Origin of the sequence: Nocardioides sp. NPDC047086, assembly GCF_040643685.1 — a bacterium.
In the GTDB taxonomy this organism is placed as follows: domain Bacteria; phylum Actinomycetota; class Actinomycetes; order Propionibacteriales; family Nocardioidaceae; genus Nocardioides.
The window spans coordinates 1-55856 of record NZ_JBEYUV010000012.1 but is presented as its reverse complement, the minus strand read 5'-3'; the positions used below and the strand labels follow the sequence as shown (position 1 = coordinate 55856).

General features: G+C 67.6%; 58 protein-coding genes and 1 pseudogene (1 of these 59 running past the window's edge). 45 read left to right on the top strand and 14 right to left on the bottom strand.

The genetic code is table 11. The features are described from left to right. The 4 genes from ABZ796_RS11300 to ABZ796_RS11285 form a co-directional block, all read right to left on the bottom strand. On the bottom strand, nucleotides 1-58 hold the 5' end (the start) of the coding sequence (locus ABZ796_RS11300; protein ID WP_357336951.1) for a hypothetical protein. The gene continues 206 nt to the left of window position 1, outside the view; the window shows 58 of its 264 coding nt (coding positions 1-58); it begins with the start codon at nucleotides 56-58; its stop codon lies beyond the left edge, outside the window. Continuing rightward, nucleotides 55-1356, bottom strand: a complete 1302-nt coding sequence (locus tag ABZ796_RS11295) for an FtsK/SpoIIIE domain-containing protein (protein WP_357336949.1) — start codon at nucleotides 1354-1356, stop codon at nucleotides 55-57. The genes ABZ796_RS11300 and ABZ796_RS11295 overlap by 4 nt, the downstream gene beginning before the upstream one ends. A 104-nt stretch (nucleotides 1357-1460) precedes the next feature. Next, on the bottom strand, nucleotides 1461-1637 hold the full coding sequence (locus tag ABZ796_RS11290) for a hypothetical protein (RefSeq protein ID WP_357336948.1): 177 nt from the start codon (nucleotides 1635-1637) through the stop codon (nucleotides 1461-1463). Nucleotides 1638-1642: 5 nt separating this feature from the next. Continuing rightward, nucleotides 1643-2077 carry a plasmid replication, integration and excision activator gene (locus ABZ796_RS11285; protein WP_357336946.1) on the bottom strand — a complete coding sequence of 145 codons (435 nt, stop codon included), beginning with the start codon at nucleotides 2075-2077 and terminating at the stop codon, nucleotides 1643-1645. A gap of 191 nt (nucleotides 2078-2268) precedes the next feature. On the opposite strand from ABZ796_RS11285, the gene ABZ796_RS11280 reads away from it, so the two are divergent. Both ABZ796_RS11280 and ABZ796_RS11275 read left to right on the top strand, forming a co-directional pair. Beyond that, nucleotides 2269-3105, top strand: a complete 837-nt coding sequence (locus tag ABZ796_RS11280; RefSeq protein ID WP_357336944.1) for a GntR family transcriptional regulator — start codon at nucleotides 2269-2271, stop codon at nucleotides 3103-3105. Further along, a complete protein-coding gene (locus ABZ796_RS11275; RefSeq protein WP_357336943.1) occupies nucleotides 3105-3638 on the top strand; it encodes an AAA family ATPase in 534 nt (177 codons plus the stop codon). The genes ABZ796_RS11280 and ABZ796_RS11275 overlap by 1 nt, the downstream gene beginning before the upstream one ends. Before the next feature lie 697 nt (nucleotides 3639-4335). Here ABZ796_RS11275 and ABZ796_RS11270 read toward each other — a convergent pair. Further along, nucleotides 4336-4569: a hypothetical protein gene (locus ABZ796_RS11270; protein WP_357337046.1), complete on the bottom strand. Its 234-nt coding sequence runs from the start codon at nucleotides 4567-4569 to the stop codon at nucleotides 4336-4338. A 229-nt stretch (nucleotides 4570-4798) separates the two neighbouring features. Here ABZ796_RS11270 and ABZ796_RS11265 point away from each other — a divergent pair, with 229 nt between their 5' ends. The 3 genes from ABZ796_RS11265 (at nucleotide 4799) to ABZ796_RS11255 (ending at nucleotide 6880) form a co-directional block, all read left to right on the top strand. After that, nucleotides 4799-5278 (top strand): Tn3 family transposase, encoded by a 480-nt coding sequence (locus ABZ796_RS11265; RefSeq protein WP_357336941.1) that lies wholly within the window; start codon nucleotides 4799-4801, stop codon nucleotides 5276-5278. A 631-nt stretch (nucleotides 5279-5909) separates the two neighbouring features. Next, entirely contained in the window at nucleotides 5910-6221 is a 312-nt protein-coding gene (locus ABZ796_RS11260; protein ID WP_357336940.1) for a hypothetical protein, read from the top strand. A 47-nt stretch (nucleotides 6222-6268) separates the two neighbouring features. Then, nucleotides 6269-6880: a helix-turn-helix domain-containing protein gene (locus tag ABZ796_RS11255; protein WP_357336938.1), complete on the top strand. Its 612-nt coding sequence runs from the start codon at nucleotides 6269-6271 to the stop codon at nucleotides 6878-6880. Nucleotides 6881-7048: 168 nt separating this feature from the next. On the opposite strand, the gene ABZ796_RS11250 is transcribed toward ABZ796_RS11255, so the two are convergent. The 5 genes and pseudogenes from ABZ796_RS11250 to ABZ796_RS11230 form a co-directional block, all read right to left on the bottom strand. Continuing rightward, nucleotides 7049-7480, bottom strand: coding sequence for a helicase C-terminal domain-containing protein (locus tag ABZ796_RS11250; RefSeq protein WP_357337049.1), 432 nt, complete (start codon nucleotides 7478-7480; stop codon nucleotides 7049-7051). Further along, the gene (locus ABZ796_RS11245; RefSeq protein WP_357337048.1) at nucleotides 7481-7642 is read right to left on the bottom strand and encodes a hypothetical protein; all 162 of its coding nucleotides are present in this window, start codon (nucleotides 7640-7642) and stop codon (nucleotides 7481-7483) included. 212 nt (nucleotides 7643-7854) lie between these two features. After that, a pseudogene (locus ABZ796_RS11240) lies at nucleotides 7855-8451 on the bottom strand (AAA family ATPase); the annotation flags it as partial. 732 nt (nucleotides 8452-9183) lie between these two features. After that, nucleotides 9184-9726, bottom strand: coding sequence for a relaxase domain-containing protein (locus tag ABZ796_RS11235; protein ID WP_357336936.1), 543 nt, complete (start codon nucleotides 9724-9726; stop codon nucleotides 9184-9186). A 172-nt stretch (nucleotides 9727-9898) separates the two neighbouring features. Beyond that, a complete protein-coding gene (locus tag ABZ796_RS11230; protein WP_357336934.1) occupies nucleotides 9899-10093 on the bottom strand; it encodes a hypothetical protein in 195 nt (64 codons plus the stop codon). A 344-nt stretch (nucleotides 10094-10437) separates the two neighbouring features. Here ABZ796_RS11230 and ABZ796_RS11225 point away from each other — a divergent pair, with 344 nt between their 5' ends. The 3 genes from ABZ796_RS11225 to ABZ796_RS11215 all read left to right on the top strand — a co-directional run bounded on the left by ABZ796_RS11225 (nucleotide 10438) and on the right by ABZ796_RS11215 (nucleotide 13745). Beyond that, complete coding sequence (locus tag ABZ796_RS11225; RefSeq protein WP_357336933.1) at nucleotides 10438-10761, top strand: metalloregulator ArsR/SmtB family transcription factor; 324 nt, start codon at nucleotides 10438-10440, stop codon at nucleotides 10759-10761. 243 nt (nucleotides 10762-11004) lie between these two features. Continuing rightward, complete coding sequence (locus tag ABZ796_RS11220; protein ID WP_357337045.1) at nucleotides 11005-12897, top strand: propionyl-CoA synthetase; 1893 nt, start codon at nucleotides 11005-11007, stop codon at nucleotides 12895-12897. Then, nucleotides 12894-13745, top strand: a complete 852-nt coding sequence (locus tag ABZ796_RS11215; RefSeq protein WP_357336931.1) for an alpha/beta hydrolase — start codon at nucleotides 12894-12896, stop codon at nucleotides 13743-13745. The genes ABZ796_RS11220 and ABZ796_RS11215 overlap by 4 nt, the downstream gene beginning before the upstream one ends. Before the next feature lie 180 nt (nucleotides 13746-13925). Here the strand turns inward: ABZ796_RS11215 and ABZ796_RS11210 are convergent, their stop codons facing one another. After that, nucleotides 13926-15704, bottom strand: coding sequence for a helix-turn-helix domain-containing protein (locus tag ABZ796_RS11210; RefSeq protein WP_357336929.1), 1779 nt, complete (start codon nucleotides 15702-15704; stop codon nucleotides 13926-13928). A gap of 407 nt (nucleotides 15705-16111) precedes the next feature. Between ABZ796_RS11210 and ABZ796_RS11205 the strand changes: the two genes are divergently transcribed. The 7 genes from ABZ796_RS11205 (at nucleotide 16112) to ABZ796_RS11175 (ending at nucleotide 21725) form a co-directional block, all read left to right on the top strand. Next, a complete protein-coding gene (locus tag ABZ796_RS11205; protein WP_357336927.1) occupies nucleotides 16112-17179 on the top strand; it encodes an LLM class flavin-dependent oxidoreductase in 1068 nt (355 codons plus the stop codon). 5 nt (nucleotides 17180-17184) lie between these two features. Then, a complete protein-coding gene (locus tag ABZ796_RS11200; RefSeq protein WP_357336925.1) occupies nucleotides 17185-18093 on the top strand; it encodes an alpha/beta hydrolase in 909 nt (302 codons plus the stop codon). Beyond that, nucleotides 18090-18614 (top strand): flavin reductase family protein, encoded by a 525-nt coding sequence (locus tag ABZ796_RS11195; protein ID WP_357336924.1) that lies wholly within the window; start codon nucleotides 18090-18092, stop codon nucleotides 18612-18614. Before ABZ796_RS11200 ends, ABZ796_RS11195 begins: the two co-directional genes overlap by 4 nt. Nucleotides 18615-18719: 105 nt before the next feature. Then, complete coding sequence (locus ABZ796_RS11190) at nucleotides 18720-19610, top strand: SMP-30/gluconolactonase/LRE family protein (protein WP_357336922.1); 891 nt, start codon at nucleotides 18720-18722, stop codon at nucleotides 19608-19610. Nucleotides 19611-19691: 81 nt separating this feature from the next. Continuing rightward, nucleotides 19692-20525: a mycofactocin-coupled SDR family oxidoreductase gene (locus ABZ796_RS11185; RefSeq protein ID WP_357336920.1), complete on the top strand. Its 834-nt coding sequence runs from the start codon at nucleotides 19692-19694 to the stop codon at nucleotides 20523-20525. Further along, entirely contained in the window at nucleotides 20414-20728 is a 315-nt protein-coding gene (locus ABZ796_RS11180; protein ID WP_357337044.1) for a TetR family transcriptional regulator C-terminal domain-containing protein, read from the top strand. Before ABZ796_RS11185 ends, ABZ796_RS11180 begins: the two co-directional genes overlap by 112 nt. A gap of 13 nt (nucleotides 20729-20741) precedes the next feature. Continuing rightward, a complete protein-coding gene (locus ABZ796_RS11175) occupies nucleotides 20742-21725 on the top strand; it encodes an MDR family oxidoreductase (protein ID WP_357336919.1) in 984 nt (327 codons plus the stop codon). Between the two features lie 18 nt (nucleotides 21726-21743). On the opposite strand, the gene ABZ796_RS11170 is transcribed toward ABZ796_RS11175, so the two are convergent. Beyond that, entirely contained in the window at nucleotides 21744-23348 is a 1605-nt protein-coding gene (locus ABZ796_RS11170) for a long-chain-fatty-acid--CoA ligase (protein WP_357336917.1), read from the bottom strand. A 263-nt stretch (nucleotides 23349-23611) separates the two neighbouring features. On the opposite strand from ABZ796_RS11170, the gene ABZ796_RS11165 reads away from it, so the two are divergent. From ABZ796_RS11165 to ABZ796_RS11075, 19 genes are all read left to right on the top strand, one after another. After that, nucleotides 23612-24697 carry an LLM class flavin-dependent oxidoreductase gene (locus ABZ796_RS11165; RefSeq protein WP_357336915.1) on the top strand — a complete coding sequence of 362 codons (1086 nt, stop codon included), beginning with the start codon at nucleotides 23612-23614 and terminating at the stop codon, nucleotides 24695-24697. 3 nt (nucleotides 24698-24700) lie between these two features. After that, on the top strand, nucleotides 24701-25642 hold the full coding sequence (locus tag ABZ796_RS11160; protein ID WP_357336914.1) for a 3-carboxyethylcatechol 2,3-dioxygenase: 942 nt from the start codon (nucleotides 24701-24703) through the stop codon (nucleotides 25640-25642). A 14-nt stretch (nucleotides 25643-25656) separates the two neighbouring features. After that, nucleotides 25657-26418 (top strand): dienelactone hydrolase family protein, encoded by a 762-nt coding sequence (locus ABZ796_RS11155; protein WP_357336913.1) that lies wholly within the window; start codon nucleotides 25657-25659, stop codon nucleotides 26416-26418. Further along, on the top strand, nucleotides 26418-27263 hold the full coding sequence (locus ABZ796_RS11150; protein WP_357336912.1) for an alpha/beta hydrolase: 846 nt from the start codon (nucleotides 26418-26420) through the stop codon (nucleotides 27261-27263). Before ABZ796_RS11155 ends, ABZ796_RS11150 begins: the two co-directional genes overlap by 1 nt. Before the next feature lie 34 nt (nucleotides 27264-27297). Further along, nucleotides 27298-27786 (top strand): flavin reductase family protein, encoded by a 489-nt coding sequence (locus ABZ796_RS11145; RefSeq protein ID WP_357336910.1) that lies wholly within the window; start codon nucleotides 27298-27300, stop codon nucleotides 27784-27786. Then, the gene (locus ABZ796_RS11140; RefSeq protein WP_357336909.1) at nucleotides 27786-28580 is read left to right on the top strand and encodes a fumarylacetoacetate hydrolase family protein; all 795 of its coding nucleotides are present in this window, start codon (nucleotides 27786-27788) and stop codon (nucleotides 28578-28580) included. The genes ABZ796_RS11145 and ABZ796_RS11140 overlap by 1 nt, the downstream gene beginning before the upstream one ends. A gap of 293 nt (nucleotides 28581-28873) precedes the next feature. Then, nucleotides 28874-29137, top strand: coding sequence for a hypothetical protein (locus ABZ796_RS11135; RefSeq protein ID WP_357337043.1), 264 nt, complete (start codon nucleotides 28874-28876; stop codon nucleotides 29135-29137). Then, nucleotides 29095-29862: a helix-turn-helix transcriptional regulator gene (locus ABZ796_RS11130; RefSeq protein ID WP_357337042.1), complete on the top strand. Its 768-nt coding sequence runs from the start codon at nucleotides 29095-29097 to the stop codon at nucleotides 29860-29862. The genes ABZ796_RS11135 and ABZ796_RS11130 overlap by 43 nt, the downstream gene beginning before the upstream one ends. 1110 nt (nucleotides 29863-30972) lie before the next feature. Continuing rightward, on the top strand, nucleotides 30973-31953 hold the full coding sequence (locus ABZ796_RS11125) for an AraC family transcriptional regulator (RefSeq protein WP_357336907.1): 981 nt from the start codon (nucleotides 30973-30975) through the stop codon (nucleotides 31951-31953). A gap of 81 nt (nucleotides 31954-32034) precedes the next feature. After that, entirely contained in the window at nucleotides 32035-32850 is an 816-nt protein-coding gene (locus tag ABZ796_RS11120) for a carbon-nitrogen family hydrolase (protein WP_357336905.1), read from the top strand. After that, nucleotides 32847-33527 carry a DUF2848 family protein gene (locus ABZ796_RS11115; RefSeq protein WP_357336904.1) on the top strand — a complete coding sequence of 227 codons (681 nt, stop codon included), beginning with the start codon at nucleotides 32847-32849 and terminating at the stop codon, nucleotides 33525-33527. Before ABZ796_RS11120 ends, ABZ796_RS11115 begins: the two co-directional genes overlap by 4 nt. Continuing rightward, nucleotides 33527-35002: a 4-hydroxyphenylacetate 3-hydroxylase N-terminal domain-containing protein gene (locus ABZ796_RS11110; protein ID WP_357336903.1), complete on the top strand. Its 1476-nt coding sequence runs from the start codon at nucleotides 33527-33529 to the stop codon at nucleotides 35000-35002. Before ABZ796_RS11115 ends, ABZ796_RS11110 begins: the two co-directional genes overlap by 1 nt. Continuing rightward, nucleotides 34999-35355 (top strand): cupin domain-containing protein, encoded by a 357-nt coding sequence (locus tag ABZ796_RS11105; RefSeq protein WP_357336902.1) that lies wholly within the window; start codon nucleotides 34999-35001, stop codon nucleotides 35353-35355. Before ABZ796_RS11110 ends, ABZ796_RS11105 begins: the two co-directional genes overlap by 4 nt. Before the next feature lie 14 nt (nucleotides 35356-35369). Continuing rightward, complete coding sequence (locus ABZ796_RS11100; protein WP_357336901.1) at nucleotides 35370-35882, top strand: flavin reductase family protein; 513 nt, start codon at nucleotides 35370-35372, stop codon at nucleotides 35880-35882. 101 nt (nucleotides 35883-35983) lie between these two features. Continuing rightward, nucleotides 35984-37321 carry an MFS transporter gene (locus ABZ796_RS11095; RefSeq protein WP_357336900.1) on the top strand — a complete coding sequence of 446 codons (1338 nt, stop codon included), beginning with the start codon at nucleotides 35984-35986 and terminating at the stop codon, nucleotides 37319-37321. 81 nt (nucleotides 37322-37402) lie between these two features. After that, nucleotides 37403-38395 (top strand): AraC family transcriptional regulator, encoded by a 993-nt coding sequence (locus ABZ796_RS11090; RefSeq protein ID WP_357336899.1) that lies wholly within the window; start codon nucleotides 37403-37405, stop codon nucleotides 38393-38395. A 206-nt stretch (nucleotides 38396-38601) separates the two neighbouring features. Next, the gene (locus ABZ796_RS11085; protein ID WP_357336898.1) at nucleotides 38602-39045 is read left to right on the top strand and encodes a nuclear transport factor 2 family protein; all 444 of its coding nucleotides are present in this window, start codon (nucleotides 38602-38604) and stop codon (nucleotides 39043-39045) included. An 11-nt stretch (nucleotides 39046-39056) separates the two neighbouring features. Next, nucleotides 39057-39818, top strand: coding sequence for an alpha/beta hydrolase (locus tag ABZ796_RS11080; protein ID WP_357336897.1), 762 nt, complete (start codon nucleotides 39057-39059; stop codon nucleotides 39816-39818). Between the two features lie 452 nt (nucleotides 39819-40270). Continuing rightward, nucleotides 40271-41095, top strand: a complete 825-nt coding sequence (locus tag ABZ796_RS11075) for a trypsin-like serine protease (protein ID WP_357336895.1) — start codon at nucleotides 40271-40273, stop codon at nucleotides 41093-41095. A gap of 218 nt (nucleotides 41096-41313) precedes the next feature. Here ABZ796_RS11075 and ABZ796_RS11070 read toward each other — a convergent pair whose 3' ends face one another. Together ABZ796_RS11070 and ABZ796_RS11065 are read right to left on the bottom strand one after the other, a co-directional pair. Then, nucleotides 41314-42720: a fatty acid desaturase gene (locus ABZ796_RS11070; protein WP_357336894.1), complete on the bottom strand. Its 1407-nt coding sequence runs from the start codon at nucleotides 42718-42720 to the stop codon at nucleotides 41314-41316. Nucleotides 42721-42867: 147 nt separating this feature from the next. After that, nucleotides 42868-44109, bottom strand: a complete 1242-nt coding sequence (locus tag ABZ796_RS11065; RefSeq protein WP_357336893.1) for a helix-turn-helix domain-containing protein — start codon at nucleotides 44107-44109, stop codon at nucleotides 42868-42870. A gap of 277 nt (nucleotides 44110-44386) precedes the next feature. Here ABZ796_RS11065 and ABZ796_RS11060 point away from each other — a divergent pair, with 277 nt between their 5' ends. From ABZ796_RS11060 to ABZ796_RS11010, 11 genes are read left to right on the top strand one after another with little or no spacing between them, the layout of a single operon-like run. Next, nucleotides 44387-46141 carry a GMC family oxidoreductase gene (locus ABZ796_RS11060; protein WP_357336891.1) on the top strand — a complete coding sequence of 585 codons (1755 nt, stop codon included), beginning with the start codon at nucleotides 44387-44389 and terminating at the stop codon, nucleotides 46139-46141. Beyond that, nucleotides 46138-46992, top strand: coding sequence for an ABC transporter permease (locus ABZ796_RS11055; protein ID WP_357336889.1), 855 nt, complete (start codon nucleotides 46138-46140; stop codon nucleotides 46990-46992). Before ABZ796_RS11060 ends, ABZ796_RS11055 begins: the two co-directional genes overlap by 4 nt. A gap of 1 nt (nucleotide 46993) precedes the next feature. Continuing rightward, complete coding sequence (locus ABZ796_RS11050) at nucleotides 46994-47797, top strand: ABC transporter permease (protein WP_045546835.1); 804 nt, start codon at nucleotides 46994-46996, stop codon at nucleotides 47795-47797. A 5-nt stretch (nucleotides 47798-47802) separates the two neighbouring features. Beyond that, nucleotides 47803-48978, top strand: a complete 1176-nt coding sequence (locus tag ABZ796_RS11045) for an MCE family protein (protein ID WP_357336887.1) — start codon at nucleotides 47803-47805, stop codon at nucleotides 48976-48978. Further along, nucleotides 48975-50003 carry an MCE family protein gene (locus ABZ796_RS11040; protein ID WP_357336886.1) on the top strand — a complete coding sequence of 343 codons (1029 nt, stop codon included), beginning with the start codon at nucleotides 48975-48977 and terminating at the stop codon, nucleotides 50001-50003. The genes ABZ796_RS11045 and ABZ796_RS11040 overlap by 4 nt, the downstream gene beginning before the upstream one ends. Continuing rightward, nucleotides 50003-50992: an MCE family protein gene (locus tag ABZ796_RS11035; protein ID WP_357336884.1), complete on the top strand. Its 990-nt coding sequence runs from the start codon at nucleotides 50003-50005 to the stop codon at nucleotides 50990-50992. The genes ABZ796_RS11040 and ABZ796_RS11035 overlap by 1 nt, the downstream gene beginning before the upstream one ends. Beyond that, a complete protein-coding gene (locus ABZ796_RS11030) occupies nucleotides 50989-52215 on the top strand; it encodes an MCE family protein (protein ID WP_357336883.1) in 1227 nt (408 codons plus the stop codon). Before ABZ796_RS11035 ends, ABZ796_RS11030 begins: the two co-directional genes overlap by 4 nt. Next, nucleotides 52212-53348: an MCE family protein gene (locus tag ABZ796_RS11025; protein ID WP_357336882.1), complete on the top strand. Its 1137-nt coding sequence runs from the start codon at nucleotides 52212-52214 to the stop codon at nucleotides 53346-53348. The genes ABZ796_RS11030 and ABZ796_RS11025 overlap by 4 nt, the downstream gene beginning before the upstream one ends. Further along, entirely contained in the window at nucleotides 53348-54667 is a 1320-nt protein-coding gene (locus tag ABZ796_RS11020; protein WP_357336881.1) for an MlaD family protein, read from the top strand. The genes ABZ796_RS11025 and ABZ796_RS11020 overlap by 1 nt, the downstream gene beginning before the upstream one ends. Nucleotides 54668-54669: 2 nt before the next feature. Further along, nucleotides 54670-55155, top strand: a complete 486-nt coding sequence (locus tag ABZ796_RS11015; RefSeq protein WP_357336880.1) for a hypothetical protein — start codon at nucleotides 54670-54672, stop codon at nucleotides 55153-55155. After that, nucleotides 55152-55730, top strand: a complete 579-nt coding sequence (locus ABZ796_RS11010) for a hypothetical protein (RefSeq protein WP_357336879.1) — start codon at nucleotides 55152-55154, stop codon at nucleotides 55728-55730. The genes ABZ796_RS11015 and ABZ796_RS11010 overlap by 4 nt, the downstream gene beginning before the upstream one ends. The last annotated feature ends 126 nt before the right edge of the window (nucleotides 55731-55856 follow it).

Genomic DNA, 55856 nt, shown 5'->3' with positions numbered 1-55856 from the left:
GCCCACGAGCCTCCCGAGTCGCGCAGGCAGCGTGCTCCATCCATGCCGGGGTGCTCATGCTGCACCCCCGAGGGCGGGAGGCTCCATCGCGCCGGGCGTGGCGGTGGGGTCGGCGGGGTAGAGCGAGGCAACGCGGCGGATCAGGTCGTCGGACCAGTAGTCGGCGCGGATGCGGTCGGTGGAACCGTCCTCGTCGATGATCCAGGCCGTGCCCTGGGCAGCCTTCAAGATCCGGTGTGCCGGGGCGAACGGGGCCATGCCGTCGCCCAGGACCATGTTGGTTTCCATCACCGAGCGCAGCCGCAGCGCGATGGTCTGGGTGAAGAGCCCGCGCATGTCGATGACCTCCTTACGGGGGTCTTGAACGAAGGCGACAACGACGACACCCACGGCGCGGCCGATGGACAGGAGCCGCTTCAACAGCCGCTCGGCCTCCTGCTTCGTGTCCCGGTCGGCGTAGGCGGTCAGTGAGGCGAGTTCGTCGATGACGAGCAAGTACAGCGGGTCACCGGGGCCGGGCTTGTGGTTGCGAGAGCGGCCGCGCATGGCCTCGGTGCGCTCATCAGCGATGCTCACGAACTCCCGCAGCATCTCGACGGCCTGCTCACCCTTGACAGCAATCTTGGTGAACAGTGGGGCACCCATGGTCAGTTCCATGCCGCCTTTGAGGTCGATCCCGTAGGCCCGGACCGCATCGACCGCGATCGCGGGAGCCAGCGAGCAGACCACACCCCACAGGAAGGAGCCCTTACCCGCGCCGGAGGCACCCACAACCAACGTGTGGCGCTGCTCGATCTGCAGGTGGAAGGGATTGCCGGACTGGCGACGACCCAGCAGGACCGACTCTGTTTGCATTCGAGGCTCAGGCAACGCGGCGACCGTGGGGGTCTTGATCAGGTCGCGCATGACGAGCTCGAAGATCACCGTCGAGCCGGTGCGGCGCTTGGGCGGGTAGACCCGGTATGCGTCGGCTGAGTGGGTGGCGGCGAGTTTGGGGGCGAAGGCTTCGAGGTCGGCCAGGGCCTGGCCTCGACGGGTCTTGACCCGCAGGGTCACCGAGTGCGCGGAGGTCTTAACCCGCTTGAGTCTGGGATCGCGCCACTTCTCGATGGACTCCTCACCCACGCCCATCCGCTTGACTCGCTTCGTGCGGCGCTTGGAGAGGCCTGCCTCGCGGGCGACGGCCTTCCAGGTGACCCGCAGGACCAGCCACCACCAGACGCGGCGGCCGATCGAGGCCACCCAGCCGAGGACGGCCAGGGTCCGGGCTCGGGTCGGTTTGATCGCGACCAGGACCGTGACCACCGCAGCGGCACCGGCGAGACCGGCGAGGCTGTAGAGGATCGACTCGTTCATCACATGCTCCCTTCGTTTCGTGCTGTCGAGCTGTTGGAGGTTGAGACCCGCCAGCCGCCACGGCTTCCCTTCCGCGACGACTGGCGGGCGAATGTGGGGCGTGCTCACAGACCGGCCGCTTTGCCGCGACAGATGGAGCACACCGGGGTGGAGAGATCGGGGTAGTCCCAGGTCCAGGCGGTCCCGGCGTTGGGTTGCCCGCACAGGGTGTGATCGGCGTTGAGTCCGGCCAGGTGAGCCGGGTCGGACCCGTCGCCGATCCGCACCAGGTAGAGGCTCATAGCGCTCAGGCGGCCTTGGAGGCAGCAGCGCCAGCGGCGGGCTTGCGCGCCGCGCCGGGGGCGTCCATCCCCGTGGCCGTGAGCGACCACTGCAACTTGGGGCGGTTGCCGGAGTCGTCGATCCAGGGGACCGCGACGAGGTTGGCGAACTCGACCGGGATGAACGGCAGACCGGTGTCGTTGGCCGGGGGCACCGGCTGGTGCTTGGCGAGGATCTTGACGTTGACGGTCTTGTCGTTCTTGCCCGCCTCGGGGTCGGCATCGAGGACCGGCACGGTCCAGGTCGGGAGGCCGGTCTCCTTGTCGATCTTCTGCGGCCGGGTTCCGTCCGGGAGCGGGGCCTGGTCCCAGTCCTGGACCGGCTCGACCGCGCCCACGATGAACGCGCCTGCCGGGAAGACCTGCTCGATGGTGAGGTTCATCCTCCGCTGAATCGCCATTGCTCTACTCCTTGGGTTGCGGGCGGGGTCTGTGTTCCGCCTCACATCCATATAACAACTGTTAGGTCGTGCATGTCAACTGTTATCTCAGACTTTCTCGCTCAATTTCGCCGGATCTGGCGGCGGCGTGGGACAGTTGTCATGACAGTTGTTATTCGAGAGCGGCCGAACTGATCGGCGCGGAGGCAGACATGAGCGACCACGACGGGCGAGGCACGCAGCAGGAGCGCATTACGCGCGACGTGCGTACGCAGATCGAGGCTGGCGTCCTCCGTGACGGCGAGTCCTTGCCGTCGACGCGCGAACTCGCCGCCAAGTGGGAGACAAGCGTCTTCACCGTGAGCCAGGCGTTGAAGGTCCTCGCCGAAGAGGGGTTGATCGAGAACGTGTCACGCTCCCGCCGAGTGGTGCGCTACGAGCGGCCGCAAGCAGATGCCCAGCCAACACGTACGCCGCGCGCCATCCTCATCGGTGGCTACGCCGGGAGTGGCAAGACCGAGCTAGGGCGGATCTTCACCCGCCTGACCGGGTGGCCGATCATCGACAAGGACACGACGACGCGACCTGTGGTCGAGGCCGCTCTAGAGGCGATGGGCGCACAGCCGAGCGACCGCGAGTCAGAGATCTACCTGTCGAAGATCCGGCCGCGCGAGTATGAAGCTCTCATGGCCACTGCCCACGAGAACACCATGTGTGGGGCGGGCGTGATCATCACTGCGCCGTTCATTCGAGAGTTCTCGGATGAGGCGTGGCTGCGCCGGGAGCGCGGGCAGTTCGCCGATGACGGGGTGCCTGTCTCGGTGGTGTGGGTTTCATGCGATGCCGAGAGCATGTTGACCTACCTCCGGCGTCGGGGAGTCGCCCGCGACGCGCACAAACTCGCCCACTGGGACGAGTACCTCGCCGGGGTCGACCTCGACTTCCGTCCGGCCGGGGAGCATCACGTGATCGACAACTCGATCAGCGCCGAGCCGCTCAGGGACCAGGCCGAGAAGTTGCTAGCCGGACTGGCGGAAGCGACCAACTGATGCAGCGCGGGGTCATCCTCTACGGCCCGCCAGCAGCAGGCAAGGACACCATCGATGGCGCCTTGCGGAAGGTGTCGCCGGAGTACGTCCACTTCGAGCGGCTCAAGGTTGGGCCAGGGCGGACGGTTGGCTATCGGCTTGCCGACGACGGAGCGCTTACGGCGCTGAGGGAGTGGGGTGGGATCGTCTGGGAGAACCAGCGATACGGGGCCACGTACGTTGTCGACGAGCCCGGGTTGCTCGACGCCCTGACGCGGGGCGTACCGATCATCCATCTCGGGCAGTCCGCAGCGGTGGAGGCCATGCGTGGATTCGACGCTCCCGTCTCCTGGACCGTCGTCGAACTCACCTGCCCGGAGTCCATCGCCCTAGAGCGACTTCGAGCACGCGGCAGCCACGATCTAGACGAACGCATCGACGCTTGGCGCGAGACTCCGAGACTCCCGACCGCAGACGTCAGGATCGACACCAGCGAGACAGAGCCCGAAGAGGCAGCGCGCCGGATCGATCGAGTCGTCCGGCCGGTTTCGTGAGAACTTTCTCTACTGACTCAAGGCGGCCTTCGGCCGCGAGCGCGGCCTCCGGGGGCGTGCGGCCTGGCGGCCGGTCCCCCTACGTGCCGCGCAAATGAAGAAGAGCGCCCAGTCCGTAGACCAAGCGCTCACTCTCCAACCGTCGACCCGATCGACCGACCCGCTAGCCGTCCGGGACCCTGCACCCCGACGCCGACAAGGCCGACACGTTCAGCAGCTCGACGACCCGGCCCGCATCGTCACATACGCATCCCGTGCCACCGGCGATCACCGTCACGTCGGCCGCCAGGCACGGCAAGAGGCTGGCGACGAGGGGAGGGGACCGCCGCTACCGGCAGGGACATACCCCGCGATGCTCCCAGAGCGATGTAGTTAGGCAGCGTGGGGGCAAGCCCCCAGACCCCCGCCAAGGGGGCCAGATGCCGGACTGAGTAACGCTCCGCCCCCGCGATACAGACTGATGTTGTGATGAGGGTGAGGGGCCGGGAGCCGCCGAGTGGGGGAGTTGTGGGTTCTGATTCGCGTACCCCCGGCGTACCCCGTGGCTGCAAATCGCATGATTGAGAGCAACGCATGCAACGCGTGAACGAGCGTCCCAGCGTGGCCGGAGATACCCCGTGACACCTTCGCAATGAGAAGGCCAGGGGTTCGAATCCCCTCAGCTCCACCCGGTGAAAACCCCGTCTCAGTAAGCATTTCAATGCGGAACGGACGGGGTTTTCTCCTTTTCACTCGCCCGCTCCTTCGTCTTGTGCCCCCCCCCTGGTGCCCCCGGGTTCTTCTGCGCACCCCTGTGGCCGCTGTCGTTGAGCCGGTCCAAGCCCGCAGCGTCGGCACCCGTACCGAGGAAGTGCAGGTAGAGATTCGTGGTCGCGATCGACTCGTGGCCCATCCACTCCTTGACTGTCCCGACGTCGACACCACGAGCCAGCCACAGGCACGCTGCCGTGTGGCGGAGGTCGTTGAAGCCGCCGCCCCTGGCCGGTCTGCTCCCACTTCAAGGTTCGGGTGACGGCACCTCGGTGGAGGGTCGCCCCGGTGTCGGTGGTGAACAGCAGATCGTTGGCCTTCTTGCCGGTCGTCATCTGCTGCACGAGGGGGAGCACCCGGTTGGCCAGGGGGACCCGACGGGAGCGCCGCCCCTTGGTGGACTTCGTCTCGTGACCCTCGGTGCGAGAGCGACGGACGCGGAGACCAGGGACCTGATCGAGACCGCTTACGACGCGATGATCAAGTACGCCGGCGCGATCAAGACAGGCACCGCCTCCACGGAGGCGATCTTGCGCAGGTTCATGCGCACCCCCACCGCGCACCCGGCCTACCAGGGCATGATCGAGCTCGGCGACTCCGGCCCGCTCGGCCCACCGAGAGCAATTACCCTCCTCGACTTCCTCGAGGCACATCCGGGCTATGGGATCTCGGTCTCAGCCATCGTGGCGACCCTCGAGCGCCGCGGGACCATCCGAACTCAAGGGGAGCCGGTGAAGGGCTTGGCGTGGCGATCCAGCCACGTCTACAACGACCAGCTCCCGCATCGCTACCGGGTGTCGGTGTTTGGGCACGAGCTGCTGGATCGACTCCGCGAAGCTGTGGACGGACCAGCGGCACCCCAGACCCACGTCGCTGAGGACGAGCAGTGACCGCTCGACCTCTTCAGCATTGATGACATGATAAGAGTCATTATCATGCGGAGGAGTGCCGGTTATCGACGCGGCCTCTGCGTTGATGGCGAGCATCTCCCCGCGAGATTCGAAGAAGTCGTGGAGTTGGCGGTTAGGTTCGCCGGCGGAGTGCTGGAGTGCCGGGGGCCACACACGATGCTCCGTGACAGGCTGCGACCTAGGCTTGGTCCTGAACGCTGTCGCAGTGTGTGCGCGGACTCCGCGAATACTCCGCGAAAACCCCTTCGAGAGACCCCGAGATCGGTCGAGGCTATGGAGCAACGTGGGCCCTGTCAGCGAAATCGATGATGGATGTTCGCCCAGGTCAAACGGTGGTTACTCGTAACCATGCCGAGAAATCTCGAGACTCGGGCACTTGGTGAAGGGTGCCAGGCACCAAGAGAAGGCCAGGGGTTCGAATCCCCTCAGGTCCACCAAGGAATCGCAGGTCAGAACCGCTGTCCAACATCCTGAGTAGAAGGATGATCGGATGGCGGTTCCGCGTTTATTCCGCACTTTGGCCCTCGCTGAGCGTGACCCACGCCCGGAGACCGGGCGATCTCTCGGGCCGTCTCGATGCTGCATGGCACGACTGGCGCACCTGAGGGGAATGACCACTCACACCACGAACGCCAGCACCGAGACCACGGCCCACATGTCCGGCATCGAGCCGGTCCTGTCCCTGACCGAGCTGTGCGAGCACCTGCACGTGCCGGCCCAGACCATCTACGACCTGCGGCAGCCAGGGTCGCGGTCCTCGGGGATTCCGGGTCGGCCGCTCCGGGCGGCCGGGAACAGACCCAGCCTGCCCGCCCTGACTCCACCCGCCACCCCTGGAGACTCTCGGATGCCACTGCCCTTGCCGCCGCGACCTCCCGCCGCCGCGCGCCACGCCGATGCCAACGACGGCGACCCGCTGTGAGGGCGCCCACCGGCGCGGCCCGCAAAGCTGGAGACGGGAGTGTCATCGTGAGTGCCCTGAGCGCGGCCACCGTGCGGCGCGCCCGCCCGGGCCGGCCACGGCACATACCGGAGACAGCCACCACCAAGTCGCCACGTGAGCAGATCCTCGAGGCAGCCGTGCGGCTGTTCACCGGCAAGGGGTTCGCAGGAACCTCGACACGGGAGATCGCCGACGCGGTCGGGATCCGGCAGGCCTCGCTCTACTACCACTTTGCGGGTAAGGACGAGATCCTCACCGAGCTTCTCGGGATGACCGTGCGTCCCAGCCACGACAAGGTCGACCGGATCATCGCCGCGACACCGGCGGAGGACGCCGAGGGGCTGGCAACGGCGCTGTACTTGCTCGCTCTGGTCGACATCGGCACGCTGGCAGAGGTCCCGCACAACATCGGCATGCTCGCCCGGATGCCCGACGTCGTCACTGCTGCCAATGGTGAGGTCTTCGCGGGGTTCCGGCTGGACTACCGCGAGATTGCCGCGGCGTACGCCGACTTCGGCGGACGTCTTTCTCAGGTCAACGGCCTGGTCGTGTCGGCCGACGGTCTTGCGACGATGCTGATCCAGCAGGTCGAGGCCGTGATCACACTGCGCACCGACGGAGTTCTCGGTCGACCGTGATCGCACCCGCGAGATCGCCGACGCCTGCCTACGCCTGTGCGGCTGCGACCAGGAACAGGTCAACGCAGCCAGGAGCCGTGCGGAAGAGCTCCGATCCGCCATACACGAGGAGTAGCGCTGTCGTAGATGCATGAGGCGCCGCGCGTGACCTTCTCGCTCGTCGGCGTCTCAGAGGCCGATTCCCGGCTCGGGCGGTAACGGCGGCGTGGTCTGCGAACGCGGCGGAACCTGGGACTGTCGTGCGGGTGTGCGGTGTCGGTCGATGCGTGGTCGGCGTCGGGGGTCGATGTAGCGCGGCGTGATGTTTGGGCCATAGCGGTCGATGTCGTCGGCCGCACGATGAGCGGCGTGGGCGGGTCCGAGGTCGGCGCGGTCGCGGCTGAAAATCTCGACCCATTGACGGCGTGCGTCGTCGATGTCGTCCGCGACCAGGTGGGCGGTGTTGTGCTGGCGTCCGCGGGTCATGGCGACGTACGCGGCTGCTGCTCCGGTGTGTTCGCCGATGAGGAAGTGCGCCTCCTCGACGGTCTCGCCCTGAGCACCGTGGTCCGTGGTGGCGTAGGCAAGCTCGACATGCTCGGCCACGTAGTCGGCCGGCAATCAACGTACGCCAGCCGAGCCTCGGATCTTGAGCGCACCGTTGCGACCGACCACAGTGACGGTCCAGCAGTCGCGGTTGGCCACGTCGAGGGTCCGGTGGTTGCTGTGGGTCGCGATCCGGTCGCCGACGCTGATCCGCTCCCGGCGCTGGTCACCGTGCATCTCGCGGTACCCGTGACGTCGGGACGACCCTCTCTGACCGCTGCGTTGATGGCGGCCACCTGTTCGCGGGTGTCAGCCATCAGCAACGGTCCCTGGTCTGTGGCGCCGAGGAGGGCGTGAGCTTCGAGGCGCTCGACGTCGCTCGCATGAACGACGATCTCGCCGCGGCCGAGGAGTTGGTCGAAGACATCGGCGGCGTCGCGGCCCTCGCGCATCCTCAGGCTGAGGTCGGCGTAGGTGGGGTCGGTGAACCGGTGGACCATATCGAGGGTGAGGTGGGTGCTGTTGTCGGTCCAGCGGGTGGCGAGGTCGAGGACGCCGCGGCAGCCGACGGCGGGGAGCTGGTGGCGGTCGCCGATGAGCGCGAGCCTCGCCTGGGCCTCGTCGGCGATGATCAGCAGGGATCGGGCGAGGTCCTGGTCGAGCATCCCGGCCTCGTCGACCAGTAGCAGGTCGCCGGGGTGTAGCCGAGCGTGCCGATGCAGCGAACGTGTGTCGTTGGGTGGGCTGGTCGGGATGCGTTCCCGGTGGCCGTCGTTGTCCCAGCGGAATCCGTGTTGGTAGGCCAGCCAGGCTGCCGAGGATGCGGCGCCACGGACCTCGAGGCCGGCGACCTTGGCGGCCTTCTTTGTTGTGGTGACTACGACCATCCGTGCCCGTTGTCGTCGCAGCTCGGTTGCGGTCGCTGCGAGAGTCTTGGTCTTGCCCGACCCTGCTGCGCCCTCGACCACCAGCAAGCGACCGCTGCCGGTCAACGCCTCGACGACCTTGCGTTGTGCGAGGTCGAGACCCTGAGGGTCGGGGAGCATCCCCGGTGCCACGGTGCTTTTGACGCGTTCAGCGAAGCGGTTGTTGAGGTCCGCCCGACCTCGAGCACACGTCGCGAGGTGAGAGCGCGCACGTGCTCGGGCACATCGTCACGAGCAAGGAGCGGCTCACATCGGCTGATCGCCCGGGCTGTGAGGTCCTCGGCAACCCCCGCCGGACAGGTGCCTCGGCGGCGATGCCTACCTCGGCAATCAGCTGTTCGGCGCCGCCACGGATCTCCGCGGCGTTCCACGCCGAGGCCTTGGCACCGAGCTGATCCAGGATCAGGCCTGCTGCGAGATCTCGGTCGAGGGTCCCGATCGCGGTCACCGGCAAGGGCGCGGGAGCATGCGGGTCCCGGTGGCCGAGTGCGTACAGTTCCTTGACCCAATGGTGAGCGATCGCGCCGGCGTCGGCCGGCGACGCCTTGTCGGGACGTGCATCCGCCCATGCCCGCGCGTCCCATGTTCGCCTGAGGCGAGGACCGGGTTGCTCCCCCGGATGCTCCCCCGCCATTGGGCCTCATACCGCTCGATGTTCCGGGTGATCTGCCGGGTGCGAGCCGAGAACTCGCCCACGAACCCGCGCAGTTCGTTGACCTCGCCAGATGCGAGGTCGCGGGTGTACCCGTGAGCGGCCAGCGCTTGCCGGAATTCGGGGTCGCTCATCACGACCGCGTGCCCGATTCCGTTGATGGCCGCAATGCTGTCTCGGGCTCCGACGGTGTGCAGGCCTCACCACTTGGCTTGGGCGAAAACGCGCGCGTTGAACTGAAGGTGCAGGTGCCGATGGGGGTCCCCCGCTCGTGAGGTGTAGTGCCTGATTGCCGCAGCTTCCAAAGACTCGACCGGTACCTGCACCTGCCGACCCTTCGGGCCCACCCGGGTGGTCCCGTGCTGCGCCACCCACCCAATGACCTCCCGCGCAGCACGTGCCTGGGCCGCGTCGTAGGCTGCTCCGACCTCCGGGTGGAGTGCAGCGGCGAGGGACCAGGTCTTCGGGCCGTTCACGATGACCTCGACGAACCGCACCGGCTTTCTCTTTCCGCCGTCGGGGAGCAACCGGCCCTTCGCCGCGCCGGTGTCGACGTCGTAGCCCGCGACCCACCGTTCATAGGTGTCCCCGTCCATCGGCCCTCTGCCAACCACCCTTGCCGGGGTGGCTTCGAACCGGTCGGCCAGGCCTGAACCCTCGGCCAGGTAGTAGTCATCAGCGCGCGAGTGGTCCTTCTCGAGGTAGCTACGGGCAGCCTTCGCTGCGCCGGTATAGAACTTCACTCCGCCATGCACGCCGACCCCCTACGCCAGCGGTTAGCGAACGACTCCGTCAACGTTCGTCGACAGCCGTCACCGACCCTGAAAATGCACCTCGGGCCGCCGAAGGCGGCCCGGTGGTTCCCTACCTTCGTAGCATGCGTGCTGAGAGCATGTGAAGTTGTTTCAGCGCAGGTCAAGCCGGATTTTCGACAGACGTCGACATTCGTTGATAACCGTCGAAGAGACCGGATAGCCCGCAAGGGCCGAGGACCAAGACGGACGTGGAATGAGCCTCATAGGCGACCTCGGCGATGGTGGTGTTGCTGATGCCGAGGTCGAAGGAATGAAGCTTGTCCAACGACGACGTGGCGGCGAACATCGCCACCATGTCTGGGGTGACGTCCTCTGAGAGTCCGCTGAGTCCAGGTCGCTCAAGTAATCGCCGCCCTACATCCGCACCTCTGTGGTGGGTCGCGCACTCCGCGATCGTCGAGAAAGAGTTGAGGTCGGGTGAACGACAGAGGTGGCGCGCGCGTCGCCTCGCTGGTCTCGCCGACCGGGAGTTCGACGCGGATGGCGAGTCCCGCCTAGGGCTGAGGGTCGGCGGTGAGTGGGTCCGGTGCGGGAGTGTGTGCTCAGTTCGAGGGTTTGATGATGCTAATGTTGTAGGAGGTTGGCTGACTGTCGGAGGGGCCAGTGGTAGCGAAGGGTTCTGCTGCGGTGACACCGCCCATGCCCGACCGATCCATGCGCGATCTGGTCGTCCAGGTGTTCAAGGCGCTAGCGGACCCGACCCGACTCGACATGCTGCGCTTGATCGACAGCCTCGGGGAGTACCCCTGCACCTCCCTCGAGCATGCGCTGCCGGTGGGCAAGTCGACGATCTCCTACCACGTCAAGATCCTCAGCAACGCGGGCCTGGTCTCGGTGCGCCGGCAGGGTCGGAACTTCTTCTACACGCTCCACCGCGACGTCCTCGACTTCTACGCCCCCGGGCTGCTGCAGCGGCTCGCCTCCGACCCGATGCCGACCGCCGGGGACCTGACGGACTCATGATCGACAGCTGATCGGCGGCTGATCTTTCGCTGTTCTGAGTTCGTTGACGCCGCTCCGTCATCATCGGCGCCGGCGCTCCTCCGTGTCGTCGCCGCATCCCAGGCCTGCATGCCACCCTTGACCCTCCGTTTCATTCCATGGTTCAGTATCTATCGAATTATCGAACGGAGGAGTGGCATGGTTCGACCCGACGAGCGCGCCCTCATGGCGACCGGAACAGGTCCAGGAGGGTCGGTGACGCACATGGGCGACTACCGCGCGGCGTTCGAGCGCAGTCAGCGCGATGCCAGCGCCTTCTGGCTCGAGGCTTCGGAGGCCATCAGCTGGCAACGTCCTCCAATGACGGCGCTGGACGTGAAGCAAGCGCCGTTCTACCGCTGGTTCCCGGACGGGGAGCTCAACACCTCCTACAACGCGCTCGACCGGCACGTCGAGGCGGGCCGGGGCGGCCAGGCCGCACTCGTCTACGACTCGCCAGTCACGGGGGCGCGCCGTACGTATACCTACGCGGAGCTGCAGGACGAGGTCGCCCGGTGTGCCGGCGCCCTGGCTGATCTCGGGGTTGCGAAGGGCGACCGTGTCGTCGTCTACATGCCGATGGTGCCAGAGGCAGTCATCGCGATGCTCGCCTGCGCGCGGTTGGGCGCCGTCCACTCCGTGGTGTTTGGAGGGTTCGCGCCCAAAGAGTTGGCCATCCGCATCGACGACTGCGAACCAAAGGTGATCGTGACCGCATCGTGCGGGATTGAGCCGCACCGTCTGGTGGAGTACAAGCCAATCATCGACGAGGCCTTGGCGACCACCCGTCACCAGCCACATAGCGTCGTTGTCTTGCAACGCGAGCAGGCGCCTGCGGTGCTCGGGCCGCGCGACCATGACTGGGCGAAACTGTTGGCCGACGCGGAGCCTGCTGATCCGGTCCCGGTAGCAGCCTCAGACCCGCTCTACATCCTTTACACCTCAGGCACGACTGGTCAGCCCAAGGGTGTGGTCCGTGATAACGGCGGCCACGCTGTTGCTCTCGCGTGGTCGATGCGCTACGTGTACGACATCGGCGCGGGGGACGTGTGGTGGGCAGCCTCCGACATCGGATGGGTCGTCGGCCACTCCTACATCGTGTACGCACCGCTGCTGGTCGGCGCAACCACGGTGCTCTACGAGGGCAAGCCGGTCGGGACCCCCGACGCCGGCGCGTTCTGGCGCGTCGTCGCCGAGCACCGGGTCAAGGCACTCTTCGCCGCCCCAACGGCGCTGCGCGTCATCAAACGCGAGGACCCGCCCGGCGCGCTGCTGGCGGGTCATGACCTCTCCGGCTTCTCTGCCCTGTTCTTGGCCGGGGAGCGGCTCGACCCCGAGACGCTGAGGTGGGCCCACGACCTGCTCGGTGTCCCCGTGCTCGATCACTGGTGGCAGACCGAGACCGGCTGGGCCGTCGCGGCGAACCTGCGCGGGATCGAACCTATGCCGGTCAAGGCCGGCTCGGCGACGGTGCCGGTGCCGGGATTCGACGTTCAGGTCGTCGACGAGAACGGCGAGCCTGTCCCGCCGCGGACTGAGGGCGCCATCGTGATCGGGCTGCCACTGCCGCCCGGCACGCTGCTGACGCTGTGGAACGACGACGAGCGGTACGTCGACTCCTACCTGAGCAAATATCCCGGCAGGTACCTGACCGGCGACTCAGGCTACCTCGACGAGGAAGGCTACCTGTTCGTCATGGGGCGCACAGACGACGTTATCAACGTCGCCGGGCATCGGCTCTCCACCGGTGCCATGGAGGAGGTGCTCGCCGCGCATCCGGCGGTCGCCGAGTGCGCCGTGATCGGCGTGCCTGACAGCCTCAAGGGACAGGTGCCGCGCGGTCTGGTGGTGCTCAAGACCGGTCTACAGATCGACGAGGACGTGCTCTGCGACGAGCTGGTCGCGGCCGTGCGCCATGAGATCGGGCCGGTGGCCGCGTTCCGAGACGTCACCGTCGTCGACGCCCTGCCAAAGACTCGCTCGGGCAAGATCCTGCGCCGCACGATGCGGGGCATCGCTGCGGGGAACGACGAGGCGCTGCCGGCAACGATCGACGACCCCACGGCACTAGACGCCGTAACGGCGGCCTTGCGGCCAGTACGAGAGGATCCTCGATGACCAGCAACGACGCACGCAACCCGGAGATCGGGACCTCCGTCGATGCCGGAGGGATCATCACAAACGTGCACGATGTCCTCGCCACCCGCCGGACTCCTGAGTCCGGCACCGTCCTGCTGCTGCACGGCTCCGGTCCCGGGGCCACGGCGTGGGCCACCTGGCGCCCGACCATCCCCGCCCTGGCGAGCAACCTGCGCGTCGTGGCCCCTGACATACCCGGCTTTGGTCACACGCAGCGCCCCGCCGATGGGGTCTACACGCCGTCGCTGTGGGTCGACCACCTGCTCGCGCTCCTCGACGCCCTCGGACTGGACCAGGTCAGTGTCGTCGGTAACAGCTTCGGCGGCGCTCTAGCCCTGCGTCTGGCCGTCGAACACCCCGACCGCGTCGACAGGCTGGTGCTGATGGGCAGCGCCGGACTATCGTTTCCGGTCACGCTGAGCCTCGGGAAGATCTGGGGCTACCGGCCCTCCTTCGAGGCAATGCGTGGCCTGGTTGATGCGCTCGCCTACGACGCCTCTACCGTCACCGACGATCTGGTCCGGCTGCGCTTCGAGGCCTCCACGCGGCCGGGTGTGCAGGAGGCGTACGAGCAGATGTTCCCGAACCCACACCAGGATGTCTTGGAACGCCTGGCGGTGCCCGAGGAACGTATCGCCACCCTCGCGCACGAGACGCTGGTGATCCACGGCCGCGAGGACGGTGTGATCCCGCTCAGTTCGGCCGCCCGACTCCTCGAGCTCATTCCGCGGGCCGAGCTCCATGTCTTCGGTCAGTGCGGCCACTGGACGCAGTTCGAGCATCCGGAGCGCTTCAACGCAGTGCTCTCGACCTTCCTGAACCGTTAGCTGGGCGAGACCGGCGTGAAGTTCGCTATGTTTATTGCGGGTAGATGCGCCACACTTATCCACTCGCTATTCGTGGCGATTCGGGTGGGCAAGACGAGGAGATATCTGGTGGCCTAAGCAGGATGTGCCGCTGCCGGGCGGTATTCCCCGTGTCGCCCGCCGATATCCGGTGGATATCGGTCAGTAGATGCTGGCCGACAGATCCAACCCCAGTGCTCGTATCTTGCGGTAAAGCGTGGACCGGGCGATCCCGAGGGCCAGCGCTGCCTGGTGCTTGTTGCCGCCGGCCTCGCGCAACGCTTGCAGGATAGTCTGTGCCTCGACCTGCTCCAGCGCCGTCAGTTGACGGCGCGCGGCGCGGGCGGCGTACTCAGGAGGCAGGTCGTTGGTTCCGATCCGCCCGGTGGAGCGACGGGCGAGTGTGCGCCGCACCAGCGCTCGCAGGGAGTTGAGGTTGCCGGGCCACTCAAGTCGGGTGAGGGCCTGCACGGCGTCTGGCGTCCATGCCACCGCGGAGCGGCCGCGGGCCGCGTCCGCGGAGAACCGCACGAGCAGGTCGTGGAGGTCGTCGAGTCGGTCACGCATCGGCGGGACCTCGAGGACCGAGTCGAAGGAGTCCAGCAGTGCGTTGTGGATCATCGGCTCGCCGGCGCTGCGGGCGGTCGCCAGCAGTCGGGCGGGCGGGGTGCGGCGCAATGTGGTCAGAGTCGCGAGTGCCGTTGAGGGCGTGAGGGAGTCGGCGTGGCGTACGACCAGAGCGGCGCCAGGGGTCAACTGCGACTGCAGGTGCAGGATCCAGCCGTCTTCCCCACGGGTGGACGCTTCCACAGCGTCGACGACACCTAGGTCGGACAGATCATGAAGAGCGCATGCCACCGCCAGGCGTCCCGACCCGGGCTCACCGATGACCAGGGTGGCGTCCGCAACGTTGCGCAGTGGCTGGGCACGTCGGCACAGCGCTCGCCACTTCTCGCTGTGGCCGACGAGTCCGGGCAGGGACGCTGCAGGCTCAGGCAGCGCGTTCGTCTCGGCCAGTTCTCGGGCGGCTGGGTCCTTGCGCAGAATGAGTATGGCACCCTCGTCGGCGTCCTCAGGAGACAGCGGCCGGCAGTCGACCTTCAGGACCTGACCATCAGGAAGCGTCAGTGTGCGTGGCTCGCTGTTGCGGTCTCGCAGGCTTCGCCGGGCATGCTCCCAGAGCAGGGTTTGGTCGACGCCGCCGAGCAGCCGGGCCGCGGCTGCATTAGTGATGATGGTCGTGACGTCGAGCGCGACAATGGGGTGGCGTACGTCCCGGTTGTAGGTCGTGTAGGCCTCGAAGAGCCGCCGCTCCCGCTGTGAGGCTCGGATACGGAGCGCCTCCTCAACGGCCATCATGAGCTCAGTGACCCAGGACAGCATGACAGGAGTGGTGTCAGCGACTCGGCAGATCAGAGAGACGCTGCCTAGCAGGGTGCGCCGCACCGGATGGACGATCGGGGCGCTCGCGCAGCTGTACTGCTTGAACCGCTCGGAGAAGTGCTCCGGGCCGCGGATCATCTCGGGGGTGCCGGTAAACATCGTGACCAGACCCGTCGTGCCAACCGTGGACTCGTCCATCATGAAGCCGGCCGCGACGCCCTTAGTGTCCAGGCCCGCGGCCAGGTCGTGATCGCGCACCCACCGTCGCAGCACGCGGCCATCGCGGTCCGTCAACACCAGCGCACACGCGCTCTGGTCGAGCGCGGCGGTTCGCTTCTCCACGAGCGGCGTCACGGCGCGCACAAAGTAGCTGTCGAGGTCGATCTCGGCCAGCGGCACAGGGGTGACGGCCTCGGGTGCTAGTCCTTGCAGACGCGAACGGCGCCAGGACTCATACACTGTGGAACGCAGGTCCACTGTCTCGCCGCCCTGGACGTCCAGCGAGTTCGAGAAGACGTCCTCGCGTGTCTTGCTGACGGTGCGCAGCCAGTCGTCCATCTCTCGCTCCCTTGACTCAAGCGTCGTGCCCGGCGGTGCGATCGGCGGCTCTCCCGCCGAATACAATCCCGTCTCTCGCGATGTTACCTCCGTCACATGCCCGCGATTGTCGCGTAACGAGACACTTCGTCGGCGCGGACATCCCTGAGGCGCCGCGTCGCCGTCAGCCGTTGGCTAGCGGCACTCGCGACTGAAATTCCACTTCCCGTCGGTTAATTCGACTTCGAAAGTCCCGGCAGCATGTCGCATTTCGCTACAGCGCCCGTGGCGGCGGTCACATTCGTCCCGGAATGCGACATCTGGAAACACGATCGCCGTGGCAGTGTTCCCGGCATCGAAACCGGGCACATCCGGTCGAAATTTCGAACTGTTTCTGCATTCCGCGTCCAGAAGAAAGGCACTCCGTTATGACTCCAAGCTTCCAACTCCTGTTCCAGAACTCTGACCCCAACCAGAGTGACGCCGAGCTCTACCGCAAGGACCTGTACCTCGCTGAGCTCGCGGAGCCGCTGGGCTTCTCGGCCATCTGGTGCGTGGAGCACCACTTCGACGCCGAGTACTCCATGTGCCCTGACAACATGCAGCTGCTGTCCTACCTCGCTGCGCGCACCAACTCGATCGAGCTCGTGCCGGCGTCGATCATCCTCCCGTGGTGGGCCCAGCCGGTCCGCGTTGCGGAGAAGGTCGCGATGCTCGACATCCTCGCGGGCGGCCGTGTCCGCCTCGGCCTTGGGCGGGGCCTGTCCCGCATGGAGTACGCCTCGCTCGGCATGGACATGAACGAGGCCCGCGAGCGGTTCGACGAGTCCGCCGAGATGGTGCTGCGCGCACTCGACACCGGCGTGATCTCGGGCGACGGACCGCGCTTCCCTCAGCCCGAGGCCACGATCGCTCCCGCTCCACCGCGCGGGTTCCGTGACCGTACGGTCTGCATCGCCATGTCGCCGGACTCGATGGACGTCGCCGCCGAGCTCGGTGCCGGTATGGCGACGTTCGTACAGTTCCCGATCGAGCAGCACGCCCCGCTGATCGAGAAGTACCGCGAGGCGTTCCGCCAGAAGCAGGGCCGTGAGGCGCCCGCGCCGACGCTGACCGAGTTCGTCTACTGCGCCGAGGACCCTGAGGAGGCCAAGCAGACCGCCACCGAGTACATCTCGCGCTATTTCATCCAGGTCATGCGGCACTACGAGTTCGGCGGCACCCACTTCTCCGGCACCGCCGGGTACGAGTCGTACAACGCGGTGGCCGAGATCATCCGCGACGCCGGCCAAGAGGCATCGGCCGCCGCCTATGTGGACGCCCAGACGTGGGGCACCCCCGAGCAGATCATCGAGAAGATCAAGGCGCGCCGAGCCGTCATCGGCGACTACCACCTCAATTGCGCCTTCACCTACGCAGGCCTGTCGCACGACAAGGCCGAGGCGAGCATGCGCCTGTTCGCCGAGAAGGTCATCCCGGCCATCAAGGAGCTGTGATCCTCATGCCCAGTGTCGAATCGGACGCCCTGCGTCTACACTTCAACTCCTTCACCGAACGGCTCGCCGCCAACCCGGACGCCGACCTCGCCACGATCCGGCGCATGCTCGACGAGCTGCAGGTGCGCAGCGCCGAGCCGACCGAGGTCACCTACGAAGAGGTGATGGCCGGCGATCAGTCGGCCATCGTGTGCACCCCGACCCAGCGCTCCGCGACCGGCGCCGTTCTCTATCTGCACGGTGGCGGCTTCGTTGGCAGCTCAATGCACACGCACCGCAAGCTCGGCGGCCACCTGGCCAGCCAGCTCGGAGCGCCCGTGCTCGTGCTTGACTATCGGCTGGCGCCGGAGGCACAGTTCCCCGCACCGCTCGATGACGCAGCTGCGGCACTGAAGTGGCTAGAGGGTCAGGGGTACGCACGGGAGAGCATCGCGCTGGCGGGGGACTCCGCCGGCGGCAACCTTGCCGTGTCCCTCGCGCTCCGGCTCCGAGACCACGGTGAGTCCCGGCCTGCCGGCATCATCGCCTTCTCCCCGTGGATCGACTTGGCGTGCACGGGGGAGACGTTCGAGTCGAACGCGGCGAAGGACGCTTTCGTACAGCGCCCCGTCACCGAGAACATGGCGGCGCTGTATCTCGGCGATGTCGCCACCACCGACCCGAAGGCGAACCCGTTGCACGCTGACCTCACCGGGCTCCCGCCTCTCTTCGTCGCCTACGGCGATCAGGAGACGTTGCAGAGCGACAGCGAGCAGCTGGCCGAGCGGGCGCGGGCCGCCGGCGTCGACGTCACCACCGAGCTCGCCGAGGGGATGCAGCACGTGTACATCCTCATGGTCGGTCGGGCTCCCGAAGCCGACGCGACCGTGACCAACGCGGCCGCATGGCTGAACTCCGTGTGGAGTGCGTCATGAGCGCCGCGCTGCAGATCGAACTCGCGGAGCCGGTCGACACCAGTGATCTGCGCCGCGTGTTCGGGGCCTTCCCCAGTGGGGTGGTCTCGGTGTGCGCGCTGGTCGAGGGCGAGCCCGTCGGCATGGTGTTCAGCTCGTTCACGTCGGTCTCCCTCGACCCGCCGCTGGTCTCGATCTGTGCCGCGCACAGCTCCGAGACCTGGCCGGCCCTCCGCGGGGCCAACCGGCTCGGGGTGAGCGTGCTCGGGGTCTCGCATACCGATGCGGCGCGCAAGCTCTCCTCACGCCAGGGCGACAGGTTCGCTGACCTGGATATAGAGAGCAGCGAGGACGGGGCGCTGTTCCTCGCAGGCGCCGCCGCCTGGCTCGACTGCACCGTCGAGGCCGAGCTGCACGGCGGCGACCACGACGTCGTGCTCCTGCGGGTGGAGCGAATGGCAACCTCCAGCGACACGGAGCCGCTGGTCTTCCACGGCTCGCGGTTCCACCGGCTCGACGCACTGGTGAGCCCTAGCCGGTGAACCCACGCCCGGGCTGACCAACGACCGGCGGAACGTACATCCCAAGCTCGATCAAAGACGACGGAGTCCGTGCCACCGCGCGGCATGCCGAAAGGAATGAACACCATGTCGGAACTGACAATTGTCCTCTCGGACCTGTCGTTCACGGAATGCCCGCGGTGGCACGACGGACGTCTCTGGCTCTCGGACTTCTACACCAACCAGGTGCTCTCGGTGGCACCCGATGGCTCGGACCTGCGCACCGAGCTGATCGTGCCCCGGCAGCCGGGTGGCATCGGATGGCTGCCCGACGGCCGTCTGCTGGTGGTCTCGGCGCAGGACCACCGCATCCTGCGTCGGGAGCTGGACGGTGACGTGGTCGTGCACGCCGACCTAAGCGAGTACGTTCCCGGCAACCTCAACGACATGGCCGTCGACAGCCACGGGCGGGCGTACATCGGCAACTTCGGTTTCGACCTCGCCGGCGGAGCGAAGCCGGCCGCGACCAACCTGATCCGGGTCGACGTCGAGGGCTGCGTCGAGCAGGTCGCCGACGAACTGTGGTTCCCCAACGGCGCTGTGGTGACCGACGACGGTGTGCTACTGGTCAACGAGACCCTCGGCAACCGCGTCACTGCCTTCGACATCGACGCCCACGGGGACCTGCGTAACCGCCGGGTCTGGGCGAAGTTCGGCGACGTGCCGGCCGGCGACGACATCGTCACCATGATCACCGGCGCAAACGTCGCCCCCGATGGCAGTTGCCTGGACGCCGAGGGTGCTCTGTGGATCGCCGACGCGCTCCACGGAAAGGCGATCCGGGTCCGGGAGGGCGGCGAGGTGGTCGAGGAGATCCAGGCCGACACCGGCGTGTTCGCCTGCATGCTCGGCGGTGAGGACGGGCGCACGCTCTTCTTATGCACGGCGCCCGACTTCGACCCGGCCGCACGTAGCGCCGCCCGGGAGTCGCAGGTGCTCGCCACGCTGGTCAGCGTGCCCCACAGTGGCCGCCCTTGATCCCATATGGGCGCCGACGGCCGCCCCACCTCCCAACGCGCCCTTGGACGGAGCAGGCCAACACCAAGACAGGAGTGAAGCATGACTGGAAGAGTCGAAGGCAAAGTCGCCTTCATCACCGGTGCCGCCCGCGGACAGGGCCGCTCGCACGCGCTGAGGCTGGCGCAGGAGGGTGCCGACATCATCGCCGTCGACATCTGTGAGCCGGTGCCGTACGAGGTGAGTGCCGCTGCGAAGGAAGACGACCTGGCTGAGACCGTTCGGCAGGTCGAGGCCCTGGGACGGCGGATCGTGGCCCAGAAGGCGGATGTTCGCGACTACGACGCGTTGCATTCCGCCGTCGAGCAAGGGATCGGCGAACTGGGAGCCCTGGACATCGTAAGTGCGAATGCGGGGGTCGTCGGCACTCCGACAGCGACAGACGCCCTCCCCGAGGATGAGTGGCGCACGATGATCGATATCAACCTCAGCGGGGTCTGGCACACGGTCAAGGCGGCGATCCCTCACCTCAAGGCCGGCGGCAACGGAGGCTCGATCATCCTGACGAGCTCGGTCGCGGGGATCCGCGGCTACGCCAACATGGCGCATTACGTGTCGGCGAAGCACGCGGTAGTGGGTCTGGCCCGCACGTTGGCGATCGAGTTGGCACCGGAGAGCATCAGGGTCAACAGCGTCCACCCCACTCAGGTCGACACCGACATGATCCACAACCAACCCATCTACGACCTGTTCGCTGGCAAGTCGGGGGCCACACGGGAGGAGTTCGCCGAGGCGTCCAGTCGCTTGCAACTCCTGCCGGTGCCCTGGGTGGAATCGATCGACATCTCCAACGCCGTTCTCTTCTTGGCAAGCGACGAGGCTCGCTACATCACGGGCGCTGCCCTAGTCGTCGACGCCGGCAGTTCTCTGCTCTGAGCCCGGGCGTCGAGGCCGGTCAGCTCCCCGCGAGGAGCGACTGTGACCGACTCTCTGCGTTCTTCTGGATCGGCTGGGAAGGAGCGGTGCTGCGGGCACGCCTGGCCCGCAGCACCCGGCCTCTCGACATCTTTATCGACGGCTTCCTGGCCTGCGCGGCCACCGATCACACTGACCGATCCCTGACCCGTCCGACCGACTAACCCGAGGAGCTCCATGTTCACCGCGATCATGACCGACAAGGATGAGTCGGGTTATCGCAGCCAGTTGCGCGAGCTGTCCGAGCAGGACCTGCCTGAGGGCGAGGTGACCGTGCGAGTCTCCTACAGCACTCTCAACTACAAGGACGGCCTGGCTATCACCGGCAAGGGGCCTGTCGTGCGACGTTTCCCGATGGTGCCCGGCATCGACCTCGCCGGGGTCGTCGAGTCGAGCGACCACCCGTCGTACCACCCGGGTGATCGTGTCGTGCTGAACGGCTGGGGCGTGGGCGAGACCCACTGGGGCGGGCTCGCGCAACTCGCCCGACTCCGGGGCGACTGGCTTGTGCCGCTGCCGTCCGGCCTGAGCGAGAAGCAGGCGATGGCGATCGGTACGGCGGGCTACACGGCGATGCTCTGCCTCATGGCCCTTGAGCAGCACGGCCTGACACCCGATGACGGAGAGGTCCTCGTCACCGGCGCGAACGGCGGAGTGGGCAGCTTTGCAATCTCGCTCCTGGCGCACCACGGCTACTCGGTGATCGCGGCGACCGGCCGTCCAGGGGAAGCCGACTACCTGCGCCGGTTGGGAGCGAGCACCATCCTCAACCGTGCCGAGCTCTCTGAAGCCGGGCGCCCGCTCGCGAAGGAGCGGTGGGTCGCAGCCGTTGACTCCGTGGGAAGCCATACCCTCGCCAACGTCTGCGCCGGCACACAGGCCGAGGGCGCGGTTGCTACCTGCGGCATGGCGCAGGGCATGGACCTGCCCGCCACCGTGGCACCGTTCATCCTGCGCGGCGTCAGCCTGCTCGGAATCAACAGCGTTACCCAGCCGTACGCCAAACGTGTCACCGCATGGGAGCGACTGAGCCAGGAGTTGGACCGCGGCCGCCTGGATGAGATCAGCCACGAGACCGGCCTGAGCGAGGCGATCTCCACGGCGTCTGAGTTGCTCGCGGGACGGGTACGGGGCCGCGTCGTCGTCGACGTGAACCGCTGACGTGTCGGGTCGGACTAGCTACCCCTGGACACGCGACTCCCGCCCGGCCCACGCCTCCTCCCGGAGCACAAACTTCTGAATCTTGCCGGTCGACGTCTTCGGCAGCGTCGGGAGCACCTCGACTTCGCGTGGCGCCTTGTAATGTGCGATCCGGGAGCGCACGTGCGAGATCAGCGCTGGTCCGTCGACGTCATGACCGGTGCGGAGCACGACGTATCCCTTGGGGCTCTCGCCCCACCGGTCGTCCGGGACGCCGACGACGGCGGCCTCGAGTACGGCGGGATGGCTCATCAGCGCTTGCTCGACCTCGACGGTCGAGATGTTCTCTCCGCCGGAGATGACGACATCCTTGGCGCGGTCGCGCAGTTCGACGTAGCCGTCGGGGTGGACCACGCCGAGGTCGCCGGAGTGGAACCACCCGCCGCGGAACGCCTCAGCGGTACTCTCGGGGTCGCGGTAGTAGCCCTGCATCACGTTGTTGCCGCGCATCACGATCTCGCCGACGCTTGCCCCGTCCATGGGCACGTCACGCATCTCCTCGTCAACCACGCGCAGCCGCTCGGCCTGGATCATGCCGACTCCCTGACGGGCGAGCAGCGCTGAGCGCTGCTCCGCGTCGAGGACGGCCCATTCGGGCTGCACCTCGCACACGGCATAGGGCCCGTAGGTCTCGGTCAGGCCGTAGACATGGACGAGGTCGAAGCCGAGGTCGGTCAGCTGTCGGATCGTCGTCGGGCTGGGCGGCGCGCCCGCCGTGCTGACCACGACCGGCGCGGTCAGCGGGCCGGCTTCGGGTGCCTCCATCATCGTCGTGAGCACGGTCGGGGCGGCGTTGAGGTGGGTGACGCCATGTTCGCGAAGCGCCGCCCAGATCGCCTCGCCGCGGACCTCGGGCAGACACACGTGCACGCCGCCGATCGCCGTGAGAGCCCACGGCATGCACCATCCGTTGCAGTGGAACATCGGCAGCGTCCACAAGAGCACCGATCCCGTCGAATGGCGGCTGTGCAGCAGCTCGCCGAAGGAGTTCAGGTACGCCCCGCGGTGGGTATAGAGCACGCCCTTGGGCCGGCCGGTCGTGCCCGAGGTGTAGTTGATCGCGATCGTTGTGCGCTCGTCAGCCACCTCCCAAGCCAGCGGCGGCTGTCCGGCGGCTCGGCCGAGCAGTTCGCCCCACGCCGTATGCAGGTGGTCCTGCTGACCGCCCTCGGTGACCGCGCACTCAAGGACACCGGCGTGCGTCAGTCCCTCGGCGGCCGCCGTCGCCAGCCCGGCTAGCCTGTGGTCGACGAGCAGCATCCGCACCCCGGAATGCTCGAGGATGTAACGCACCTCGTCGGGCGAGAGCCGAGTGTTGACGGCCATGAGGATGGCGCCGGCGAGGGGCACGGCGAAGTGTGCGAGCAGCATCTCGGTAACGTTCGGCATCAGCACTGCAACCCGGTCGCCGGGTCGTACGCCCGAGGCGGCCAGGGCCCGGCTGAGCTGCTGTGCGCGGTCGCCGAACTCGGCGTACGACAGCCGTCGCTTCCCATCGATCACGGCCGTCTTGTTGGTCCACAAGCGAGCCGAGCGCTCCAAGAACGCCAGCGGCGTGAGTGCGGTCTCGTTGATGGTATCCAATGGTCTGTTCCCTTCCGTCCGGCCGCGACCGTATGCGGGTTCTACGCGGCCACCGGAGGAGACGCTAGAGAGCCCCAGAGCCCGGCTCCAGGGCTTCAGCAAGAGCGTGCGGGAAGTGGATACAGGACGACGGAGAACGGATTGAGGCCCGCCCCAGCCGCTCCTAACGTGATGGGCATCACTCAGCATGAGGCCCCGATCAGCGGTGGTCCATGCCCCCTTCTGCGCCCGTCAGCGGCGCTCGACGAAAATAGGAGTACGCCATGGCCAAGTCGTGGGTTTTCGAAATCTTCAGCTACCCCTACGATCCCGACCCGGAGAAGTTCGACCCCCAGCTGTGCAAGGAGCTATACGACTGGAAGCTGGAGTCGTGGGTCGCCTCGGAAGGCTTCGGGTTCGACGGCGTGCTTTTCTCCGAACACCACTTCACGCCGTACAGCATCAGCCCCTCACCCAACCTTCTGGTTGCCACCCTCGCGCAGCGCACCAGCACCATGCGGATCGGCGTGATGGCCAACATCACCGCGTTCCACAACCCGCGCCGCCTCGCCGAGGAGGCGGCGATGCTCGACTACCTGACCGACGGCCGCTTGGAGTGGGGCCTGGGGCGTGGCGTGGACGAGCCTGAGTTCCTGCGCGAGGGCGTCAAGATGGAGGAGACCCGCGACCGATTCGAAGAATCGGTCGCCCTGATGCAGGCCGCCTGGCGGAACCCGGTCTTCACCCACAAGGGCCAGTACTACAACTACGACAGCGTCTCGCTCTGGCCGCGCCCGATGCGCCCCGAGCTGCCCATCTGGGTCACAGCGCTGAGTCCGAACACCGTCGCCTGGGCGGCGCGCAACAACTTCAAGTTCACTTCTGTCTTCGCGCCGACCTCGGAGATGCGCTCGATCTTTGAGGGCTACAAGGCGGCGGCCGCCGAGACCGGCCGCGAGGCCAGCCCTGAAGACATGGGCGTCTGCCGCAACATCGTCGTGGCCGCTTCCGAGCAGGAGGCCCGCGAGGTGGCCGAGCCGGCGTTCAACGCACTCTTCGCCGCGTTCAAGGAGGCGGCGGTGTTCCACGACCTCGACAACGTCCCCCAGGGCTATGAGCACTACCAGTCCTTCTTCCGCCCTTTTGCGGGCGAGGGCGTTACGTTCGAGGACCTGTGCAGCCTGGGCATCATCGTCGTCGGCACGCCGGAGTCGGTTCTCGACCAGCTCGTCGACCAGGTCGAGACGATCGGCTGCGGCAATCTGCTCAACTGGGGCTCCTTCGGCAACATGACCAAAAAGCAGACGATGAGCTCCTACCAGCTCTACGGCGAGCACGTCGCCCCCGCGCTGCGCAGCCTCAAGGCCTGAGCCGTGCCTGGTCAAGTCGCACTCTGCTGCATGTCGCACAGCCCCCTCCTCCACAGAGCCGATCCGGGCCCGGAGACCCGAGTGGCGGTGGACGGTGCGCTCGAGGACGCCCGTCGGTTCGTGGAGGACTTCGACCCTGAGCTGGTCATCGTCTTTGGGCCTGACCACTACAAGGGCTTCCTCTACCAGCTGATGCCCCCGTTCTGCCTAGGCGCCGCAGCCGAGGCGATCGGCGACTACGGCACGCAGGCGGGCCTGCTCGACGTACCGCAGGACATCGCGGACGACCTCGCTCAGGCGGTACTAGCCGCCGGCGTGGACATTGCCGTCTCGGAGCGCATGTCGATCGATCACGGCCTCTCGCAGCCGCTGCAGGTGCTGCTCGGCTCGATCGACGCCCGGCCGGTCGTCCCGGTCTTCATCAACTCCGTGGCGGCGCCGCTCGGGCCGATGCGGCGGGCGCGCCTGCTCGGGGAGGCGGTCGGCCGGTTCACCTCCGACCTCGGCAAGCGCGTCCTCGTGATCGGCTCGGGCGGCTTGTCCCACGACCCGCCGGTCCCGCAGCTGCGCACGGCGTCGCCTGACGCCTTGCCCTATCTCATCGACCGCGAGCGCACCCCCGAGGAGCAGGAGCGCCGGGAGGAGCAGGTGTACGTCGCCGGCCAGGCCTTCGCCCAGGGCACTTCACCGCTCCGGCCCCTCAACCCCGCGTTCGACCAGCAGGTGCTGGACCTGCTGTCGGCCGGCGAGCTCGAGCGCTTCGACGCCTTCACCGTCGAGTGGCTCGACCAGCAGGGCGGTGGATCGATCCACGAGATCCGCAACTGGGTCGCCGCCCACGCCGCGCTGGCTGCCGCCGGGGCGTACCGCACCACCAGCACGTTCTACCGACCCGTTCCCGAGTGGATCGTCGGCTTCGCCGTCACCACCGCCATCCCAGCCTGAACAGGAGCACTCCCATGATCGAACGCGAAGACGTCATCGAGACCAGTGACGGCCCGATGGCCGTTGTCATCCGCCACCCCGAGGGCGACGGTCCGTTCCCGGTGGTCATCGTCTACCACGACGGGCCAGGCGTGCGTGGTGACATCCACGACATCACCCGCACACTGGTCGACCAGGGCTATTACACCGTGCTGCCCGATCTCTACCACCGGCTCGGGCGGTTCATCACGTTCGACATGGAGGGCGTGGCGAAGGGTCCTGGGTCGCCGGAGTTCAACCGACTGATCACGGCTGTTGAGTCGCTGGAGGACGATAATGTCCTCGCCGACACGGTTCATGTGCTCGAATCCGTGGGTGGCGACGCCGCCGCGGACCTGAGCCGCAAGGCAGCGATGGGCTTTTGCATGGGCGCGCGTTTCACGCTGCGGCTGCTGGCTTCGGACCCCAAGGGATACGCGGCCGGATCCGCGCTCCACCCGTCGGCGTGCGTCACCGACGAGCCCGACTCCCCGCACCGCAGCGTCCATCGCATCGGGGCAGAGCTGTTCGTAGGACTGGGCGACGCGGACGTGATCTCGCCGCTCGAGCTCAACCAGCCGCTGCGCGACGAGCTCTCCTCGCCATCGGTGAAGGCGGCCGTCGAGATATTCGAGGGCGCCGACCACGGCTTCATGTTCCCGAACTACCCCTCCTACCAGGAGCGGGCCGCAAAGGTGTCGTGGGAGCGGACGCTGGAGCTCTTCGACCGTACGCTCACCCCAGCCTCGCACGCCTAATGGGCACGCTCACGACCCCGGTCCAGAACAGCACGGTGACGACCGGGGCCTACGTCACGCACATGGACACCGCAGGCACCGATGACGGCCACCCGCTGCTGCTCCTACACGGGACCGGACCGGGCGCTAGCGGCCAGGGTGCCTTCGAGCCGCTGCTGGGCAGGCTCAGCGCCCACCGCTGCTTGGTGCCTGACCTGCTCGGCTTCGCTGACAGCAGCCATCCCGAGGACATAGGCTCCGGGGCCGGCCCGTGGCTTCGGGCACGCGTCGACGCCGTGCGGGCGCTACTCGACGCGCTGGCGATCGAGCGGACCCATCTACTCGGCCACTCCTACGGCGCGCGGGTCGTGCTCGAGTTGTTGCGCCTCGAGCCCGAGCGGTTCGGGCGGGTCGTCCTAGTGGCGGCGGGCGGGACGCCGGTGCCTGCCGACACGAGCCAGCTGACCGACTTCTATGCCGACCCCACCGAAGAGCGGATGCGAGCGATGATCACCGGGCAACTCGCCGCCGGGTCGGCGCCCCCGTCTGACGATCACGTGCGACGCCGGCTGGCGCTTGCGCTTCGACCGGACGTACGCCGCTCCTTCGCCGCGGCCATGGCACCCGGCGAACCCGCGCCAGTCCACGACGCGGCGGCCCTGTCGGCCGTCGACCACGACGTGCTCGCCGTCCACGGCCGACGAGACACCGTGATCCCCTACGCCGCCAGCCTGTTCCTCGCCGAGCACGCACCCCGCTGCGATCTGCACGTCTTCGCCCATGCCGGCCACCAGGTGCAGCTGGAGATGCCGGACGCGCTCGCCTCGGTCGTGTCCCGATTCCTCGCAGCCGGTGACCCGGCATGAGTGGCGAGCCCGACATACAGAAGGAAGGAAAGAGATGACTGAAACCGCTCTGATCGATGGCGCACGGCTACGAAAGGTGTTCGGGATGTACCCCACCGGCGTGGCCGTGTTGGCCGCCCTCGTGGACGGCACCCCCGAGGGCCTGGCGGCGAGCTCGTTCACCTCCGTGTCCCTGGACCCACCGTTGGTCTCGGTGTGCGTAGCCCACACCTCCTCGACCTGGCCGCGGTTACGTTCCGCCACGCGGATCGGCGTAAGCGTGCTATCGGGCGATCAGGAGCAGGCTGGCCGGCAGCTGTCCGCCAAGGGCGTCGACCGTTTCGCCGGCCTTGCGTGGCGTGAGACTCCCGGCGGTGCTCTGCTGCTCGAGGGCGCCAGCGCCTGGCTCGACGTGAGCGTCCATCAGCACGTCGTGGCTGGTGACCACGACATCGTGATCCTCCGCGTCCACGACCTCGGCAGTAACCACGGGCTGCAGCCGCTGGTGTTCCACGCCAGCCAGTTCCGTCGATTGGCTGGGTGATGACGGTGGAAGAGCGCTCGACCACGTTGGCTTCCGAACTAGCGAAAGCGGAGCGTACGGTGCATCCGATCGCGCAGCTGACGCTGGCCGGAGACCTCTCGCTGGCCGAGGCGTATGCGGTACAGCTCGCCGGTGTGGCGCAGCGGGCAGATCAGGGTGACCCTGTTGTGGGCCTCAAGCTTGGCTTCACCAGCCGTGAGAAGGCTCGACAGATGGGTGTCCATGACGTGATCTTGGGCGTGCTGACCGGCGCCATGGACCTTGGGGGCCAGCCGCGAATCGTCCGTGGTCAGCTCATCCACCCAAGGATCGAGCCGGAGGTTACGTTTCGCCTAGGACCGGGTGCGGCGGAGGTGGACCTCGCCGATCCGCGTGTCTCACTTCTCGATCATGTCACCCACGTCGCCGCGGCGGTGGAGGTGATCGATTCCCGCTATCGCGACTTCCGGTTCAGCCTCGAGGACGTCGTGGCCGACAACACCTCCGCCGCACGGTTCGCCGTCGGGACGTGGGTGCCGATCGACGAGGTGCGCCACCGGATCAGCAGCTTGCCTGTCTCGCTCCGCGCCAACGGGGAGGTGATCGCCGAGGGCAACACGGCCGCTATCCTGGGCGACCCCCTGGCCACGCTCGTCGCCGTACAACGTCTCGCGGCCGAACACGGGCACCCACTGCCGGCGTCGGCGGTCGTTCTCGCCGGTGCGGCCACGCCGGCGGTCGTGATGACACCGGGCGTGACCTACGACGTCGAGGTCACCGGCCTCGGCGGGGTCTCCGTACGGGTCGAGGAATAGGTGGCAACGGGGATCGAAGAGACGAGCAAGACCCCACGCTGACCGACCCGCTGCCGGGCAGGCGATCAGCATGGCCTGAACCGGCCACCCGATACCGTCCACGAACGTGTGCCACGCAGGTGAAGGCCGCCGCCTACGACGTTGCCGCCCCCTGACGCGGCCTGCGAGGATCCGTGATCCCGGTCAGTGGGACAAGCCGTTTGACGAGCGCGGGTAAGCCATGGTCCGTGATGAGATGGGATGCCCATCTCGCGCGGGCTGTTTCAGAGACATAGGTGCCAAGGGGGCGCGGTATGAGCCAGCCAGCTACCGGGGTCATTGCGCCAGGGACACTCTGGAGGACAGAGGATCCCGACGAGGCCACGAACATTCTGAGCACGGTCTATGCCCCACACTCCTTGACCGCGAAGGGTGGTGGCCCATTCTCGTTCAGCCTTCAGACCGCCCACTCCCAGGAACTCATGGTCGGGTTCAACCGCTTCGGCTCCGAAGTTCGCATCGACGTGCCCCCGCCATCACGTTTTACACTCTCTGCTACAGCCCCGACGGCCCGGTGAACACCAGTTCCGGCGAACGCAGCATGGTGGCCTCAGCAACGACGGCCACGATCCTCCACCCCGACCACAGCTGGAGCTTCAGTCACTGGACCACCGGCGCATCGGTGATGTGTGTGCGCATCGATCGCGCCTCCCTTGAGGACGAACTCAGTGCTCTGCTCGGGCGTCCTGTCACCGACCCGATCGACTTCGGAGGCTCCCTAGACCTATGCAACGACCGTGGCGGGGAGTTCGCGCGGATCCTGCAAACCCTGCGCAGCGCGACCGGCGGTCTCAGCGGCATGGCTCAGTTGCACCCCCTGATCGCTGACCGCACCGGGCAGCTGCTCACGTCCGCGCTGTTGCTGGGCTGCGAGCACAGCTACTCTGACCTCCTGAGCGCCCGCCAGGCCATGACTGCCGTCCCCGGGGCCGTACGCCTCGTCCTCGATGCCGTCGAGCACGATCCGATGCAGGTGCTCTCCGCCGCTGACGCCGCCCGCATCGCCCACCTCAGCATCCGCGCCGTCGAGAAGGCCTTCGAGAAGCACGTCGGGGTCTCGCCCGTCCGCTTCGCCCGCCAAGTGCGCTTGGCCCGCGCCCGTGCTGACCTTCTCGCAAGCTCCCCCGAGTACGAGACTGTGCTCGGCATCGCCGCCCGCTGGGGCTTCAGCCACGCCGGGCGGTTCGCGTCACTCTACGAGGATCGGTACGGGGAATTGCCGTCGGTCTCCTTGCAGCGCTGAGCGGGCAATCGCCCAACGTGCAGTGCTATCTGCCGCAGCGGCTTCTCGGCCAGTCTGTCTCATCGTCACCGGCAGCGCGCGGACGCTGGCGATGGCCGTGGGCGACCGCACGCGGGTCGGGTACCTCCGCAAATGCGTAGAGGGCTACCACTTCAGACCGACCCGTACCCATCAGGCCGGGCGGATCTCCTTAGCGACCTCCTCAGTGTAGGACGCACACGCCTCAGCGGAGTTCTCCGGGAATCGCTCGTCCTTGGCACACAACAGCCCGACCTCGCGGGTGACAGGCCTGTCCCAACGACAGGCCGTCATCGCGGAGACGGGATGCCGACGGCGACTGAGAGGTTCGTCGCGACGCTTCCATAGCGGTGGCAGGGGTAGGAGCAGGAGAACAAGGAGCAAACGCTGCGCTTCCGTGGCTGCTGGCTCTGAAGTTCGTGCCCGGGCTTTTCAGTAATGCGGCGTCGTCGGCGTACCTGAAGCTTGGCGAACGGATCAGCGTGCTCCGCGGAAACTCCGCACTTTGAGACTCGAAATGCGCCGAGACGTCGCGCTAGAGTCAGAGGCGAATTACGAATCGATGTGGGCATCGGTGCAGGTCAAGTCTAGATCTTCCGAGACGGAACGTGCGATCCTGCGTTGAGGCCGAGAGGTCCCGGCGACACGAGAAGGCCAGGGGTTCGAATCCCCTCAGCTCCACCACCTGAAACCCGGTTCTGAACAGCCACAACGAGGCTGTTGGGGCCGGGTTTCTTGCTCGTCATTTGCTGGTCTGCTCGTCATCTGCCCCCGGGTCCTTCCGGACACTTCTGAGCACTCCCGTGCAGGGTTGCCCCGGTATCGGTGGTGAACAGAAGATCGTTGGCCCTCCTGCCGGTAGTCATGTGCTGAACGCTCGTGGAACTCTGTAGGAGGGAGCGACTGGAGCGACAGGGTGCTGGCGTCTGTTGCTCGTCCCAGGGTCGGAGATTTCGTGCGAGCGGGGCGTGGCGGAGAGGTTGGGTGCACGTTCTTGACCGGACGCGTCGTTGACGCCGTCGGACCGGCGAGCCATGATCGGTGGAATTCGAGCGTCGACTCGATTCCGTCTCTTCAGATTGCCGAGGTGTCATGGGAGTTCTCACCTTGGCGCGCCTCGCGGCAAATCGCGGTCGTGCCGTGCTGTCGGACACCGAGGACGCCGACCAGATCATCGACGTGTGCACCGGCGCGCTGCGCCCGCACTCCCTTGCGGTACGCCAAGCCCGAGCGCAGCTCGCCACGACCCTGACCCACGTCCAGCTGCGTGATGCCTCGGTCAACCGGCTGCGCTACGGAGCGGAGGTCACGGTGAGCTCCGGGGACGGAGTGCTCGACGACTATCTCCTGACCCTCCCTGTCGCGGGCGCAGGGATGTTCCGATACGGAGATACGGAGGTGCTGGCGACACCTGGCCGCGGCGTCATCATCGGCCCGCACCGCGAGTTCGAGTTCGCGTTCGACGCAGCCTGGGACCAGGTGATCGTGCGCCTTGACCGGGGCCGGGTCGAGTCGGTGGCGGCCGGCATTACCGGTGAGGTGGGTCCGGTCCACTTCGACGTCGCCCTGGCCGAGGGCGTCATCAGCCTCGACGGCTTGCTGGAGTCGGCCGTCAGCCTCGTCGACTCGGCCGCGGTCGAGCATCGTCCTCATCTGTTGTGGCAGCTCGAGCAGGTGATCATCGAGACGCTGCTGCTCGCGCAGCCGAACAATCGGACGTCCGTCGATCCAGACGATGCTCAGCCGGTGTCGCCACGCGTGCGGCGGGCGATGGACTTCATGCTCGACCGCATTGGTGAGCCCCTGACTGTCACGGCGGTGGCGGAGGCGTGCGGAACGAGCGTACGGAGCCTGCAGGCCGGCTTCCGGCGTGAGCTCGGGACGACCCCGCTGCAGTGGCTGCGTTCCCAGCGGATCGAGCGCGCCCACGCTCTGCTGGCCGGCGGTGCGCCCGGACTGTCGGTGACCGACGTCGCCTACAGCTGCGGCTTCTTCCACCTCGGCGAGTTCAGCAATGCATTCCGCCGCCGCTACGGAGTCACTCCCTCCACGGTCCTCGCCGAGCGTCGCTGACCAACCTCTTCGCGCATTTCCGAGTGCGCGACAGCGTCTTTCCGATATCGGGTGTGCCCCCGGTCACATGATCGTTGGGGCATGCAGATATCGCTCCTCCAGCTCGCCAGTCCGGACCATGAATCGGTCGAGGACCGACTTGCCCGTGTCGACCGCACGGTTCGCTCCGAACGCGCCTTGCGCGACGTCGATCTGCTGGTCCTGCCGGAGATGTGGACGGCCGGCTACTTCTCCTTCGAGCAGTACGCCGAGCGTGCCGAGCCCTTCGAGGGCCCGACGCTCTCCGCAGCTCGTAGCTGGGCGGCCGCGCTGCGGTTGTTCGTGCACCTCGGCAGCTTCGTGGAGGCCGACGCCGAGGGCCGGCTGCACAACACCTCCGTGGTCGTCGCCCCTGACGGCGCAGTCGTCACCCGCTACCGCAAGGTCCATCTGTTCGGCTACGGCTCTCGCGAGTCCGAGCTGTTGACGCCGGGTGACGACCTCGGCGTCGGACCGGTTGCAGGTCCTGCCACGGGTATCACGACGTGCTACGACCTGCGCTTCCCCGAGCTCTTCCGGAGCCTGGTCGACGAAGGAGCGGAGCAGGTGGTCGTCTGCGCCGCCTGGCCTGCTGCTCGCCTCGAGCACTGGCGTCTGTTCACCTCGGTGCGCGCCGTCGAGCAGCAGGTCAACCTGATCGCGTGCAACGCGGTCGGCGACCAGCAGGGTGTCGCTCTCGGTGGTCACAGCCGTGTGGTGGCGCCCACCGGCGACGTGCTGGTCGAGGCAGGCACCGACGAGGGCTTCACGTACGCCGATCTCGATCCCGGTCTGCCGAGCCGGGTCCGCGCCGAGTTTCCCGCCCTGGCCGACCGCCGTTGGCCGGCCGCCCTCACCACGATGAAGGAGTACGCATGAGCACCACTGCGACACGTCTCCGGCTCGGCACCACGGACGGTGCCGATGTCGAGATCGAGCCGACCCACCTCGTCGTCGCCGGTTACACCGGCCGCGACCAGGAGGCGGTTCGCCATCACATCGACGAACTCGCCGCGATCGGCGTGCCGGAGCCGGACACGATCCCCGCCTTCTACCCCCTCGAAGTCGACAGGCTGACCACCGCCGAGCGCATCGAGGTCAGCGGCGCCGAGACCTCCGGCGAGGTCGAGCCGGTGCTCATCCGGGCCAACGGCACCTACTACCTGACGATCGGGTCGGACCACACCGATCGAAAGATGGAGACAGTCGGCATCCAGCTTTCGAAGGCCGCCTGCCCGAAGCCGATCGCCTCCACCCTCATCGAGCTCGGCGACCCGCCGGCCCTTGTCGACTGGGACGCCATCGTCGTCCGCAGCTGGGTCGACGGCGACCTCTATCAGGAGGGCACCCTCGCCTCGATGCTCCCGATCACCCAGGTCCTGGCCGAGTGGGACCAGATCGGTGGCAGCGCCGACGTGGCCCTGGTCCTCTTCGGCGGCACTCGCCCGCTGATCGACGGCACCTTCCGCTACGGCCGCGACTGGCGCATGCAGCTCGAAGTCCCCGGCCACGCACCGATCGAACTCACCTACACCGTCTCTGTCAGGAGCAACTGATGCGTACCAGCACCGATTACCTCGCCTCCCTTGACGACGGCCGCCGTGTCATCGTCGATGGCAAGCCTGTCGAGCACATCGCCAGCGACCCGGCCTTCGCGCCTATCGCCAGCACCATCGGCGATCTGCTCGACCTCGCTGCCGACCCCGCCAACGAGATGCAGGTCCACGACGAGGCGAGCGATCGCCCGGTCAACCGTCTCTTCCTCGCGCCCCGCAGCGCGGATGACCTGCAGTCGTGGCGCGACGCCGCCCAGGTCTGGGCCAACCACACCCACGGTTGGGTGGGACGCTCTCCCGACCATGTCGGTGCGTTCGTGGCCGCGTTCTCGGCCTACCCCGAGGCGTTCGCGACCGAGCGTGGTCTGGCCGACAACGTGCTCGCGTTCCACCGACGCATCGTCGAGAACGACCTGTACGTGTCGTACGCGATCATCCCGCCGCAGGTCTCACGCGCCACGACCGCGCACGCCTGGGAGGGCGACTTCATCCAGGTCGGCGTCAAGGAGGAGCGCGAGGACGGCATCGTCGTCCGCGGGGCCCAGATGCTGGCCACCGGAGGTGCGGTCGCCGACGAGATCCTGGTGTCCTGCATCAAGCCGCTCCAGGCCGAGGACGCCGACTTCGCGGTCAGTTTCACGGTCCCGGTCAACGCCGACGGCCTCAGTCTCTACTGCCGTCGCCCGTACGCACCTGGCGCGACGAGCGAGTACGACTACCCGCTGAGCTCCCGCTTCGACGAGACCGATGCACTGCTCGTCTTCGACGACGTGTTCATTCCGTGGAAGGACGTCTTCGTCTACAAGGATGTCGCCGGCCTCCGCAAGCAGTTCTTCGAGACTGCAGCCCACGTCCTGGGCAACTTCCAGGCCCAGATCCGGTTCGCCACCAAGCTGAGGTTCCTCGCCGGCATCGCTCGCAAGGTCGCCGCGGTCAACGGCGTGGACAAGTTCCCCGGCGTGGTCGAGAAGCTCGGTGAGCTGGCCAGCCTGGTCTCGGTCGTCGAGTCCGGTGTCAACTCCGCCCAGTTCACCGCCACGATCGATGCGCAGGGCGTGATCCGTCCCGGTGCCCAGGCGCTCTACGGTGCCATGGGTCTCCAGGCCGAGATCCACCCGCGCGTCATCGGCATCCTGCGAGACCTCGTCGGGGGTGGAGTCCTGCAGGTGCCCTCCAGCGTCCACGAGCTCGTCGAGGAGGCCACCCGGGACGACATGGAGCGCTATGTCAGCAGCCCCGGCATGTCCTCGATCGACCGGGTCAAGCTGTTCAAGCTGGCCTGGGATGCGATCGGCAGCGAGTTCGCCGGCCGTCACCAGCAGTACGAGCTCTTCTACTCCGGAGCCCCCTTCGTCGTGAAGGGCTACGCGTTCCGCAACTTCGACTACGACGGGCCGATCGGGTCCGTCGAGGAGTTCCTGGCGTCGTACGGCGTCACCGAGCTCGCCGCAATCACCGAGGAGGTCACCGCATGAGCAAGCCCGAGATCGAGTTCACCCCGATCACCGACATCGACTACACCCTGTGCCCGGGAGACAACCCCCTGATCAAGGAACGGATCCTCGCCTCCGACCCGAAGGGCGGCGTAGCCACCCGGATCCTGCGTTACGAGCCGGGCGCCGACTCGACAGAGCTGGGCGTGCAGAAGCACGAGTTCTGGGAGGAGGTCTACATCATCGAAGGGTCGTTCCACGACCTCTCCCTGGACCGGACCTTCGTGGCCGGCGAGTTCGCCTGCCGGCCGCCGGGCATGCCGCACGGCCCGTGGCGCACCGACGAGGGTGTGACCACCTATGAGGTCCGCTACCACGCCCGGGCCGAGGACTGAGGGAGATGGGGACGATGACCGCATCCCTGGTCGACCCGATGACGATGCGGCAGACCATGGGCCGCTTCGCCACCGGTGTCGCCGTCATCACCACAGAACACGAGGGCGTCCCGCACGGCATGACCGTGAACTCGCTGACCTCGGTCTCGCTCGAGCCGCCCCTGCTGCTGGTCTGCTTCAATCACGGGGCTCGCAGCGGGGATGCGGTCACGTCCGCCGGGCGGTTCGCGGTCAACATCCTTTCCGCGCGCCAGCAGCCGATCGCGATGCGCTTCGCCCAGCGCGGCGAGGACCACTTCGCCGGCCTCGGCCTGGAGTACGACGGCCACCGCGTGCCCGTCGTGCCCGGTGCGTTGGCGCACCTCGACTGTGACGTCGAGCAGGTGGTCGAGGCGGGCGACCACACGGTCGTCTTCGGGGCAGTCAAGGATGTCTGCTCCCGTGAGGGGGACGCTCTCGGGTTCCACGGCGGACGCTTCGCGGACGTCACCGCACACGGGCACGAGCCCGAGCACTGGTTCTTCTAGGCCACCCCGGCCCGAACCAGACCTGAACGAGAAATGCCCCGGCGGCTGCGGCAACAGCCCCCGAGGCGAGGTCACCGGACACGCACCTTCAGGAGAGACCCATGTCCAGAACAACCCTCGATCAACCTAGCAAGCAGTCTCGGCGAACATCACACACCAGCCTGCCGGTCGTCGCCGGCTCGAGCCTCGCCGGCACCGCCGTCGAGTGGTACGACTTCTTCCTCTACGGCACCGCCTCGGCGCTCGTCTTCAACACCCTGTTCTTCCCTGCCTCCGACCCCCTCGTCGGCACGATCCTCGCCTTCGCGACGTACGCAGTGGGCTTCCTGGCGCGTCCGATCGGCGCCATCGTCCTCGGGCACTTCGGCGACCGGCACGGGCGGCGCGCCACGCTGATCGCGAGCCTGCTGCTGATGGGCGGATCCACCTTCCTGATCGCCTTCCTGCCGAGCTACGCGACGATCGGGATCGGCGCGCCGATCCTGCTCGTGACCCTTCGCCTCGTGCAGGGCTTCGCACTGGGCGGCGAGTGGGGCGGCGCCGTACTTCTCGTCTCCGAGCACGGCGACGAGAAGCGGAGGGCGTTCTACGCCTCCTGGCCCAACATCGGCCCACCGCTCGGAAACCTCGCCGCGGCAGGAGTGCTCCTTGCCCTCAACAGCACGCTGTCCGAGGCCGACTTCCTGTCATGGGGCTGGCGGATCGCCTTCGGCCTCTCGGCGCTCCTCGTCCTCATCGGTCTCTGGCTGCGTCTCTACGTCGCAGAAACCCCGCTCTTCGAGCAGGCACAGAAGAAGGCCGATGCCCAGCCCAAGGGTCTACCCGCGGGCGTCGTGGTCCGCAAGCACTGGCGGATGGTGCTGCTGGCCGCGGCAACCCGCTTCGGTGAGAACGCAGGGTTCTACATCTACTCCCTGTTCGTGATCACCTACGTCACCAAGATGATCCACCTCGACCAGTCGGTGGCGCTGACGGCGGTACTGATCGGCCAGGGCGTCGCGGTCGTAGCGATCCCCTTGATCGCCGTGCTCGCCGATCGAATCGGGCGACGGCCGATCTATCTCGCCGCATCGGTGGCGACGATCGTGTGGTCCTTCGTCTTCTTCGGCCTGCTGGACACGAAGAACACGGCGCTGATCGTGGTGGCCGTGGTGGGAGGTCTGCTGATCTTCGCCGCCTTCAGCGCGGTGATCGGCGCCTTCTTCTCCGAGTTGTTCCCGACCGAGGTGCGCTACTCCGGCGTCTCGTTGGCCTACAACCTGGCCTCGGTCCTCGCGGGCTCGCTCGCTCCGATCATCGCGATCGCGCTCTACCAGAAGTTCGGGACGGGCTATGCGATCGCGGCGTACCTCGCAGCCATGGGCGCGGTCTCCCTCGTCGCCTCGCTGATCGCGAAGGAGACGCGGGAGACGGACCTGGCCACCGTCGGACAAGACTGAGCGATCTCGGCGGCTCTGCGGCCGGCATCGCTGATCAACAAGTCGTTCTGGCCAGATCTACTCTGGGGGAGGGGGTGCAACGTGTCCATCGATGAGATCGCTGAAGTCGTTCGGTGCCACGGCACTCCGCTCCTCCGTGCCGCAGACGAGGTTGACGAGGTGGTCGACGCCTGCGCGACAGCGCTACGTCCTCATGTGCTGCGCGTACGCGGTCGAGGAGCCGATCTCTCCGCGCGGCTGGATCATCTGCCGAGCGCAGTCGGTTTGTGCCGGCTGCGCTACGGCGCTGACGTCACCATCTCGGGGATCGCCCCGGAGCAGGACGAATTCATCGTTGCGCTGCCGGTCGCGGGACGTGCGCGTTTCGACTACGGACGGGCGACCGCTGTGCTCGGGCCCGGAGCCATGTCGGTTGTCAGTCCCTACCGGCCGTTCACGCTGGAGATCGGCCGCGACTTCGACCAGGTCCTGATGCGCTTGGACCGTCGGCGTGTCGAGATCGCGGCCGCGGCGCTGATCGGGGCTCGAGAGGCGACCCCCGTGCACTTTGATCTCACGACCGCCCAGATCAGCCCCGGGCTCGTGGGGGTGATCGACGCGGCCGCCCGGCTCGCGGCCGATCCGCACGTCACACAGCGCATGCGCCTGGTGATCCAAGCCGAGACCCTGATCGTCGATGCCCTTCTGCTGGGGTACCCGAGCAACCTGAGCAGGAGACTCGAGGGCGTCGCGAAGAGCCCCTCCGCCGAACGTGTGTCTCGTGCGATGGAATACATGCTCGTGAACCTCGCGCAACCGCTCTCGCTCTCGGACGTTGCTCGGCATTGTGGGGTGACGCTTCGGAGCCTGCAGCTCGGGTTCCGCCGCGAGGTCGGAATGTCGCCCGGTGAATGGCTCCGCAATCAGCGTCTAGAACGCGCCCACCATCAGCTCTCCATGGCTGACGAGGCCGAGACGACCGTGACTGCGGTGTCCGTGGCGTGCGGATTTCTGCACCTCGGGGACTTCGCCGCGAGGTTCAAGCAGAGGTTTGGGGAGTCGCCATCGGCCGTGCTGCGAGGCGCCCGCCGGTAGGGCCGACGTCGCCTGCAAGGTGGCCGTTCGCGTCCGTGCTCACCAGTGTTCGCATCGGCGATTGGCGGGAGCCCCCTGGTGGACGAGACTCGATTGAACCGGACGAGCGGTCAGCCGGTCTGGATTCCAGAACCGTCGCCACCGACGGACCTGCATCGCGGCACATCGCGCTTCCATCACCACGCCAATGAGCAAGGAGATCCACCATGTCCCTATCGGTCGAAGACAAGCTCGAGATCGTAGAGCTCTCCAACGCGCACATGCGCTCACTCGACAACCACGACGTCGACGCCTGGGTAGCGGCCTGGGTGCCGGACGGGACGTTCGTCGCCACGTACGGCACGTTCGCCGGGCACGACGCGATCCGTGAGTTCATCAACGGTCACATCGCAGCCGGCAAGGAAGACGGTGCCCGCCACCTGATGACGAACTACGTCGTCGACGGCGATGGCGACACTGCCAGCATCACCTGCGCAGTCACCAAGCTCCAGGTGGAGAAGCCCCCGTTCATCATCGCCTCGGGTATCTACACCGACAGCGTCGTGCGCACCGCAGAGGGCTGGAAGTTCGCGTCGCGCAAGTTGGACATCGACAACGGTGTGTTTGCGCGTGCCGCGGCCGAGGCGGCTGCCGCCGGATCGCAGCGTTGAGGAGTCTGGCCATGACCGAACTTGCCGCGGAACGCTGGGGAGACTCGGGCCCTCGGGTCGTCATGGTGCACGGCAGCTTGGGTTCTGCTGCGGCCGCCTTCGGCGAGCAGCAGGTGCTCGCCGACCGATTCCAGATCATTGCCCCGTACCGCAGGGGCTATAGCCCGAGCCCGAGCACCGAGCGGATCGACCCAGATCGTGACGCGACCGAGATCGTCGAACTGCTCGGCGACGGGGCGCACCTGGTGGGAACGTCCATGGGAGGGGTCGTCGCCATGCGGGCCGCCGCCTTGGCTCCGGAGAAGGTCTGGTCGCTGACTGTGGTCGAACCGCCGGCGATGCCGAACGGTGCAGGTCGGCCAGCAGCAGACCAGCTCATTGCGGCGCTGCGCGACTACTGGGCCGTGGCAGACGCCTCGGATCTCGAGTCCTTCGCGGCGGGCTTCCTCAAGGTGCTCAGCGTTGACATTCAACTGCCCTCGCCGCTCCCCCCGTCGCTCGTTGAGGCGGTCGGAAACCTCACCACCGAGCGGCCTTGGGAGACCGGAGTTCCGGTGGAGAAGCTCGCACAGACCTCCTTCCCCAAGCTGATCGTGACGGGTGGCGGAACAGCCGGTTTCGAGGACGTGGCCGACGCGTTGGCGGAGACCCTGGGGGCCAAGCGGGTTCTGTTCGAGGGAAGTCCGCATGCCGTCCAGCGAATCGGCCAGCGGTTCAACGACGAACTCCTCGCCCACCTGAGTGCTGCCGCGGCCGCTGTCAGGCAGGCCTGACCGCCGCCGAGTCAGCCGACTCAACATCAACTCAACACATCAGCTCTGTCGAGGGGCATCGAGATAAGACGAGGGGAGTTGGGGTGGATACCCGAAACAACGGACGATGTTTGAACGTCATCGCTGGTCAGCGACCGAGCGAGCCCAAGAAGGGCCCAGCGTCGCCGGGACATCGGCGTTGAGGATTCACGCTCGGACTGAAAGAGAAGGCTAGGGGTTGAATCCCCTCAGCTCCACCATGTGCTTGAGACGCGACAGGAAGCCCGGGCCCTAGGCCCGGGCTTCTTTGCGTGCTTCGCCAGAAGCTCTTCTCGGGTTCGATCTGGTGGGCGGAGAGGATCCCGCCACTCCTCGGACAGATCCCCGCAAATGGGGCATGACGCCGAAGAGGAGCGCCGGGCATCCTGCAAGAGGCTCGGGGCGGCAACGACACACCACGAGCGGGGGGAATCATGGGGGCATGGCTTCGGCGCACGCTGGCGGCCTCGGCGGCGGCGAGCGCGGTGGGGCTAGCGGTGGTGCCACCGGCGGCGGCCATCGTGTACGGGGCGCCCGACCAGGGTCGGCATCCGGCCGTGGGCAGCCTCCTCTACGACTTCGACGGGGACGGAGCGCTGGACCAGGCGTGCACGGGGACCTTGATCTCGCAGACCGTGTTCCTGACCGCTTCGCACTGCACCGCCTTCCTCGACGCGCAAGGCGTCGGCGAGGGCGAGGCCGCGGTGACCTTCGACGACGAGATCGGCCCGGGCATGACCCTGCACCGCGGCACCGCACACACTCACCCCGACTACGGATACTCCGGGGCCGGTGGCCGCTCCGAGCCGCACGACATCGCGGTGATCGTGTTCGACGACCCCGTCGGGATCCAGCCGGCCCAGCTCCCCGAAGCCGGCCTCCTGGATGACCTCAAGGCCGCACACCAGCTGAGGAGCACCGAGTTCACAACCGTCGGCTACGGGGCGGTCCGCGAAACCCGAAAGGGAGGGCCTGCCGGGATCCTGGACAACAACGAGCGACGATTCGCCGTCCAGACCCCGGCATCGCTGACCAGCACCTGGCTGACCCTGTCGGTCAACCAGGCCACCGGCGGCGGTGGCACCTGTTCCGGCGACTCCGGAGGGCCGCACTTCCTCGGTGCCGGAGCAACCGAGACCGACGTCGTCGCGTCCATCACGGTCACCGGCGACACCGTCTGCAAGGCCACCGACGTGACCTACCGGGTGGACACCCCGGCCGCCCGCGACTTCCTCGCCGGGTTCGTGACCCTGCCCTGAGCTCGCTTCGCCGCGGCCGACCAGTTGCAGGAGGGGAACCGAGAGGATCGCGCGGGCGCTGCTGGGCGATCTCGGTGGGAAAACGACTGCGCGGAAAGCGATCCCGTCGATGGACGTGCGGCCGGTAGTTTCATGCACCGCAGAAACCGGCTCCGGACCAGTAGTTCCATCTGGTCAGGAGCCGGTTTCGTCGTCCGTGCGTCAGGGTGTTGCCTGACTCAGGCCCGGGCGGGGTCGACAGGAATGAAGTCGACCTTCTCTCGGACTCCGCAGTCGGGACAGCACCAGTCGTCGGGTACGTCGTTCCAGGCCGTGCCCGCGGCGAAGCCCTCCAGCTCGTTGCCGGCGGAGACCTCGTAGAGATAGCCACAGCCGGGGCACTTGGCGGCGAGGACCTCGACCGCGGAGATGCTCGCCACGGTGACGTCGTCGGTCGTTGCGCGAGCGTGCTCGCCGGCGCCCCATCTGGCCAGAATGCGCTCGCGCTTCCGCGGGGAGATGTTCGCCAGTGTCAGGTCACCGTCGAAGTGCGCGGCGACCCGCTTGTCCATGATGTGCCAGAACAGCGGAGGGATGAGCGCCACGACGATCATGCCGGTGTAGCCGGTCGGGAGCACCGGCGACTCGGGGAAGTCCCGCAGGGTCTGGTAGCGCCGGGTCGGGTTGGCGTGATGATCGCTGTGCCGCTGCAGGTGGTAGAGCAAGACGTTGGTGGCGATGTTGTTGCTGTTCCAGCTGTGCGAGGGGTTGACCCGCTCGTAGCGCTGCCGACCGCTGGTACCGACCTTCTGTCGCAGCATCCCGTAGTGCTCCATGTAGTTGACCGCCTCCAGGAGCGAGAACCCGACGACTGCCTGGAGCAGCAGGTAAGGGAGGACGACGGGTCCGAGCCACAGGGTCAGGGCGCCCCACAGCGCCACCGACATGAGCCAGGCGTTGAGGACGTCGTTGCCCAGGCGGAACGGGTGCTGCTTCTTGCGGGCGAAGCGCTTCTTCTCCAGGTGCCACGACGAAGTCAGCGAGCCGGCGACGGTGCGGGGCCAGAAGCCGTAGAAGGTTTCACCCATCCGGGCGGAGGCGGGGTCGTCCGGGGTGGCGACGCGGACGTGGTGTCCGCGGTTGTGCTCGATGTAGAAGTGGCCGTAGAACGTCTGTGCCAGCGCGATCTTCGAGAGCCACCGCTCGGCGTCCTCACGCTTGTGGCCGAGCTCGTGGGCGGTGTTGATGGCAACGCCTCCGACGATGCCGACCGAGACGGCGATCGCGACCCGGTCGACCGTGGGCAGGTCATGCGATGCCAGGTACCACAGCGCACCGACGAAGCCGGCGTACTGCACCGGAAGATAGAGGAAGGTCACCCAGCGGTAGTACTTGTCGTTCTCCAGCGCCTCGATGACGTCCTCGGGCGGGTTGGTGTCGTCGTAGCCGGAGAGCAGATCCAGGAGCGGGATGACGACGAAGAACATCACCGGCGTGAGCCAGAGCCACAGGCTCGATCCGGTTGCGTCCATCAGCAGGACGCCGATGATCGGGAACAAGGGCACGGCGATGCCGAGCACCCACAGGTAGCGCTTCTTGTCCTTCCACTCCGCGTGCGTACGGGTGGACGCCGCTGATGCAGCCATGAGGGCCTCCTCGGATAGTCACGAGCTGGGCTGGTACAGCCCGATACGACGAGACTCGCCGCTGCGGACCGTGTCTGGCTCGTGGCGTGGTTCAAGATCCCGGCCGGCTTTTGTGTACGAGGCCAAGCCGGGCGCGCCGAGCACGGCTCAGTCCTGGCCCTCCGTGGCGTGGAACAGTGCGCGGTGCTGGATCGCCAGGCGGAGCTCGTCCCCGCTCTTGGCCACCGGCCGGGCCAGCAGCTCCTCGGCACGACCGAGCCGGTACCGGACGGTGTTGCGGTGCACGCAGAGTTCCTCGGCTGCGTCCTCCACGTTCCCGCTGTGAGACAGGAAGGCGAGCACGGTCTCGCGGATCCGTGCCGTCGGCTCGTCGGGTGACCCCAGCGGTCCCAGCACACGGTCGACGAACCGGTCGACCTCGGCGCTGCAGCCGAGCAGGGCGAGGAGCTCGACCCGGTCGTAGCGCATGACCGGTGCCGGCCTGCCCCCGCTCGCAGAGATCCGCAGGGTGCGCCGCGCATCGTCGTGGCTGCTGACGAACCCCTCTTGACCAGGTGCGGGTGCCCCGGCGTACATGACGGCTCTGATGGCCTCCAGGGCCGGGCGGAGGTCGTCGAGACTGCCCAGGTCCGGCTGGTCACGTGTGCCGATCCAGGCCCACAGCCGCCGGCCGCCAGGATGCACCACCAGTGGATTGCTCCCACCGAGTCTGTTGGCGACTTCGCGGACGATCCGGTCGAGCTCGTCGATCGCGTACGCATCGGCGGTCTCCAGGATCAGGGCGGTGTGCCGCACCGACATCGGATAGCCGCCCAGGGCTGCCGAGGTGCGGCGGGCGTCGGTGGACTCCCCGGCCAGGACGGCCTTCACGACCTCATACCGCTGTGCCGCCACGCCTTTGGTGTGGCGAGAGTTCTCGGCGTGGAAGATCTCGGTGGAGTCTGTGATCGCTGCATCGATCCATGAGCTCGCGCGTCCCCAGAGGAAGATGAGCAGCGCAGCATGGTCGATCTGGTCGGTCGGCAGCGCGTTGACGACGCCGGTGACGTAGCGCCATGACTCCTGCTGAGCGGCTCGGTAGATCTTGATCAGAAGCTCGAGCGGTAGCTGGCGATCTGCGACCTCACGAGCCATCCGACTGCCCGCCCTCGGTAGGTGGGCCTGGAAATCGGGTTGGACGAAGGCTGCCAGAAACGCAAGCCAGTGTTCCTTGACGGCGTCGTTCAAGAACGCGACGAAGTCCGGCTCCGAGGCAAGCTCGGGCAGCTCGCGCCGGATCGCGCCGCTCGTCCGGGTGACCCAGCCGTCGATCATCTCCGGGCGTAGCTCGTCGGCGACGAACGACGGGAGCCAAGCGGCGACCTCGGTGGGAAGAGCATCGGTGGTCAACTGAGGTCCCTCCCGAACGGGTTCGGCGTGCTGGCTCGCCAGGCTAGCCCACTTTGTGACCGTGGCCACGTCGTGTTCACGCCACGTCGTGCTCACGTCGGTGCCGCGGGTGCGGACCGAGCTCCGGCCCGGATGTCAGGTCGTTTGTCGTGCCGTACAACCGGGGCGACGACATTTGGGTGCACGTCACAAGATGCCGCCGCAACTCCGTTGATGAACTACGCGAGCCCGATCGTGTGACGGGCAACACGTTCCGAACAACTGACAGGAGTGCTCGGTGGATGCATCGTGCCCCGAACAGGCCTATGACGTCGTCGTGGTCGGCTCTGGCTTCGGCGGCTCGGTCGCCGCTCTGCGGCTGGTCGAGAAGGGCTACCGGGTGCTGGTGCTCGAGGCCGGTCGTCGGTTCCGAGACGAGGACTTCGCGGCAACCTCCTGGGACGCCCGGAAGTTCCTGTTCGCGCCTCGACTCGGCTGCTTCGGAATCCAGCGCATCCGTCTCCTCCGCGACGTGGTTGTACTCGCCGGCGCAGGGGTGGGCGGCGGTTCGCTGGTGTACGCGAACACGCTCTACGAGCCCCGCTCGGACGCCTTCTACCGTGACGCCCAGTGGTCCCACATCACCGACTGGCGCGAGGAGCTGGCTCCGTACTACGACCAGGCCAAGCGGATGCTCGGGGTCCGGCCGAACCCGACGACCACCCGCCCCGACGAGATCATGGGCGAGGTCGCCGCCGAGCTCGGCGTGGCCGACAGCTACGGTCCCGCGCCGGTCGGGGTCTTCTTCGGCCGCGACGACGCCTTGGAGCCCGGCGTGACGGTCGCAGACCCGTACTTCGGCGGGGTCGGTCCCGACCGCACCGGATGCCTGGAGTGCGGCGAGTGCATGACCGGATGCCGGCACAACGCCAAGAACACGCTCTTGAAGAACTACCTCCACCTCGCCGAGCGCGGCGGCGCCGAGGTGCGGGAGCTCACCACCGTCGACAGCATCACGCCCGCCGACGGTGGCTACCGCATCGCCACCCACCAGACGGGCCGGTCACGCCGGCGCACCGCGCAGACGATCGCAGCCGAACAGGTGATCATCGCCGCCGGCACCTGGGGTACGCAGGAGCTGCTGCACACCATGAAGCAGCAGGGCCTTCTGCCCGGCCTCTCCGACCGGCTGGGGAAGCTGACCCGGACCAACTCCGAGGCCCTGTGCACCGCGAGCACGCGACCGGGGCGCCGGACCGACGGCGACCTCAACCACGGCGTCGCCATCACCAGCTCGATCCACCCCGATGACCACACCCACATCGAGCCGGTGCGCTACGGCGCCGGGTCCGGCTTCATGGGGCTGCTCACCACGGTGATGACTGACGGCGGCGGCCGGGTGCCGAGGGCGGTCAAGTGGGTCGGCCAGATCCTGCGTCATCCGGTCCAGTTCGTCGGCCACTACCTGGGGATCCGCAGCTGGGCGGAGCGTACGGTCATCGCCCTCGTCATGCAGACCAGCGACAACTCGATCACCGTCTTCGGCAAGAAGCGGCGCCTCGGCCGCGGGTCGCTGCGGCTCTCCTCGAAGCAGGGCCACGGCGAGCCGAACCCGACCTGGATCCCGGTCGCCAACCAGGCGATCCGCAGCATCAGTGAGAAGATCGACGGCCGGCCGTTCTCGAGCGTCGGCGAGATCTTCAACGTCCCGATGACGGCCCACTTCCTCGGCGGCTGCGTGATCGGGGACAGCGCCGAGAGCGGCGTCGTCGACCCCTACCACCGCGTCCACGGCCATCCCGGGCTGCACATCACCGACGGCTCGACGATCTCCGCCAACCTCGGAGTGAACCCGAGCCTGACCATCACGGCGCAGGCCGAGCGAGCCATGTCGATGTGGCCCAACAAGGGCGGGACCGACCCACGGCCGTCCCTCGGTGCGGCCTATCGGCGAACGGCGCCGGTCAGCCCGAACCACCCGATGGTGCCGGTCGAGGCACCCGCCGCTCTGCGACTGCCGGTGATCGCGATCAACGGCCGGGCGGCTTCATGACCGCCGCCCCGACCAACCGGGTCGAACCATCCGGTGTCCGAGGCATGACGCCCGAGCGTCAGAGGATCGCCGCCGAGGCGCTCCAGTCCCACGCGATCTTCAAGGCCCTGGCCTCCTTCGGCGACTTCTACGATTTCGTCGTCCAGGTCTTCCGGAAGGGGTTCACCCGGAGGTTCCAGTTCCGTGAGTTCATCTCCCAGGCATGGTTCATCACCACGGTCTCGTTCTGGCCGGCGCTCTTGGTCGCGATCCCGTTCTGCGTGGTCATCATCTTTCAGGTCAACCAGCTCCTGATCGAGATCGGCGCGGTCGACCTGGCAGGCGCCGGCGCTGCCGTCGCCGTCGTCCGCGAGATCGGCCCGATCGTCAGCGTTCTCGTCGTCGCCGGGGCCGGAGCCACCGCGATCTGCGCGGATCTGGGCTCACGCAAGATCCGCGAGGAGATCGACGCGATGACCACCCTCGGGATCGATCCGGTCCAGCGCCTCGTCGTCCCTCGCGTGGTCGCGTCGACCCTCGTGGGCATCGCGCTCAACGGCCTGGTGACCGTCGTCGGCCTGGTCGGCGGCTACTTCTTCTCCGTGGTGCTGCAGGGCGCCACCCCAGGGCTCTACCTCAACGACCTCACCCTTCTCGTGGGGCTCTCGGACTTCATCGCCGCTGAAGCCAAGGCAGCTGTCTTCGGACTGCTGGCCGGCCTGACCGCCTGTTACCTGGGGCTCAACGCCAAGGGCGGGCCCAAAGGCGTCGGGGAAGCAGTGAACCAGACCGTCGTGTTCGCGTTCATGCTCCTGTTCGCCGCCAACAGCGTGATCAGCACCCTGTTCCTCCAGCTCAAGTCGGGAGCCTGAGATGGCCGTCAACACATCAGCTCTCCGCGAGCTCGGCGAGCAGCTCGCCTTCCACGGCCGCGCCTACGCCCACTTCCCACATGCCTTCCGCCGCTACCGCAAGGAAGTCGTCCGGCTCCTGGCCGAGGTCGCGATGGGAACCGGCGCACTGGCACTGATCGGCGGGACCGTTCTCGTGATCGGCTTCCTCACCGCGGCGTCGGGCATCGAGGTCGGGCTGCAGGCGTACACGTCCTTCGACAACATCGGTGTCTCCGCGCTGTCGGGGTTCTTCTCGGCGTACTTCAACACTCGCGAGGTGGCTCCGATCATCGCGGGGATCGCACTCACCGCGACCGTCGGCGCGGGGTTCACCGCCCAGATCGGCGCCATGCGGGTCTCGGAGGAGATCGACGCGCTCGAGGTGATGGCAGTGCCGCCGGTGCCCTATCTGGTGACCACTCGGATCATGGCCGGGCTCATCGCCGTCATCCCGCTGTACGCCATCGCGGTGATGATGTGCTGGCTGGCGACCCGGCTGGTGGTGACCGTCGGCTACGACGAGGCGCCGGGCACCTACCAGCACTACTTCGACACCTTCCTGATCCCCGGCGACCTGTTCCTGTCCATGCTGAAGGTCGCGATCATGGCGCTGGTCGTGGTCTCGGTGTGCTGCTACCACGGGTTCAAGGCGTCGGGCGGACCCGCCGGCGTCGGCCGGGCCGTCGGCCGGGCCGTGCGCTCGGCACTCGTCGCCATCATGTTCGTCGACCTGATCTTCGGCATCGCCATCTGGGGCGGTCCGTCGGTCCACATCGCGGGGTGAGGGGCATGGTTGATCGTCACGTCACCTACGGGCTCACCTTCATCGCGCTGATCCTCGCGCTCGTCGCCGGCACCGTCGCCACCTACCAGGGCGCCTTCCGCTCCACCGTTCCGCTCACCGTCTCCTCCGACCGGGCAGGGCTGACCCTGACCTCGGGCGCAGCGGTCAAGCTCCGCGGCGTCGCGATCGGCAGAGTCGGCTCCGTCCACAACGACGGCGGCGACGGGGTCTCGATCCAGCTCGACATCGACCGGGGCGAGTTCGACCAGATCTCCAGCGACGCGACCGCCGAGATCGTCCCGCCGACGGCGTTCGGCGCGAAGTACATCCAGCTCAACCCCGGTGACCCGGGCGCCGCGCGGATCCGAGCCGGATCGACGATCGATGCCGACCGGGTCACGGTCGAGGTCGACGAGGCGTTCGAGAACCTCACCCAGGTGCTCGACACCGCCAAGCCCGCCGAGGTCGCGGCCGCTCTCACCGCCGTCTCGCAGGCGGTGGACCAGCGCGGCGAGGACATCGGGCTCCTGATCACCCAGACCAACGGCTACCTCACCTCGTTCAACCCGTATCTGAACACGCTCACCAGCGACATCAGGTCGGGCGCGAGCGTCGCGCAGACGTACGACACGGCGCGGCCCGACCTGGTGGCCCTGGCCGACAACGCCGCGGTGACCAGCCGGACCCTGACCACGCAGCAGCGGTCGCTGCACGCCTTCGAGCTGAGCCTGTACTCCTTCGACAACAGCGCGAGCAGGTTGCTGGACAGCTCGGGAAAGCGGCTGACCACCACGTTGAAGCTCACCGAGCCGGTCACCGACGTCGTGGCGAGGTACTCCCCGGAGCTACCCTGCACGATCCTCGGTCTCGCCTCGGCCAACAAGCTCGCCGAGGCCGCCGTCGGAGGCACACATCCGGGGGTCACCACGATCACCCGCATCGTCCCGGGGCGTGATCCCTACACGTACGAGCGCAACCTGCCGAAGGTCGGCGACACCAGGGGTCCTGAGTGCTACGGGCTTCCGTACGTCACCGAGGAGGAGGCGCAGGCCGCGGTGCCGACGTTCGTGACCGGAGCCAACCCCTATGCGGGCAAGCAACCCACGGTCCAGGAGAACACGCTCACCACGCTGCTCGGTCTGCTGGCCGGTGGCGCCAACGCTGCAGGAGGCAAGCAGTGACCAGCAACAGCAAGCTTCGGCGCCGGGAGCGTTCCGACCTGATCAAGTTCGGCATCTTCCTGGTCGTCGCGGCGCTGTTCACCTACTGGGTCGGGGTGGTGACGGCCGCGCACCGTCCGGGCGACCGGATCACGTATGACGCCGTCTTCGCCAACGTGTCGGGTCTCGAGAAGGGCGACTCGGTCCGCATCGCCGGCGTGGACGTCGGAAAGGTCACGGCGCTGGCGGTCCAGCGCGACGCGACCGTGCGTGTCTCCTTCGACGTCCCGCGGGGCCAGAAGCTCAATGCCTCGACCGAGGCCACGGTGCAGTATCGGAACCTCATCGGCGACCGGATCGTCCAGCTCAGCCGACCTGACCCGGACGCGAGACCGATCGCGGCCGGCGACACCATCCCGTTGTCCCGGACCAGGCCAGCTCTCGACCTCGACCTGCTGCTCAACGGGTTCAAGCCGCTCTTCGCGGGTCTCGCCCCGGCGCAGATCAACGCCTTCTCGGGCGACCTGGTCAAGATCCTCCAGGGGCAGAGCTCCGCGATCTCCACCCTGGTGGAGCGGGCGGCCTCGCTGACCACGACGCTCGGCAACCGCCAGGAGCTGATCGGGGAGGTGATCCGGAACCTCAACACCGTCGTCGGCACGCTCGACGACAAGCGCGAGACCATCCAGGCGCTCATCGACCAGTTCAGCAAGCTCCTCGACGGTCTCGAGCAGCAGGACACCCAGATCCTCGACGCAGCGGCGCAGACCGACCGGTTCGCGCGCCAAGCCGCGTCACTGGTCGAGGCGGGCAGGGGAGACCTCACGGCCGACCTGACCCAGCTCACCAGGGCGGCGAACGGCATCAACCAGGAGCAGGCCACCCTGCAGCAGGTGCTGCAGAAGCTGCCGAAACACTACACGGCGATCCAGAACGCCACCTCGTACGGCAACTACCTCAACTTCTTCCTGTGCGGGGTCCGGGTCCAGGCCGACGCCACCGTGACGACTCCATGGATCATGTCCGACGCGCAGAGGTGCAAGTGATGAGCTTCCGTACGCCCGCCCAGAACGCCGCCCGGGGCCTGATCGGCACCATGGCGATCGCGCTGGTGGTCACCGCCAGCCTCAACTACAACAAGCTCCCGCTCGTGGGCAACGGAGACGCCATCCACGCCGCCTTCGCCGAGGCCGGCGGCCTCAAGGGCGGCGACGCCGTCATGGTCTCCGGGGCCCGGGTCGGCAAGGTTCGCGACGTACGTCTCGACGGCGACGAGGTCGTCGCCGACCTGGTCCTCACCGAGGGCAGCGTCGAGCTCGGCACCAAGACCGAGGCACGCATCATCACCGTCACCCTCCTCGGCCGCGCCGCCGTCGAGCTCGTCCCCTCAGGCGGAGGACGGCTGGATGCCGGCGACACGATCCCGACCTCGCGGACATCGTCGCCCTACAACCTCACCGCCACCCTGAACGAGCTGACGACGACCACGGCGGACATCGACAAGACCCAGCTCGCCGGCGCGCTCGACCAGGCCAGCTCGGCGCTGAGCGGAACCCATGACGACGTCGGACCCGCTCTGCGAGGTGTCACCGAACTCACCGCAGCCGTCGAACAGAACGACGACCAGCTCCGCGCTCTGCTCGCCCGTGCGTCGCGGGTCTCGGGCGTGCTCGCGAGCCGCAACGAGCAGATCGAGACCCTGCTCGTCTCCGGACAGTCGCTGCTCGAGCAGCTCAACGCCCGACAGGCCGTCGTGGTGAGCCTGCTCGCCAGCGTGCAGGACCTCTCCGTGCAGCTGCGGGGTCTCGTCGACGACAACCGGGCCACGCTCGGCCCGGCACTCGACCAGCTCGACAAGGTGGTCACCCTGCTCAACCGGAACAAGGCCGCGCTGCAGGACGCCATCACCGGGCTGCGCGGCTACGTCACCGGGATCGGGGAGGCCATCTCCACCGGACCGTGGTTCGACGCGTACATCCAGAACCTCACCTCGCCGGGCTCGCTGGCGCCGATCGTCTCAGGGGTCGTGAAGTGACCATCTCCTCCAGCCTCCTGCTGCGCCGCGTCCTGATCGGGCTCGCGCTGCTGCTCGTCGCCACGGGCGCCTACTACGCCGTCAAGGACACCCGCTCGACGGTGGTGACCGCGGTCTTCAGCAACGCCGACGGGCTCTACGAGGGCGACGACGTCAAGGTCCTCGGGGTCGCCGTCGGCCGGGTCACCGAGGTCGACCCGCAAGACGATGGCGTCCATGTCGGGATCGAGGTCGAGGGTGGGCAGCGGATCCCGGCGGGCGCCCACGCCGCCATCGTCTCCCCGAGTCTGGTCAGCGGGCGGTTCGTCCAGCTCTCACCGGCCTACACCGAGGGTCCGGCGATGTCCGACGGCGCCCAGATCGCGTTGGACCGCACCGCCGTGCCGGTCTCGTTCGACGAGGTCAAGAAGCAGCTCACCGACCTCTCCACGGCGCTGGCTCCCGCCGGCTCCGGCAAGCAGCCGCTCCGAACCGCGATCGAGACCCTGGACGCCAACCTCCGTAACGGCAACGCCGAGCAGCTGCGCGAGGCGGTCGAGGGGCTCCGCAGCGCCACCGCGACCCTTTCCGACGGCCGCGCCGACATGTTCACGACCGTTTCGAACCTGAACAGCTTCACCAAGAACCTGGCGGTCAACGATGCCGCCGTGGCGGGGTTCACCGAGCAGCTCAGCGAGGTCTCCGCCGTGCTCGCGACCAACCGGCGCGAGCTCACCAAGGCGATCGAGGAGCTCTCCGCGGCGCTGGCGGCGACGGGGGAGCTCACCCACGACAACCGGGCCAGGATCAAGAGCTCCGTACGCGACCTGAACCTGCTCAGCGCGGCCCTCGCGGACCGGTCCAACCAGCTCGCGGCTGTCCTGCAGATGGCTCCGACGGCGCTGATCGATCTCTTCAACGTGATCGACAAGCAGGCGATCACCGGCCGGGCCTCGCTCACCGGGCTCAACGACGCCGCCCAGCTCGTCTGCGGCGCCGTGCTCGGTGCCGGCGGTACGGCGCAGCAGTGCCGCGATGCGCTGGCGCCGCTCGTCGACCTGATCAAGACCGCCCAGCAGAGTGGCTCGACCGCGGCGCGGCCGGGCGCAGCCGAGCCGGGCGCACCCGAGCCGGTCGACCCGAGTCGGCCGTCGACACCGATCCCCGAGGTCGGCGAGGGCCTCGACGGCGTACAACCCCTCCTGCCCGGCCTGCTCGGCACCGACCTCGGAGGCGACCGATGAAGACACGCATCTTGGCGACCATGGTCGCGCTCATGGTTGGCCTGACCGGCTGCAGCAGCCTCCAGCCGAACGACCACACGCTCCCGGGCCAGCCCGGCGTCGGCGGGGACGGCTACACCGTCACCGTCACCTTCGACGAGGTCGCGAACCTGGTGCCGAACTCCGCCGTGCAGATGGACAACGTCGTCATCGGCACCGTCGCCGGCATCAGCGTCGTGGACTGGCAGGCAAAGGTCCGGCTCCGGCTGGTGAAGTCGGCTCGAGTCCCGGCCGACGCGACCTTCGCGATCGGGCAGAAGACCCTGCTCGGCGCCCAGTACGTCGATGTCAGCGCGCCGGAGACGTCATCAGCAGCGAGGAGCATCGGCAGCATCGCGGCAGCGGCGGAACGGACCGAGATGCTGCGGGACGGTGCCAGGATCCCGGTCACCCAGACGGGCACCTATCCGGCCACCGAGCAGGTCCTCGGCGCGGTGGCGCTGCTGCTGAACAACGGTGGGCTGTCACAGATCGAGACCATCACCTCCGAGCTGGCGACCGCGTTGGACGACCGGGTCCCCGACACCCGCGGTCTGGTGCGGCGCACCAACGAGCTGCTCGCGGTGCTCGACGACAACAAGGGCGAGATCGTGCAGGCGCTCGAGGCGCTCGACCGGCTCTCCGCCGGCCTCGCTCGGGACCGGACGGTCCTGGCGAACGCGATCGACGAGATCGCTCCGGGGCTGCGTACGCTCGAGGAGGAGCGACAGAGCCTCGTCCGCGTCGTCACCCGGACCGGCGAGACCGGAGCCCAGGCGACGAAGGTCATCCGGGCCAGCCGTGCGGCTCTCCTCGCGAACCTCGACGCCCTGCGGCCCATCCTGACCAGCCTCGGCAAGGTCGGCGACTCCATCCCCGACGCGCTCAAGCTCGGTCTGACCATCCCGTTCCCGGCGATGACCACGACCAATGCCCTCAGCGGTGACTACACCAACCTCTTCGCGACGCTCGACCTTCGCGGCTCGAGCCTCACCGACACCTGGCTCACCGGCGGCCCGACCGGCCTGCCTCCCGCAGGCGCCACCGCGTCGACGCCCGCCCCGAGCACGTCCGACGACAGCGGTTGCCTGCTCGTGAACCTGGGAGGTTGCTGATGCTGCTGACGAGACTGGTGAAGCGGCAGCTGGGCGTCTTCGCGTGCCTGACGGCTCTCGCGCTCGGGCTGATGGTCTTCACCTATGCGAGGGTTCCGGCGATGCTGGGCATCGGGGTCTACCAGGTCACCGCCGAGTTCGAAGACGCGAGCGGGCTCTACGAGAGCGCCCTGGTGACCTATCGGGGCGTCAAGGTCGGGCAGGTGACCGACCTCGTGGTGACCCCGCGGGCCGCCATCGCCACTCTTCGCCTCGACGACGGCACCCGGATCCCCGGCAACGTCGACGCCGAGCTCCACAGCACCTCGGCGGTGGGCGAGCAGTACGTCTCCCTGGTCTCCGGGTCCGCCACCACGGCGACCTTGAGCGGCGGGGATGTGCTGCCACCGTCACGCACCGTCGCCATGCCCCAGATCGCGCCCGTCCTCGACGCCGTCAACCGCCTGCTCGAGTCCGTGCCGCAGCAGCAGACTCGCAACGTGCTCGATCAGGTCGACACCGGTCTCGGGTCGAGCAGCGAGGACGTCGGCCGGCTGATCGAGGACTCCAGCACGCTCATGGACACGGCCCAGCAGGAGGTCACCTCGACGACCGAGCTGATCCGCGCGCTCGAGCCGGTGCTCGCCACCCAGGACGAGATGGCGCCGCGGACCGTGTCCTCGATGTCGTCGCTGCGTGCGCTCACCAAGGAGCTCGCGGCGAACGACGCCGACCTGCGCTCGCTGCTCCGTGACGGGCGTACGGGTCTGGACAGCACCACCGCGACCGTCGACGACCTCCAGACCACGCTGCCGATGCTCCTGGACAACCTGATGGTCAACGGCGAGGTGCTCAACACCTATCTTCCGCAGCTTCAGCAGACCCTGGTCGTGTACCCCGCCACGATCGGACGACTTCAACAGACGGTCAATCCGCGGGCCAAGGAGGGCGACGTGCAGCTGGACCTACGCGCAGGCGTCAACAATCCACCATCGTGCACTGCGGGCTACCTGTCCACCGACGATCGCCGCAGCCCGTCCGAGGAGAACGTACGCAAGGCCGACCCGCTCGCCCACTGCGAGACCGCGCCCAGCGACCCGTCCTCGGTGCGGGGCGCTCGCAACCAGCCGTGTCCGAATTCCAGCGCGCGGGGCCATCTGCCCTCCTCGTGCGGGCTGGAGTTCGGCAAGGGGCGCTGGCCCGAGGGCGCTGATCCGAACGCGGCCTCGACCGCGCCGAAGGCTTCGCCAGGCGCGCCGTCGTCGAAGGGGACCACGGACGCGTCTGCTGAGGACAGCTCCTGGAAGCAGCTGTTCCTCGAGCCGGTCGGGCTGTGGTGACGATGTCCAGACTCTCCACAAGGACCTTCGTACTCCTGCTGGTGCTGGGCGTCGGGCTGCTCGTGTTCGCCGGGCAGCGCGCCTGGTCTTGGCACGAGGACATCACCGCCGAGCACCAGCGGGCCGAGGCCGTCTCGGCGGCCACCACCGAGGTCACCCGACTGATATCGGTCAGCGCAGAGGACTCGGAGACTGCCTTCGAGGCCCTTCTCGGCGGCGCGACCGCCTCCTTCCGCAGCGATCTGAAGCAGCAGGCGAACGCGCTGCAGAAGGCACTGAAGGCCAACAAGGTCGACGCCGATGGTGAGGTCGTCGCGGCCGGTGTGGCGCGCTCGACCGACGAACAGGCGACGGTCTACGTCGCAGCGACCGGCACCGTGTCGAACTCGGGCACGAAGGCACCGCAGCAACGTGACTACCGGGTCAAGGTCGAGATGCGGAACGTCGAGGGCCGCTGGCTCGTATCCGGACTGGAGTTCATCCCGTGACCATCGAGAGGACCGAGATGGCGACTGCCCCCTCCGAAGAGACCAAGCATGCCGACCAGGCTCCACCGAGCACATCCGGTCGGATGCGGCTCGACCTGGAGCGGGGACTGCTGCTGCGCTGGGCGATCGTGGTGCTCGTGGTCGTCGGACTGGCCGCGGCGATCACCTTCGCCGTGCTCGCCGACCACGCCTCGGACCGTGCCCGTGACCGCACCGACGCGCTCGCCGCGGCCAAGAGCCGGGTGCCCGTGCTCCTGAGCTACGACCGCCGCACGCTCGAGGCCGACCTCGCCCGGTCCAAGGACCAGACCACCGGACGGTTCCGCACCGACTACACCAAGCTGCTCGACGGTCCCGTCGCCAAGGCGGCGACCCAGCGACAGATCTCCACGAAGGCGACCATCTCCGGGGCAGGCGTCGTCGAGGCCACCGGGTCGCAGGTCACGGTCCTGATCTTCCTCACGCAGACCACGGCGGCGCCAGGGGCCGAGCCCAGCGTCAGCGCATCGCGCGTCGAGGTGAGGATGCAGCAGGTCGGCAACGGCTGGAAGGTGGCCGGGCTCACGCCCCGCTGATCGGACGAGAACCTCGAGTGGAGGCATTGGCATGGGTGTAGACGTAAAGATCGAAGGGCTGACCAAGAGTTTTGGTAAGCAGCTCATCTGGAGAGATGTCACGCTGACGCTGCCTGCGGGTGAGAT

Excerpts from the sequence above, each read along its gene's own strand:
- ABZ796_RS11295 (WP_357336949.1), bottom strand. The coding sequence starts at position 1,356 with ATGAACGAGTCGATCCTCTACAGCCTCGCCGGTCTCGCCGGTGCCGCT.
- ABZ796_RS11290 (WP_357336948.1), bottom strand. The coding sequence starts at position 1,637 with ATGAGCCTCTACCTGGTGCGGATCGGCGACGGGTCCGACCCGGCTCAC.
- ABZ796_RS11285 (WP_357336946.1), bottom strand. The coding sequence starts at position 2,077 with ATGGCGATTCAGCGGAGGATGAACCTCACCATCGAGCAGGTCTTCCCG.
- ABZ796_RS11280 (WP_357336944.1), top strand. The coding sequence starts at position 2,269 with ATGAGCGACCACGACGGGCGAGGCACGCAGCAGGAGCGCATTACGCGC.
- ABZ796_RS11275 (WP_357336943.1), top strand. The coding sequence starts at position 3,105 with ATGCAGCGCGGGGTCATCCTCTACGGCCCGCCAGCAGCAGGCAAGGAC.
- ABZ796_RS11260 (WP_357336940.1), top strand. The coding sequence starts at position 5,910 with ATGACCACTCACACCACGAACGCCAGCACCGAGACCACGGCCCACATG.
- ABZ796_RS11245 (WP_357337048.1), bottom strand. The coding sequence starts at position 7,642 with ATGCACGGTGACCAGCGCCGGGAGCGGATCAGCGTCGGCGACCGGATC.
- ABZ796_RS11230 (WP_357336934.1), bottom strand. The coding sequence starts at position 10,093 with ATGGTGGCGATGTTCGCCGCCACGTCGTCGTTGGACAAGCTTCATTCC.
- ABZ796_RS11225 (WP_357336933.1), top strand. The coding sequence starts at position 10,438 with ATGCCCGACCGATCCATGCGCGATCTGGTCGTCCAGGTGTTCAAGGCG.
- ABZ796_RS11220 (WP_357337045.1), top strand. The coding sequence starts at position 11,005 with ATGGGCGACTACCGCGCGGCGTTCGAGCGCAGTCAGCGCGATGCCAGC.
- ABZ796_RS11215 (WP_357336931.1), top strand. The coding sequence starts at position 12,894 with ATGACCAGCAACGACGCACGCAACCCGGAGATCGGGACCTCCGTCGAT.
- ABZ796_RS11210 (WP_357336929.1), bottom strand. The coding sequence starts at position 15,704 with ATGGACGACTGGCTGCGCACCGTCAGCAAGACACGCGAGGACGTCTTC.
- ABZ796_RS11205 (WP_357336927.1), top strand. The coding sequence starts at position 16,112 with ATGACTCCAAGCTTCCAACTCCTGTTCCAGAACTCTGACCCCAACCAG.
- ABZ796_RS11200 (WP_357336925.1), top strand. The coding sequence starts at position 17,185 with ATGCCCAGTGTCGAATCGGACGCCCTGCGTCTACACTTCAACTCCTTC.
- ABZ796_RS11195 (WP_357336924.1), top strand. The coding sequence starts at position 18,090 with ATGAGCGCCGCGCTGCAGATCGAACTCGCGGAGCCGGTCGACACCAGT.
- ABZ796_RS11190 (WP_357336922.1), top strand. The coding sequence starts at position 18,720 with ATGTCGGAACTGACAATTGTCCTCTCGGACCTGTCGTTCACGGAATGC.
- ABZ796_RS11185 (WP_357336920.1), top strand. The coding sequence starts at position 19,692 with ATGACTGGAAGAGTCGAAGGCAAAGTCGCCTTCATCACCGGTGCCGCC.
- ABZ796_RS11175 (WP_357336919.1), top strand. The coding sequence starts at position 20,742 with ATGTTCACCGCGATCATGACCGACAAGGATGAGTCGGGTTATCGCAGC.
- ABZ796_RS11165 (WP_357336915.1), top strand. The coding sequence starts at position 23,612 with ATGGCCAAGTCGTGGGTTTTCGAAATCTTCAGCTACCCCTACGATCCC.
- ABZ796_RS11155 (WP_357336913.1), top strand. The coding sequence starts at position 25,657 with ATGATCGAACGCGAAGACGTCATCGAGACCAGTGACGGCCCGATGGCC.
- ABZ796_RS11150 (WP_357336912.1), top strand. The coding sequence starts at position 26,418 with ATGGGCACGCTCACGACCCCGGTCCAGAACAGCACGGTGACGACCGGG.
- ABZ796_RS11145 (WP_357336910.1), top strand. The coding sequence starts at position 27,298 with ATGACTGAAACCGCTCTGATCGATGGCGCACGGCTACGAAAGGTGTTC.
- ABZ796_RS11140 (WP_357336909.1), top strand. The coding sequence starts at position 27,786 with ATGACGGTGGAAGAGCGCTCGACCACGTTGGCTTCCGAACTAGCGAAA.
- ABZ796_RS11135 (WP_357337043.1), top strand. The coding sequence starts at position 28,874 with ATGAGCCAGCCAGCTACCGGGGTCATTGCGCCAGGGACACTCTGGAGG.
- ABZ796_RS11125 (WP_357336907.1), top strand. The coding sequence starts at position 30,973 with ATGGGAGTTCTCACCTTGGCGCGCCTCGCGGCAAATCGCGGTCGTGCC.
- ABZ796_RS11120 (WP_357336905.1), top strand. The coding sequence starts at position 32,035 with ATGCAGATATCGCTCCTCCAGCTCGCCAGTCCGGACCATGAATCGGTC.
- ABZ796_RS11115 (WP_357336904.1), top strand. The coding sequence starts at position 32,847 with ATGAGCACCACTGCGACACGTCTCCGGCTCGGCACCACGGACGGTGCC.
- ABZ796_RS11110 (WP_357336903.1), top strand. The coding sequence starts at position 33,527 with ATGCGTACCAGCACCGATTACCTCGCCTCCCTTGACGACGGCCGCCGT.
- ABZ796_RS11105 (WP_357336902.1), top strand. The coding sequence starts at position 34,999 with ATGAGCAAGCCCGAGATCGAGTTCACCCCGATCACCGACATCGACTAC.
- ABZ796_RS11100 (WP_357336901.1), top strand. The coding sequence starts at position 35,370 with ATGACCGCATCCCTGGTCGACCCGATGACGATGCGGCAGACCATGGGC.
- ABZ796_RS11095 (WP_357336900.1), top strand. The coding sequence starts at position 35,984 with ATGTCCAGAACAACCCTCGATCAACCTAGCAAGCAGTCTCGGCGAACA.
- ABZ796_RS11085 (WP_357336898.1), top strand. The coding sequence starts at position 38,602 with ATGTCCCTATCGGTCGAAGACAAGCTCGAGATCGTAGAGCTCTCCAAC.
- ABZ796_RS11080 (WP_357336897.1), top strand. The coding sequence starts at position 39,057 with ATGACCGAACTTGCCGCGGAACGCTGGGGAGACTCGGGCCCTCGGGTC.
- ABZ796_RS11075 (WP_357336895.1), top strand. The coding sequence starts at position 40,271 with ATGGGGGCATGGCTTCGGCGCACGCTGGCGGCCTCGGCGGCGGCGAGC.
- ABZ796_RS11070 (WP_357336894.1), bottom strand. The coding sequence starts at position 42,720 with ATGGCTGCATCAGCGGCGTCCACCCGTACGCACGCGGAGTGGAAGGAC.
- ABZ796_RS11055 (WP_357336889.1), top strand. The coding sequence starts at position 46,138 with ATGACCGCCGCCCCGACCAACCGGGTCGAACCATCCGGTGTCCGAGGC.
- ABZ796_RS11050 (WP_045546835.1), top strand. The coding sequence starts at position 46,994 with ATGGCCGTCAACACATCAGCTCTCCGCGAGCTCGGCGAGCAGCTCGCC.
- ABZ796_RS11045 (WP_357336887.1), top strand. The coding sequence starts at position 47,803 with ATGGTTGATCGTCACGTCACCTACGGGCTCACCTTCATCGCGCTGATC.
- ABZ796_RS11035 (WP_357336884.1), top strand. The coding sequence starts at position 50,003 with ATGAGCTTCCGTACGCCCGCCCAGAACGCCGCCCGGGGCCTGATCGGC.
- ABZ796_RS11025 (WP_357336882.1), top strand. The coding sequence starts at position 52,212 with ATGAAGACACGCATCTTGGCGACCATGGTCGCGCTCATGGTTGGCCTG.
- ABZ796_RS11020 (WP_357336881.1), top strand. The coding sequence starts at position 53,348 with ATGCTGCTGACGAGACTGGTGAAGCGGCAGCTGGGCGTCTTCGCGTGC.
- ABZ796_RS11015 (WP_357336880.1), top strand. The coding sequence starts at position 54,670 with ATGTCCAGACTCTCCACAAGGACCTTCGTACTCCTGCTGGTGCTGGGC.